The organism is Kitasatospora sp. NPDC004240 (genome assembly GCF_053603215.1).
Genome location: NZ_JBSGFD010000069.1, coordinates 1 through 42,115, shown reverse-complemented (window position 1 = coordinate 42,115; position 42,115 = coordinate 1). Strand labels below are relative to the sequence as shown.

The following is a 42,115-nucleotide window of genomic DNA, read 5'->3' as shown; positions in this document are numbered from 1 at the left end:
CCTGCGCAAGCACAGCCGAGACGCCACTCGACCACTGGCCACCCTCGGCATCACGTGATCAAACCGGACGGATCGCCAGAACGACGCCGCCCTGGGGGGAGGACGTCGTCTCGGGCATCAGGTCTGCTCCTGGGAATCGTCGAGAGTGGTCGCCGTGGTGTCGCCATGCGGCTGGAGCCCGGGGCAGCCCTCGTGTGGGTGGAGACATGCGTGCACTCCGAGGGCGGTCACACCGCCTTCGGCGCGGGCCAGGACGGCGAAGCCCTTGGCCAGAGCCGTGCGGGAAGACCGCTGGTGTGTCCCACCGAACTGCAAGTCGTCGCCGTGACTGGCGATCTGCTCCAGGGCGTCCTCGCGGGCGCGGTCGATCTGCTCCTCGGAGGCGTCGCGCAGCTCCGCGATGAACATCGGGACCATGAAGAGCAGAAAGCTCGTCAGCCGGGCATGGAATCCGCGATCACCGGCCGCGTCAGGGCGGTGGGAGCGGGAGTTGTTCGGGGCTGTCACGACGCAGCCGAAGGGCCCGTAGGAATCACTCATCCCCGCCGACCTCCTCCGGCGGGACGATCACGGCCGAAAGGGCGAGCACGTCCAAGACGGCGACGTCCGTGAGACGGTCCACCGTCTCGTCGGTACAGGCCGCCGCGAGCACGCCGGGCTGGAGGTCTTCGAGATGGCGCCGCACCGCGGGGAGGCTGGCTGCGGTCCCAGCCGGGAGCTCCAGCGACAGAACCAGGTCGTGGACGCTGGTGCGTACCGCCGTTAGGCGGACCGCGACCCTAACCGTTGGGTCGGGTGCCGGGTGGGATCGGGAGGTGGAGGGCATGGCGAGGCTTCCGTTCATGCAGGGGCGCCCCTGGCTCGATGAGCCGGGGGCGCCCGGGAGATGGCTGGTCCGCAGACCGCAGCGGGGGATCAGGCGGCCGCGAGAGGGCAGCTGCTCCGATGGACCGGCGAGGTGCGGAACAGGGCGGACTCGATCGCGCGGTCCATGCCTCCGAGCAGCCAGTCCCCGAAGTCGGCCAGGCTGTCGACCCTCGCCGACGGGACACGGGAGGAGCAGGCGCGGCACGGCGCGACCAGGCTGAACGTCAAGCGCGCATCTTGATAGGTGCCGAGGAAGATGTGGCCGCGCCGCCCGAAGGACAGCTGGACCCTGGCTGCACGGGACAGAGCGGCACCGGGGAACAGCGGGTGGTTGATGTCCTCGTACACGCCGAGCCGGAGCCCGGCGGGCAGCTGGAGCCGGTGGCGCAGCACCGCTGCCATGCCTTCACGCTCGGAGGTGGCCGCCAGGATCGACGGGTCGAAGGTGGGGGCTGCGCCCCTGAGGCCGTGCGCGCGGCTGATCGCGGCCTGCCGTGCGCTGTCCTCTATCGCGTCCAGAGTCGAAGCGGTCCCGTTCACGTCGTCTCCTCGATGGCTGTGGTGGAGGGTGAGGCCCGGGCAGACCGGGGAGGAGAGCCTGGCCCGGGCCTCGCGGTCCCGCGCGCTCGGCGGCGGGACGAGCCGCAGTGCCGCTCCTACAAGGTGGTTCGTATCGGACGGCCGATCCGCCTGATGAGCTCAACACTAGCGGCACTCATAGAGGTATGCAATATGAATCGGAGTTGGTTCGGCCGGCACGGCGTACGGACCATGCTCCCGCCCGGGCACCGGCCTCGGGCGGGAGCCTTCGGTCTACGCGGTCAACGCACCCACGCGATCCAGGATCGCCTGCGCGCAGGCGAAGGCCTCGCGTTTGTGCCCGTAGGACGGAACGCGAAGGTGCATCGCCTCGTGGGCCAGCGCCTTGTCCGCTGCTCTCCGGGTGGGCACCAGGGCCAGGTTGAGGATCATCAGCGGTGTGGCGAGCCGGCAGCCGTCATCGCCCCGGTACACCTGGGCGACGTAGTGGGCGTGGAAGGCCAAGCCCGTGCGCCGGCTGTACTCGGCGACGTCCAGCGTCAGCTCGAACGGCCGCTCGGCGGCTTCCCGGAACAGCACAGCTCGGGCGTGCAACCACTCGCCGTCCACTGGCAGGAGCTGCTCCTGGTCAGGAAGCGGACTGCGCAGGGCCTCGTGGCGCGCGACAGTGACGGGGTGCCCGCGGTGGTACGTCACCGTCGCCCACCCCCTTCATCAGCCGACAGGCGCTGTGCGAGATCCAGGAGATCGTCGGCGGACATGTCGAAGTGCGCCGCGAGGCGCTGCAGGAGCCGGCCCTCGAGGACCAGGCGTGCCGGGGCATCGGCACCGCGCCGGGCGACGGCCTCGGCGTGCGCGGTCACAACCGCCCCCTGGTCGACGCCGAAGTGGGCGGCCAAGTCCTGGGCGACCTGGGCCGGAAGTGTCCTAGTCCGGCCCTGTTCGAGCATGGCGTACGCGCTGCGCTTGAGGCTGGCCGCGGCCGCGGCCTCCTCCTGGCTCGCGCCAGCGCGCTCACGCAGATCCCGCAGCGTTGTCGTGGCGGCGGTGCGCAGGTCGTCGGCCGAGCAGTCCAGCGCCGTAGCGAGTCGCTCCACCGTCCCCCGCTCGGGGCTTCGCTCGCCCCGCGCGTATTGCTCGAGCACCGTCACCGTTACGCCGGCCTGGGCGGCGAGCTCGCGCGCCGCCAGACCCCTCGCCGCCCGAGCCGCCTCCAGGCGCCGGCCATCGAAACCACTGATGCCGCGCCGTTGCTCCGCGCGCATGCTGCCACCTCCCGCGTGGTGTCCGTGCCGGCGATCGTGCCGGCGCCGCGCGGCCGGCCCGGTGCCGGCCGCGGTGCCATCATGCCAAAGCGCCGTCGACGCCCTGGTCGGTGCGATGCTCACGAGAACTGCCCGTGCCAGGAGTCGGCGTCCAGCCGGTCGAGGGCGGCCTCTTCGTCGCGAGTGAGGCGGTCGGTGAAGCTGTCCCACCGCTGGACGGTCGCCAGTTGGTCGTCCTCAGCCGGCTGGATCCGGGCAATCTGCCCGGACGCCAGCTCCAGCACGACGTCACCGCTGTCGGTCACGGAGGCGTTCCTCCAGCGCAGCGCCCGGCGCCGGGCCACATTCAGGTTGAACACCCAGCCGAGGTCCGGGGCTTCGGATCCGCCGACAAGCGGCCGCACCCATATCAGGTGATCATCCTCATCATCGGCGCGATGGTGGCGCGCCAGGCCCTGACGGAACACCTCAGTGCCATCGGGATCCGTGACGACGAGCTGCGCACCGGCGTCGACCGGGTCGCCGCTCGCGGCGTGTTCGCCAGCGAGCAGCGTGGCGAAGCGGTCCGTCCAAGCGGGTGTGGATGTGGACATGATCGGGACTCCTTGCTGATGTGGGGTCAAATGGTGCAGGTCAGTAGGCACTCTGGACCACATCTTCGACAGCCTTGCCGCCCAGGTGGGTGATGCCGCGGGCCTTGAAGTTCTCCAGGAGGCTGGCGCGTTCGCCCTGGCCGTTGCACATGATGCGGCTGGGAGCCTCGGCTCCGAGCAGGTCGATCCCGTCACGGAACATGATCTCGTTGCCCGACGCCGTGTGCGTGGCGATCTTCATGGGGTCGCGGGTGAGCCCGCTAACCTTCTTCTTGTCCGGGCTGACGCCGTACTGGTCGCTGTTGTAGGCGTAGTAGTCCGACCGGCCCATCAGGACGGACGGGTTGTCCCAGACCAGATGTCCCCCGAACCCCGCCGAGGAGGTGCTCGAGACGCGGAGGAAGACGGAGTTGGCGCCGCCGGTCTTCTTGTCCTGCCCCTCCGACATGCCGATCCCGCCGCCGATTCCCATCACCGCACGCTTCTCGGTGGAGGCCAGAACTCCGGTGCTGAACACGTCGAGCATGCTGCCGCTTCCGATGCTGTGAGTCAGGGACTTCCCGGAGAAGGCCTCCTTGATCTTGTCAGCCTGGCCGGTGACGTCGAATCGTGACCACGTTAGCCAGCCTCCGGACGCGGTCGGGACCGGGTGGTAGCCGGCGCTGGCCGCCAGCGCGTCCCCGCCCTCGAAGCCTGTGGCCTTGGCGACCGCCTCCCGCAGCACCGCCACCTTCTTCGGCAGGGCGGTCTGCGCGGCCTCGAGCTGGATACGCTTGACCTGGTAGTGGAGCTCGTCCTCACTCAGGCCGATCAACGACTCGGCACGCTGGTGGACGAGCTCCTGCACCTGCAGGTCCTCCATCCCCTTGGCGGTGCTGATCGCCTCCTTCATGCCGGCTGAGTCTCCGAGCCCCTGGGCGGTGATGTTGTTGGTCAGATACGTCCACTCGCCCTCGGCCGCGGTCATCGGCTTGTTGACGAGGTGCAGCTGCTCCAGGCGCTCGACGAGCTCCCCTCCGTGCCCGGCCCCTACTGGCGCGTGGACCTCGAGCTGGCCGCGCATCGAGAAGTCGGTGCTGTTCGGGTCGTTGGCCGCGTACGGCCGGTAGACGGCGCTCCAGCCGTCGCCGAGCTCGATCGCGTACTCCTTGCCGTTCGCCGAGCTGCGCTTCTGGCCGTCCCAGGAGGTCTCGCCGGTTTGCGGGTTGAGCGTCGCGTTGATGCGGCTGGCGTCGCGCAGCTGTGCAGCCAACGTCCCGGGCTCGGGGTCCTCGGAGGGTGCCGGGATCTGCTTGGTCACCATCTTGGTGACCTCGTGGCCGTGCGGGGCGAAGTGCGGCATGGGTGCGCCGCCGTTGTTGATCTTCTCGCCGATGAGGTTGACCTGGTCCAGGTAGTACTGGGCCATAACCTTCTCGTCGTCCGAGAGGCCGGGGGTGTTGAGGACGTTCTGGACCGCGTCGAGGGCCTTCTGGTGCTTCTGGATGGACGCCTCGGACATCGGCGAGGAGCTCTTGAGCTTGTGCTGCACCGACGTTGTCGCTGCCGTGACGAGCTCCGCGAGCTGCAGGTTCTTGTCCAGGGGGAGGCGCTCGTTGACCTTCTCCTCGACCTCGACGTCGACCATCTTGGTGCCTGCGACCGTGAGGGCTTCGAGCAGCTTGCCCTCGGCTTCCTCGCTGACATGGGCGAGGAGCACCTCCCGGGGCCCGTCCGTCGACTGGTAGGCGACCAGCGTGGCCTGAGAGTGGAGGAAGTCCTCGCCTCCGACCAGGATGGGCACGCCGGTGGCGAGCCCGACCGGCGGCGCGTGGGGAACCGGCGTCAGCGGCGGGTCGCCCTCCTCCTCCTCCTCCTCGGGTTCGGGCTCGGCTCCCTGCGCAACGTCGACGCCTTCCGCGGCGTCGACGACTTCGACAGTCTGCGGCTCGACCTTTGTGCTGGCGGTCTGGTCGGTGTCGGCCTCCGCGGCCGCCGGCTCGAGAACCGCCTGCTCGGCTGGATCACCGGTCGAGCCGCTGGCCCCCTCGCTGCCGAACGCCGTCTCCGAGTCGGCGGCCGCCCCAATCCCAGGCTCGGGCGACAGCTCCGGTGACGCCGCCGGGTCGAGCTCGGACGCCACCGCCTGCAGCAGCGCCAGATCGGACTCGGTGAGAGCCGTGGCCGACGCGACAGGAGGATCGCCGAGGCCGACCGGGGCAGCCGGACTCTCGACCGCCACGGTGGGCGCGACGGCATAGGAGGAGTGGCTGCTCTTTGAGTTGGTTCCCATCAGTTAGCTCCGTGCTTCAGCGAGGCCGCGGACGGCATCTTCAGCTCCTTGACGAGGAAGGCGGAGAAGTCCTCACGCAGACGCTGCTTGCGCTCTACGGCGTGGTCGAGGAACGCGTCCGCGATCTGTGACTGAGTGACCTGGGATGCGGCGATTCCGTGCTTCTTGGCGGCCGCCTTTCGCATGGCCGACACCCAGTGGACGCCGGCCTTGGCGCCTTCGTGTGCGGTGGAGTGCAGCATCGCGCGCCACTGCGAGTCCGGGATCGCCTCGAAGTTCTTGATGATCGGGTGGACGACGGCGGGGTTGATCTTGACTCCGTCGGCCAGCCCGCCGGCAAGGGAAGCCTGGTACAGCTTCTGGTGCAGCGGGTCGAAGGAGCCTCCGCCGGACGGCGCGTAGCCGACCGAGAGCTTGTCCTGCCCGTAGTGCTTGAAGGCCTGGCCCCGGTCGATCGGCAGGAATCCGCCGGATGCGGTCCGCAGCACGTTGCCCTGGTGGCCGTCGTGGTCGCCGATCAGCCACGAGCCCACATGCGAGCGGACGATCGCGTCCACGTCGGCCTGTGACCAGCTCTTCGGCGCGGCGGAGAACTGGGTCGCCCCCTTCAGCATCGGCTGGATGGTGCCGGCTTTCCCTTCGATGTTCTTCACGTACACCGGCACCGCTGGCAGACCGCCTCGGGCCAGGACGTCGGAAGCGGCCGCCTCGGCGTGCGCGATCGCGCTGCCCCCGTTGTGGTCGGTCTTGAACAGCCAGGTCGACCCGTCAGGAGCGCTGTGTACGGTCTTCGGATAGGTTCCGCCGAGGTGCGCTGCCTGGCCGGGACCGAAGGACCACGAGCCGACGACGGCCGGGTCGATCCTGGCCGGCACGTCCTGCGCGGTCGCCTTGGCCTGCTGGAGGCTGGCCACCAGCGCCTGGACCTTGGCGTTGAAAGACCCCGGGATCGCCGGCTTCGCCGGCGCCTTGGGCACCGGCTTGGCCGCAGGGGCCGCCTGGACGAGCTTCTGCGCCTGCTCCGGGCTCGCCCCCATCTGGATGGCGGCAGCCACCTTCGCCTCCGCGGTCAGCCCGGTCCCGGTCGACGGCGCCGCGGCGCCCGGTAGCGTGCTTGCCAGCGCCTGCACCGCCGCCGGCGACGCAAGGCCGGATCCGCCGACGGCGGTGGGCGCGGTCTGCGCCGCGGCCTTCTTCTCGGCCGCGGCATCGACCTTGGAGACGATCGCCTGCGCGTCCAGGGCAGGGTTGAAGCTGGCCGCGATGTAACTCTGCAGGTTCGCGCGGGTCGCCTTGTCTGCGTTCGGCATGCCGAGCTGCTCGGCGACACCGCGCAGATCCGCCAGCTTCTGCTGCTTCGCCCAGGTGTTGAACTCGGTCGTCAGCGCCTTCGGGTCGACCTGGTGGGAGGTGAGCAGCCCGGGGTTGCCCATCGAGATGTCGGACGACTGGAGCGTCTCGTGGATCCAGCCCTGTGCCTGTTGCTGCAGCGAGTGCAGTTCACCGGTGGTCTTCGCCCACTCAGCCACCTTGGCCGCGGCCTCCGGGCCCCCGGCGAGATCCGGAAGGCTCAGCTCGGAGTGGATGTCCGGTTTGCCCTCCTTGTGGACCCAGTGGGCATTGTCGAGGGCGACCAGCTGGTCCTTGCGCGCCTGGGCGAGCGCCTTCAGGTGCTCCTTCTCGATCTCGGAGGTACCGGCGCGCATCAGAGCGACGAGCTCCAGAGGCTTGAGATGCTGAGCCTCCGTCAGCGTCATCTCTCCGGCGGCCAGGGAGTCCTTCACCAAGGGGATGACTGTGCCCGAGTTGATCTTGGCGATCGCCAGCGGGTCGCCGGTCCACACCTTCACCCCGTTCTGGAGCTTCTCCAGGCCGGGCATGTCCGGGTTGTGCGCGGTCAGCAGGTGCTTCTCGAAGTCGAGGAGGTTCTTCAGCTGCTCGCTGCTCAGAACCCCCTTGGCGTCCGCTGCGGCCTGGCTGGCCGCAGACCAGGCCTTCTCCGCGGCATCCACCTGCTCGGGGGTGGCAGCCCACATCCCGTCCGGCGCCGACGAGGGAACCGGGGTGCCCTCCATCTGGTGCAGGTCGGCCAAGGTCATCCCGCCGATGGACTCGCCGGCGAGCAACTGCTCGTAGCGCTTGAGCGCGGCGGCCTGGATCTTGTTCTTGGACGCGATGCCATCGCCGTAGTACGGGTCCAGCCAGTGCACCAGCGGGTGCTGCGCCTTCCCGGACAGCCCGACGAGCGTGGGGTGCTCGAAGCCCTTCGCGGCCGCGATCTGCTGCAGCTCCTCGGGCTCGAGCTGGGTGAGGTAGGCGAGAGACTGCGCACGCAGTTCATCGAGCTGAGCCTTGATCTCGTCCCCGGAGAGGCCTTGCTCCTTCAGCTTCTCGATCGCCTCGCGGGCGTCCTGGATCTGCTGGGCGAACAGCTCGTAGCGCTCGACCGGATCGTCGGGCAAGGGGTCCTCACCGCCCAGCGGGTAGTCGCCGCCGGCCGCGAGGGTCTCCAGGTTCTCCATCGCCGCCATCAGCTGGGCCTTGGCCTCCACCGCCTCATCGCTCAGCTGCGGCCCGGCCAGCGGTTCTGACGCGGCCGGTGCGGCCAACTCCGCGTGCTCCTGGAGAACCGCGACGTCGCTGGGCGCGATGGCGTAGGAGGCGTGGCTGCTCTTCGAGTTCGTGCCCATCACGCACCTGCCCTTGTCGGCAGAACCGGAATGACCTCGGCGAGCAGCTGGTCGAGGACAAGCTCCGCGGCATGTCGCAAGTCGACGGCCTCATCGGGGACCGGCACCCGAGCGATGTGGCAGGTGCCGGACTCGGCCTCCCACACGGCGATGCGCTCGTCCGTGACGCCTTCGGCCAGCCGCTCGCGCCAGGGGCCGGCGTCGTCGTACACCAGCGGCACCCACACGAGGTGCTGCATGGGCGTGGCGTCGAGGGAGCTGTCGCGGGCCAGGACGGCGACCGGCTCGACCGGGAGGCCGAGGACGGGGTGCCAGACCGTTAGGACCCACACGGACCACGACGAGGACGGGGAGGCGACCGGGGGTATGGGCTGGGTCATGCCTTTGCCTCCTTCCGGGCCTCGATGGCCGCGACGCGACTCTCGAGCTCGGCGAGGCGCTCGTACAACTGGCTGAGCTCGTCGTCGGTGATGGTGGAAGCGGTGCGGCGCGGCAGCGGCCCCGACGAGTGCGCGCTCAAGGAGGCCTCGGTGGTCGCGGCCGTGTGACTGACGTAGCTGCCGCGCCCCTGGACGGAGTAGACCAGTCCTTCGCGCTTGAGCACCGCTAGGGCGCCCTGGACGGTTGAGCTGGCTACCTCGAAGCGCTGCTGCAGTTGCCGGGCGGAGGGCAGCCGGGTTCCCGGCGCCGGGGCGCCGGCCTTGATCTCCCGGCGCAGCTGGTCGGCGATCAGACGGAACGGCTCGATGGGTCCGCCCGCGGCGGCAATGCCGGCGAGCCAGGCAGGAACGATGTCCCGCCCCTGGGCTCCCGGGGCGGGAGCGTTGGCGAGCAGCGCCGTCGGCGCGGTCGGTGACGGCATGAGGACCCCCTTCTCCTTCGTGGTGTTCGACCCATACAGGTGCCGGAAGGGGGTTCCGTGTGACACGAAGGCGGCAGATTTCTGGCGCGGATCACCGGGCGGGCAGCAGGGAGGCCATGTAGCGCACCGTGGAGGCGAAGGCGTCGGCCGGCCGGGCATGGACGTCCTCGCGCCCGTTGGCGGTCATGATCGCCCCGTGCAGCGCGTACTGGTGGGGGTTCTGGCTGACCAGTGTCACGCGGGTGCCGAAGAGCGAGACCACCTCGGCGATCCGGTCGGTCCGGGACAGCCCGGTCAGGATGATAGGTATGTCCCCGGGCAGGGTCTCGGCGAGCCAGTACAAGCCCGGCCGCGCCCAGGAGTCCCAGTTGACGTTCTCGCGCACGGTCTGCAGGTTGATGGCGATCGCGGGCGGCGGCGCGTCCTCGATCCACGCGGTGTACCTCTTCAGGTCCTCCAGCCGGAACCAGTAGAGGTTGGGGACGGCGGCGACGCCGGCGTCGGCGAACTCCTGGCAGATCAGCAGGCAGCGGCGCATGTTGAGCAGGTGCTCGGTGCGAGGCCAGTTGCCGTAGATCGAGTAGTTGGGGGCGAGGATCAGGTTCCAGCCCTGGGAGGCGATCTCCTCTACCAGGCCGTCGCGCTTGCGGTAGGTCCAGAAGGCTTCGACGAGGGGATCCTCGCCGTATCCGACGAGGACGGCCTTCTGCCCGTCGCGCAGGGCGAGCACGTCGCGGGCCTGCTTGCTGGCGAACCTCGGGTAGATCGTGTGAGTATCGGGCGAGAACACCCGCCGCATCCCTACCGCGTAGGCCGGCCAGCGCAGACTGGCGTCCAGCTGGGTGATGGCCGATCCGTCGGTCATGGGGATGAAGGCCGGCAGGTCGGGCAGCTCGCCTTCGATGACGATGTCGTCGAAGGCGAGCGTGCCGCCTACGTCGGCCATCCACTGCGCGATGTCGGTTCGCGAGCCGCAGCGGATCGGGCACCCGCCGCATGCCCCGCTCGGCGAGCCGGCCTCGGTGGCGGAGCAACCGCAGTACGAGCAGTCGGCGTTGGACCCGGAGCACAGCGGCTCGATGGTCGCAGGGCCGCCGCGGCCGTCCGGTCCGGCCCAGAAGGCGCACGAGCGGCAGTCGCAGCCGCGCCCGGGCAGGGGAAGTCCGACGCCGGGCATCGGGAGGGAGACCGTGGTCATGCGGCGTGCTCGCTTTCTTCGGAAGAGTCGATGTGGGTGATGTCGGAGGCGAGGGTGCCCTCGAGCTCGCGCAGCGTCAGGCGAAGCGAGCCCAGGTCGTAGCGGCCGATGCGCCGGCCAGAACGCAGTTCGGCCAGCAGGCCGCGGAGGCCGTCCAGCGCGGTGCGCACCACCTGCGGGTCCGCGACCGGCGTCGCTGGCGCTTCCGCCGGCCGGGCGGGCTCCTCCAGGCCCTCCTCCTCGTCGGCGGCCGACGAGGAGACACCGGGGGGCTGGTTGTCGGATGCGATGACCGGGGCGGCAGACGGCCAGGGCGCCTGGTGCTCCTCGGGACCGCCGGCTTCGTCGTCGTCAGGTTCCGCAACGGGGTCGGGAACGCGGCTGAGCTTGGCACGGCGTGCGGCGTTCGCCTGGTCCTGCCGGCCCTCGGCGGCGTCGATGACCTGCTCCGGGGCCAGCTCCGGAGAGGTGAGGCCGATGTCCACCGCGCTGGGCAGGAGGTGCAGGCGGTGACTGCCCTTCAGTGCGGCCCAGATCTCCGAGGCGGCGTCCTCGCGGCCGCGACGCAGCTCGGCGAACCGGATCCTGGTGTTGAGGCGGATCGCGGCCTCATCCATCTCACCGGTGAGCTCCCGCGGCAGCTCCCTGAAGGCCCGTACCAGTTCGGTGGCCTTGCGCTCGGTGAGCTGCAGGCCGAGACGGGTGAGGACCTCCGACCAGGGGGCCGCGCACGACTGGTCGTTGCCGCGGATCTTCTCCAGTGCCTTGAATCGCTCCACCGAGTCCGGGATCGCGTAGATCTCGGCGGGAACGGGCCGGCCAGCCCGTAGGAGCTTACCCACCAGAACGGCGCACCGCTGGTACATCAGCGCTGCAGCCTGCTCGCCGGGCCGCAACCCTTCGCGGGCGAAATTCTCGATGAACCTCCACATGTGACGTTCTTCGTCCGACAACGGTCCCGGGCAGATCACGGCCGGCAGCCCCGCGAAGTGGGGGTTGTCCGGCAGGTGCTGCGCGCCCCAGCGCATGGCGCGCAGCCTCCGTTCACCGGTGACCAGCCGGATGGTCGGAGCCCGGCCGGCGACGGTGATCTCCTCGGCGAGAACCGGCTCCAGCATGCCGATGACCGACATCGAGGAGATGAGGTCGGACAGCTCCGCCGGTGCGGTGGCATCACCTGGCTGACGGCCGGTCCGCTCGGTGAACGCCGAACCGGGCCCGCGCAGCGGCAGCATCTCGAAGCGACGCTGCCGCAGCTTCGTGCTGCGCTGCAGGATTTCGGCCAGCTGGATCATGTTGGCGCCCTGGGACGGCGCCTGCTCCTCCAAGGCGATGCTCATGGCGTGGTGTGTCCTCCGCTGTGCGGCCCGCCCGCCGTCGCCGGGCTCCCCGCAGGAAGTCCGCTCGGCGTGTGGGGCTTGAGGTACAGGTCGGTCAGTGGCAGTCGGTTCTCCGGCGTGCCCTTCAGCATGGGAGTGAAGATCGGTTCGAACGGGCCTCGCTCCTGGAGCAGGCGCAGCGTGGTCACGCCGATGGACAGGTGGCCGGCAAGTCGGGCCAACCGCGGATCCGTCTTGGTGAGGGCGTACAGGTCCTCGGTCCGCGTCGCCAGGCGATCCTGAAGGGTGGCGGACGGATCGCCATCGAGGACCACCAGCAGCCGCGGGAAGACCGGGTAGCTGTACTGCCAGGCCGGGCGGGTCGACGCGGCCGAGCGGCGGGCCCGGTCCGGGTGCTGCGGCACGTACTCGTACAGCCGGCCGTAGGCAGCCAGCTTCGCCGCCAGCCGCGCCGTGGTCATGGTGGCCCGGTCGACCTCGATGAACAGCGTCAGCATGGTCCGCCTCCCGCGCCGCACGTCGACGTAGCGCAGCACGGAGTCCGTGATGACGTGGTCGTCCTCGAAGCGGCGCTGCCCGTCCCGGATGCGGTGGGCGACCTCGGGAACCCAGTCCAGGGGTCCGCACTCGTGCCCGAGCCGGGCCGCGTGCCGGGTGAAGGCGATCCCGGTCTCGTTGACGGCCATCGTGTGCCACTGCCGGGTGCCGGCCACCGACTCCGGCGTGACTCGGTACGGGCGCGGCTCCACTTCGCCACCTGCCTCCACCGATTCCGCTCCGGCTTCGGTGAGAAACCACAGGTAGGGGGCCTTGCGCGGGGGCCGGCGGTAGCCGATCTCTCCCGACCGCTGCAAACGACGGGCATGCATGTGCTGGACGAGTCCGGCCTCGCGGAGCCCGCGAAGCTGCCCCTGGAGGTACTTGGGCGTGTTGGCCCCGGGCAGCAGCAGCCGGTGCAGTTGATCGGTGGACATCACCCGGTGCTGGTACAGCGCGGTGAGAACCTGGCTGGCCAGGGCCTGGAAGCTGGTGCGCTGTGCAGGAGCGTGCGCCTGCGTTTCCATGACGGTCACGCGAAGCTCACCTCCGGCGTGCCGGGGTCTTCCATGTCCACCGGCGGCTCGTCCGAGTCGGGCGCCTCTTCCTCCGGGCCGCTGAGAACGGGCCCGGGGTCCTTGCTGATCCGGACCTTGGCCGGCGGCGCGGCGTCGGAGGGCGCCCCGGCGACCGGCGCGCCGACGTCGAGGTCCTCGTCCTCGGCGTAGTGGACCGGAGTCTGAGCCAGGGCGTGGACGATGCGAGTGTCGAGTCTGCGCAGGTCCGCGAGAATCTCCCGGACCGAACGCCGGCTCAGGTTCTGGTCGACGGACGCCGTGAGCTTCGGCAGGTCATCGGGCCGGTGGTAGTCGGCGTACAGGTCTTCCACGCTGGCCCCGCGGACCCGGAACGGGTCGGTGCGCCCGTCGCCCAGGGTCACGGACATCACGTAGTGGTACGGCCGGAGCTGGGTGATCGTGTCGGGGTCGACCTTCTTGCCCCAGCGGCGCGTGACCAGCTGCGCCTCGTCGATGTCGCTGGCGGTCGTGGACAGGACCGACAGGTTCTGTAGCAAGCCCTGCCTGGTCGTGGGTGTCAGGCGCTGAGCCATCTGGGTCATTGCGAGCAGCTTCACGCGGAACTTCCTCAGCTGCTCGGCGATGGCAGCCAGGGTGCCCTTGCTCGCGCCGTCGACTGCGGTCAGCTCGTCCACGAAGGCATAGAAGTCCTTGCGCGCGGCCACCGGCATGTCGCGCCGGGACAGGCCGGCGCGGAAGAGGTCGTAGATCAGCAGGCACGAGACGATTCGGTCGGTGTCGCCGGTTCCGGACGGGCAGATGAAGACGATCTTGCCCTCGTCCATGGCGGTGCGGATGTCGTACGTCGACAGCGAGGAGCCGAGGAACGCCTTGATGGCGTTGCTGCTGTCGAGGCGCTCGATGATGTTGGTGACGACCGGCGTCGCCTCGTTGCTGTACTTCGGGTAGGTCTTCGACCAGAAGTCCCGCAGGTTCTTCGACAGGTGAGGCACGACGGCGTCGCGCCAGACCTCGTCCGTGAGGATCGTCCGGATCTGGAAGATCGTCGGCGCCACGTCGGCCCGGCCAGCGCGCGACAGCAACCAGGACAGCTCGGCCAGGGACTCGACGGACCGGGTGAGGATGGTCTTCGCGCGCCCCGCGGAATCGGACCAGTTCAGGGCGCTGCTGAAGCCCGTGACGATGTACTGGACGATGTCCGGGATGTCGTCCTCGCGCCGGTTCTGCATCGACAGGGGGTTCCAGGACGCGGCCATCGCATCCAGGTCCGGCGAGGTCAGGTCGATCTCCCAGATCCGGGGTGCGAGCTCACGGTGAGCCAGGTACGGGCGGGCGCGCTGCCAGCCGTCGCCGTGAGGGTCCAGGAAGAGGATGCCGTGCCCGTTGTGGGCCAGCGCGATGGCCTGAACCAGTGACATCTCGGTCTTGCCGTGGCCGGCCTTGCCGAGGAACAGGCCGAACAGCAGGTAACGCAGCGGGGCGCCGGCCAGACGCTCGCCGCCGCCGGGCTTCGGGACCCAGCCGAGCGGCAGCAGATCGGGCTGGCCGTTCCATGTCGCCAGCTGTGGAGGAGGCGGCGGGACCACGCCGCCGGAGCGGGCGACGTTAGCCGCCGAGTTGTGGCGCGTCGGCGGCTTGAGCAGGCCGGCGATCTCCACTCCGGTGACCCAACCGTGCTTGCGGGGCGCGAATGCACCGGTCTCGAAGCGGTGGTCGAAGTGGCGCCGGTACAGCGCGTTGTCCGAACGCAGCCGGGTGACGCCGAGGTTGAGGCCAATCGGGCGCAGGTAGTTGTCGCCGGCCCAGCCCTCAAGTGCGGCCAGGACCTGCTCCAGGAGCAGCCGGGGCCGGTGGGGATCCGTGGAGGAGGTACGGATGAGCAGTTGGAGGTCGAAGACGGGATCGACGCCGGGCAGGAGCTTGCCCATGGCGGCCTTCATGTCGGTGGTGCGCACCTGCCGGTGACTCCCGCCACGCGCCTGGGGCCGCTGGGCGTGGGCACCTCGCATCTCGGCGGCGATCTCCGCCCCGATCGACGAGAGCCGCTCGAGGCTGAATCCGCGACCGCCGTACTGCGGCAGCCCTGGGATGGCCGGCATGTCGTGCGGGCGGCGCCGGGCGGTGGCTAGGAGCTGGTTCCGCTTGCGCGAGACCTTGCCTGGGGCCACGGGCACGAGGTCCAGCACGACGTCGGCCCGCTCGTGCAGGTTGGTGCGAATGTCGGCGACGGCGGCAGCGAGGGCCTCGAGCGGGTCGGGGCGCAGGGGCATCTCACGCAGGGCCAGATGGTCGGGCAGTGCCAGGGCCAGCTCGGCCCGGGCCACGTGCCGCGTCTCGGGGCGGTCGGGCTGAGCCTTCTTGGTGGGGCTTGCGGCGGAGTCTGAAGGGGAAGTCATCGTGTTCTCTGCTCTCGTCGGGTCAGGCCGCGGCCCGGACGGCGCCGGCGGGGGCGGCCGCGCCTCCGGCGGCCTCGGCGGCGCGGCGGCGGGCGCCCAGGAGGATCTGCGGCCGCTCCGGCGCGGCGGCGTCATCCGCGACGGCCCGAAGCTCGCACTGGGCGTAGCCCTGGTGCCGCAGCACCGCAGCCGCCCGAGCGGGCCCTTCGACACGCAGGGTGAGCGGCCCACCGTCGGACATCAGGCGCACTCGCATCGCGGAGCCGTACGTCGGCAGCAGCGCCCACCTGGAGGTGCTGCGCTGCGCCTGGGCGAGCTGCCTGGCGAAGCGGAGGACGTCCTCCAGCACGGGGTCGAAGCCGGTGGTGGGCAGGACATCGAAGGCCTGACGGCCGCGCAGGGTCTTGCGGCTCATCAGGCGTTGGAGGGTGTGGAAGCCGAGTACGACCGTGACGGTCACGAGGGCGACCCACCACAGGTTGCCTGCCGACCACGTCGCGGCCACCTGGGCGTACTGGGGGATGCTGGTGGCCGCTGAAAGGACGCTGTCGACGACGTCGCTGGTGGTCATCGCCCGCCCCCGCACACGGGGCGGGTCGCGAGGACGTGCGGATGGTGGAGCGGCATGACGGCCTCCTGGTGGGTGTCGATCGAATGCGGACGCCCAATACAGGTCTGGAAATGCCGGTCCGTGTGACATGCAAGAGCAGAGTTCTTGCTGGCCCGTGCTACGGGAGGGCCGCCGGCGACAGGCGGCCCTCCATGGCGGCTACCCGATGTGCCGCATGGCGAGGATGTTCGGCTGCCACTCGGCGAAGGAGTGAATGCGCACGTTGAGGCCGGTTCGTGGGGCTTCGATGACCTGGTTGTTGCCGATGTACATCCCGACGTGTTCCGGCCGGGTGGCGGTCCCGCGCGAGAAGAGGAGGTCGCCGGGGCGCAGTTCGGACACGGACCGGACCGCGGTGCCCGAGTTGACCTGGTCATAGGTGGTTCGAGGCAGGCTGACGCCCGCCGCTGCCCAGGCCATCTGGACCAGGCTGGAGCAGTCGCACCCGTCAGACCCGCGGTAGGGGCTGCGGCAGTTTCCACCCCACTGGTAGGGCGTGTTCATGGCGGTCTGTGCGGCAGCGATCGCCCGTGATGCGCCGTCGGATCCGGTGGGCAGGGGCACGCCGCCGTCGAGGCCAGCGGCCCACTGGGTGGCAAGGGCGCGGATCTCCCGGACGTAGTCCCGGGTCTCGGCGAACGGTGGCACGCCGTTGTGCTTCGTGACCGCGCCGGGGCCGGCGTTGTATGCGGCAAGCATGTTGTCCGCCGGATCGCCCGGGACGTCCTTGACGTCCTTGGCGAGCGAGCAGTCGTAGGCGGCTGCCGCGGGTACGGCGTCGGCCGGTTCGAACGGGTCCTTCTTGTGGTCGCCGTTCCCGTCGATGCCCTGGGTGGCCCAGGTACCGGGCATGAACTGGGCAATACCCTGGGCACCGACCCCTGGCGAGACCGCCCTGGGATCGAAGCGGGACTCCTGGTAGAGCTGCGCTGCAAGCAGGGACGGCGTGAGCTGGGGACACCCGTGCTGCGCGACGGCGTCCGCAATGAGCGTCCGAAGCCAATCCGGCACCGGCGCCGTGGCATTGATCCCACCACCAGGGCCGTTCCCGCCCCCGGGCTTGTTGGTGTTGTCGTTGCCGACGGCGGTGGCGACAGCCAGCGTGATGGCGACGACCACGAGAAAGAATGCAATCACCGGTGCCAGGGCAATGAGAACCCACTTCTTCACTGCGTATCCCCCGCTCAGGCGTTGGGCAGCGCGGTGACGCGCCACGTTCCGTCGGTCCCGCGGCGCAGCTCCAGGGCCACCTGCTCCTCCGTAGTGGTCGGTGGTGCGTCGCTGGGGGCGACGGTGAGGCGGTAGTGGATCCTGACCAGGGCCCGGGTCAGGGTCGGATCCGGGGCGCCGTCGGGGATGGTGACCCCGATGACCTCGGCAGTGACACGGGTCTGGTGCGCCCGCCACTGCTCCCACACCCGGTCGGCGCCCGGCCTGCCAGCGGCCAGTTCGGCGGCGAGGTCAGGGGCGGTGTATGCCGCAGCGCGCCTGACCGCGTCCTGGAACGAAGAGTCGGCGCCGGTGCGGGCGTCGTGCATGGCCCAGGCGAGGGTGAACCGGCGCGCGGCCTCGGTCACCGGCTCCGGCAGCTGGACGTTCTGGTGCCCGGCACTGTCGCTGGGTTGGGCCGAGAGGGATGCAGTCCCGGCGCTGTGCTGCGCGGTCGCAGTGAGGCTGGGGGTGGGTGCTGCCGAGGGCCGGTTCTGCGGATCTGCGGCCGGTGATGCGGCGGCGGACCGGGCGGAGTGCGAGTGCGCGCATGGTGCTTCCGGGCCGGCGCTCAGCAGGGCGATTCCGAGGCAGGCAAGGAGCGCGGACGCTGCGAAGAGGGCCGTGGTCCCGAGACGGGTGTGCCGCTTCCGGGCGGGAATGGACATACGAGGCCCCCTTCAGGGCGGGTGTTGGGCAGCGATTAGGGGTCCGCAGGGGCCGGCCGTTGAGTGGCCGGCCCTGGTTGGTGCTACTCGCCGTCGGAGGGGTCCTCGTCGACGGCGCCGTCGGGGCCACTCGGCGCCAGGGGACCAGCCGGCCGGGCCGCTCGGTGGATCCGGCGCGGTGGCACCGCAGTGGGCCCGGTGCTCCCCGGACCGCTGTCCGAGGGCGGGACGGGCTTCGACGGGGCCTTCGCCGTTGTGGGCGCTTCGCTCGCTGTCTCAACCGACGACGCGGCGAGCCCGGTGGGAACGGCGGCCGCGCTCCCGGGAGCAGGGGTGGCTGCGGCGGACCGCGGCGTGATGCCGCTGGCCTGGGCTGCGGGGCCGCCCGGCACCTGCGGGGCGGAGGCGACGGCGCGCGGCTTGGGGGGTGCGCCATCGGTGGCGGGCCTCATCGGCTTGGCGAGTCCGAGCTGGATGTAGGCCCCCTGCCTGCCGATGTAGCGGGCGCCGGAGGCGAGATTGTCGTTGCCCTCCTTAAAGAAGGCCTTCGTCTCGGCGGCCTTGGTGGAGACCCGTGCCCCAGCGCGCTTCTGCGCGGCCAGAAGGTCGTCATACACCTTCGTCGTACGGGCACCGGCTGCAGTTGCTCCCCGCTTGGCGGCCTTGACACCGCGGGGCACGCTGACCGGCGCGCCAGCGGTCGCGTAGACCGCAAACTTGCCGGCCTTCCAGCCGTACTTGGCGGTCGCCGCTGCGGCCTTGCCCGTGGCCATGGTGGCCCGGCCCCCGCGCGTCTGGCTCATCCTGTTCACTGCAGCTGTCGCTAGACGCTTCTTCAGCACCTGCTTCGCGGCGCCCTGCGCAGCGACCTTGGCCGCGGCTGCCGTGCCGCCGGTGCCCGCGACGACGGCGGCGTTGGTGGCGATCCGTGCCGCGGTGCGCAGCTTGCCGCCCTTGCCCCGGCGCTGAGGCGGCCCGACCCACAGGTCCCTCGCCGTACGGCCAGCCTTGCCGATGGGGGCGGTGACCTTGCGGGTTTCTCCCTTCGCGTCGTTCCAGACCTGCTTGAGGCTCGGCGCGGTCTCGGCGTAGCGGCCCGGGCTGGCGAACACGGAGTTCCTGGATCCGCCGATCTTGGCGTTGGCCAGGCGGCGGTTTACCTGGACGGCGACCTGACGGGCCGTCTCCTTGATCTTCTTGTGTCCTGCCAGGCCTGCGATCGCGGTGAGGTCGATCGCGATGAACTTCACCGCCAGCACCTTGCCGGTGTTCGCGTCGATCAGCGCCAGGATGATCAGGATGAAGATGGCGAGGGAGAGGACCGCCAGGACCACGCCGAGGATGGCTCTGAAGATGGCGGAGAACCAGCGCCAGAGGGTGGCGCGGCCTCCTCCGGGAAGGATGCCCACGCACAGCGCCCAGTGCCCACGGATGGCTTCGAAGGCGACCCAGCCTTGTGCGATGAGGAATCCGCCGGTCACCAGGACGAGGAGCACGGCGATGATCACCGCCGCGATGGCGATGAAAAGGGCGGAGAATGCGAGGTCGGCCGACGCCTTCTTCGCGCTGAGGTTCACGCCTCCCGCCTTGCAGGTGCTATCGAGCTCCTTGCCGGCATGGGTGAGCTGGTCGAGGTAGGTCGAGCCGCCCCCAGGGCTGGCCCGGCCGGCCTCCCACATGTTGAGGCCCATCTGGTTGTAGTTGTACTGGACGACCTTGAACTTCCCGAAGGCCTCCGCGCAGGCGCCCTCGAAGGTCCTGCCGTACAACATGAGCTGGGTCGGCTTCACGATGAGCGCGTCGACCAGGGCGTCCTTGATGGGCTTGCTGACGGTCTCCGGGTTCGCCTGGACCTTGCTCGGGTCCTTGGTGAGTACGAGCGACGAGACCTGCAGACTGAGGTCCTTGGCGCTGCCCAGGACTCCGCCGTCCGACATCAGCATCGTCGAGCCCTGCTGGGGCAGGTCCTTCGCAGTGCCGAGGAGCACCTGGGCCGGGGACAGCAGCAGCGTCGTGGCGACGGCCGCGATCACCAGCGACAGGCCGGCCTCGGCGAAGCCGCGGCTGCGGTTGCGGAACATGATCTGGTAGCCGGCGAACAACGCGGCAATGGTGAGGAAGAGGCCGGGCAGACCGAGTCGGTTGATCACCTGGTCCCGGATGGTGCTGGCGATCCCCTCGACCGGCTTCACGAGGATCCCCGCAAGCCCAAACTCGAGCGCCCACTTGATGAACCAGCACGCGAAGCCGACCACCCACTTGGCGATGCTGAAGAAGATGATGGCGAGGATGTTCCAGATCTTCAGGTCGATGTCGTCCCAGTCGCCGGTGTCGCTCTCGACGGTGTACGCGGAGATCGGTACACCGAACCGGTCGGCGACGTTGAAGGGCTGCAGCAGACCGTCGCTGCCGTCCTTGGGCGGCTGTCCCAGGTCAACCACGGGCTTGCCGCCCGGGTCCGGCGGCGCGGGCGACAGGCCCGGCTCCGGTGTCCAGGTCGGGCCCGTCGGTGGCGTCGTCGGCGGCACGGGGCTGGGACTCGGCTTGTCCGGCCCGGGCTGGGGTGTGGCGCTGGATCCGGGCGGCTTCGGTGACGGGCCGTTAGTCGGGGTCGGGACCTTCGGGTCGGCCCACGCCATCGCCGCCACGAAGGCGAGGAAGACGGCGAGCGGAACCGCGAACATCCAGACCCGGCGCTTGCCCGGCCGGACCGACCTCGGCCTGGCCGTGGTGGCTCGGCTCATGCCGTCACCTCGGCGAACTGCTCGAGCCCCGGGTCGTTCTGACCGGGCGTGGTGTGGATCGCGTCAGCCGCCGCCTCGTCAGCGGGAATCAGGACCTTCATCGCACCGATGCGCTTGCGCAGGTCCCGGTACAGGCATTCGCCCGCGCGAAGCAGCCGGTCGATGTCGCTGAGGTTGATCGGTGACAGGTTCTCCGTAATCAGCTTGATCATCTCGGCGTCGTTGGAGTCGAGGTCGAGGAACTCCAGGCACCGCTTGGCGAGGGCCTTCCCCCGGTGCCGGAAGACGTAGATGTGGGAGAGCAGCGCCCTGATCTTGTCGCCGATCTCGTTCTTGGGACCGATGTCGTACGGGTCGTGGGAGCCGGCGAAAGCCCCGGCGTTGTGCTTGCGGCCGTCCGCGATGATCTCCAGAAGCAGGTTGGAGCCCTCGGCGCTGGACGTCAGCCACCAGCACTCGTCCAGGAACACGCCGGTGAACTCGTTAGGGTCGGCGAAGGCGATCTCCCGGCACAGAGCGGTCATCAGGTACATGAGCCGCCAGCCGAACCGCTTCTCCACCTCCAGCGTCGGCAGCCGGTGCTGCGACAGGTCCTCCTTGGTCGGCAGCCCAAGCCGGTCCACGGCGAACACGATGCTGTCCGCATTTGTGATCTGGACGACCGGCAGCGACGGATCGAAGATCACCTTGCCGAGGTCCTTCTTGGCGAGCGCACGCAGCTTGCGCACGACCTCGGACGCGGCGGCGCGTACGGCAGAGTCGTTCGGCTCGTCCGGGTCCTGGGTCCTGGCGCGCTGTGCCAGCGTGTCGATCAGCGCGCTCATGCTGGGCTGGGGTCCCACGCGGGTCGCCTCGATGGCCTCCGCGAGCGTGATGCCCTCGACGGACATAGAGGCGATGTCTAGAAGCGGCGTCAGGAACGACTCCGTGTACCGGGCCGCGCGCGGCCCGCGGAACACCCGCAGTGGGTCGAGACTCAGGCCGGCCCGCTCGTCGACGTTGATGATCTGTGTGGTTCCGGGGCAAGCGAGCGCGAACCGCGACCACTCCTGCTGGGGCGTGCGGTCGATGACGAGGGCGCGACCGCGGCTGTTCTTGTTCCCGCTGCGGCGGCCGGTGGTGAGGATTGAGTACAGCGCGGACTTCATCGCGACCGACTTGCCGGAGCCGAGCTCGCCGACGAACGCCGCCGAAGCGGAGGCGTTGACCCGCGGGCCGTAGGAGAAGTCGGTGAGGACCGGGCGCACGCCGCCGCCGGAGAGCTGCAGGCCGAAGAGCGAGCCGGCGTCGTCTCCGAGGCTGGAGCCGCAGTAGGGCATGGCCATCGCGAAGTCGCGCGCCAGCATGAACTGGGTGTAGTCGAGCAGAGGCCTGGGAGTTCGGGTACCGGGGAGCATGGCGTGGAACAGCGTGACCTGGTCCCCGATCGGCCGGACCAAGGTGTACTCGTTCCCGCCGAAGTGGTTTGCCAGTAGCTGCGCCTTCTCGTTGGCCTCGTCGGGGCTCTCGCCCCACACGCAGGTGGCTATGGACGCGCGGATCTCCACCTCGGTGGCGGAAGCCGTCAGCCGCTCGCGGTATTCATCGAGCGAGATCGACGCCTTCTCCAGCGAGGCCGGCGCGCCGGCCGTCTCGCCCTCGTACTCCCCGCGCTGGTTGGCGAGCTCCCGCTGCTGGCGGCGAGACCGCGGCTCGGCCTTGGCCCCGGACTCCACGTGCATGCGCACGGCCCAGTCGACCGGGAAGGAGAAGTCGTCAAGGACGGCGAGGTACTCCGAGCCGGGGAAAACGAAGCTCTCCGGCATCTCGGACAGCACGGAGAACGCCTGGTAGCTCGCCCCATGCTGCGTCTCGGCCTTCAGGTAGCGCCGGCGCCACGGGCTGGTTGGCCCCTTTCCTTCCCGATCGCTGCGTCCGCCCTCGTCCAGGATGACCTGAGTGTAGGCAGCCACACTGTGGCCGCGACCGCGCAGGGCACGGGGTGCTCCTTCCTCCGGGAGGAGGGGCTCGTCGATGCCGCGCCGGGCGCTGTGTCCGTAGATCCACAGGATCTCGGCCTCGGTCGCCGGGCGCAGCTTGATGCCGGTCGGCCAGGTCGCGGAGATGCGGCGGGCCTGCTGGAGCCGGCTGGTCTCCTCGGAGGCGGAGACGGGGGCAACGGGCAGGCCGAGGGAGGACATGACCTCGACCTGGACGGATGAGAGCACGGCCTTCGCGGTCTGCTTGACGTCCAGATGCGGCAGCGGCAGCGCAAGGAAGTCGACCCGCCCGGTGAGCTCGAGGTCCTCCAGCTGGTCCAGGACGCGAAGGCTCAGGTCTACGTACTCGGGCGACTGGTCGAGGTCGACGCCGGCGGTCATGCGCGTGACGACGGAGGCGGCATCTACCTGCGGGCACAGGGAGAGAAGGAGCACCTCGCCGCGCAGGGACTTGAATAGGGCCTCAAGGGCGTCGAGCCGTGCGCGCTTGGTGGCGTACGAGGCGTGGCTGTAGTTCTCGGTGTCGACCTTCCACACGCCCCACACGGCGGCGTTGGTGGTCCAGATCAGGTGGCCGCTGATGTGCCGGACGGGAAGACGCATGACGGGTTCCTTGAAGACGAGGGGGCGGGCGGGGTGGCCCGCCCCCGACGGGTCGTGGTTCAGCGCTCGTCGAGAGAGGCGAGGAGGTCCTGCAGGGCGGTGCGCGCCGCGGGGCGTTGCCGCGGCGCAACCAGGTCGGCCTCGACCGCGGTCGGGATGGTGGACCCGGGCCGAGGTGCGGGACGCGGGCGCTTCGTGGCCGCCGCCGGGGCCTTGGTTGTTCGTTTGGCCGGGGCCGGGACGGTCTTCGGGGGCGGCGCTGTGGTGAGCTGAGGCTGCCTGACGGGCGGGCTATCGCCGGCTGGCCGCTCGCGAACGGTGCACTGGCCGATCGCGATGCCGCGGCGCGGGACGTGCTGCGGCCGGCCGGCGAGACGGCCGGCCGCAGGGGTGGAGACGTAGACGAGCAGGCTCCGGATCGCGCGGGCCGGGTCGCGGCCGTCCAGCCTGGCGTACCGCAGTACCCAGGCCAGGCCCCACGGCACGGTAACCATGATCACAATGTCCATGAGGCCGAAGTGCGCCCAGATCGCCCGGGTGGCCGCGAGGAAGCCGAACGCGACGACCATGGTCACGATCTGGGTGACCGTGTACGGGCCGCCCGGGATGCGGCCGGCGCCGGGGAGTTTGCCGACGACCAGGGGGTGCTTTCGGGCGCGGGTGTAGGAGTGCCCGATCAGTTCCTTGCCGTCGTCGGCGGTGCTCATATCCGCCCCACGGTGTCGAGGTCGATGCCGGGCGCGTTCGGCACGGTGCGGACGAGCTGTGCGTTGTTGGCGGGCTTGTCGTCAACCTCGGACCCGACCTTGTTCTTGAGGGTGTCCATGTTGTTGATGCCCCAGAGCACCAGGGCGCCGAGAACGAAGGCGACCAGGGTTGCGACCCAGCTCTTGGTCCTCCAGTAGGCGGCGATGACCGCCAGGACGACCATGAGCCCGGCGATGAGGAAGACCAGGGTCTTGATCGCGTTGGTCTTGGCGGTGGCCCAGGTGAGGACGTCGCCGGCGAGCATCACGGTGTTCGGATCGACAGCAGTGTGCATGGTTCTCTTCCTTGTGGTGTCGGGATCAGGGGACTGCCGGCGGCGGCGTGCTGGTGCGCGCCTGGCCGGGGCTCTGGATGGGTGCTGGCGCGGTTGATGGCTTGGCACCCGTCTTGATCGCGGGCGCGTCGGCTACGGCCCAGACCTCCCAGCGGCCGCCGCGGGACCGCAGGTCGAGGGCGTAGGTCAGTGGGTAGTTCTGGCCGGTCGAGTCCGTAGCGGTGACCGTGACGAGCACGCGGCGGGCGGCCCCGTCACTGGGGACGGCCAGGCTTCCGTCGGAGGGGCCGTTGTCGTACGCGTTGGTGATCTTCACCGAGGTGTAGGGCGCGGGCGCGATGGGCGTGATGGCGGTACCTGGGGAGATGTAGCGGTCCAGCTCGCCGTTGCTGGCGAGGTAGGCGCTCAGGAACGACGACGCGGTGTCGACGACCGGGTCCGCGGTGCCGCTTCCCTTCGGCGTCCCATACGCCAGTCCGCTGGTCCGCAACGCGGCGGGCGCGGCCACCTGCGCCGGCAGGGAGGTAGCGGCATACCCCGCGGGCGTAGCTGTGGATTTCGCCGCCCCGCCGACTGCGGCCGGCCCGACGACCTGCACGCCGACCCTGAAGTACTGCACGCCTTGGTCGGCCGTCTCGCCCTTCTTGTTCTTCGCCTGGACCCGGGCGGCGACGGTGACGGACCAGTAGCCGGGCTCCACCTCGGTGCTGGAGATGGCAACGATCCGCGATGCCGACCGGGACGCCGGAGGGTTCGTCAGGATGACCGGGTCCGCGTAGTACGGGCTGAGGGAGGACTCGGTGCCCTGGCCCGCCTCCAGGTATGCGGCGACGAACAGTTGGGCGAAGCCCGACGGCGCTGTGTCCGACGGGTTCCGGACTGCCGCAGCAGGCTTCTTCGGCTCCTGCGGTGACGCCGAGGAGGTGAAGGCTGCGACGCCGAGAACGGGCCCAGAGGCCAGGAGCACCCAGGCGCCGATCCGGGCAAGCCGCGCGAAGCCGGACAGACCAGCGGTGCTCATCTGCCAGCCGGTCCGCTCCTCACCTGCAGTGTCTGGCGCGTCCTGAACCTCGGCTTCGGTGATGTCGTCCCATGCCTCAGCCGTCTCCTCCTGACGGCTCCGTCGCAGCCTCATGACGCCCTCCGACCGTCCGTGGTGCGCTCTGCCTGCGCGGTGAGCACCGCTCGGATCCGCGCACGCAGTTCCTCGGGACTCCTGGCAAGCAGGGCCTCCCAGGAGCGAAGGGCCGACTCCGACTCGGCCTCGAGGTAGGCCCGTACCTCCTGGTGCACGTCGCGGTCGAGGGGATTGCGAACGAGAGCGGCACCCAGCTGGGTGAGCCGCCGACGCGCCTGCGCAACGCGCCGCTCGTCCTCATCGAGCAGCGGGCTCGCGGGGCCTTGCTGGGGGGCGGGGGGTGTGGGCACAGCGGTACTCCCGGTCTCGGGCGGATGGGATGGTCGTGATCAGCGATCACCCGATACAGGGGTGGATTCGGGCCACCGTGTGACATTCGGCGGCCCGGAAATTTCAGGCGGCTGCCCGATAGGCGTTCATCAGGTCCGCCTGGCGCAGCGGGCGCACCGCCCGGCTGGCGCGCTGCCGCAGGCGGTCGCCTTCGGAGCCCATCGCCCGGGTGGTGCGGTGCCGCTGCTCCTCGGGGATCGCGGTGCTGAGGTAGTAGTCGGTGATCCGCCGGGCATCGGTGGGCTTGAGCGCTTGGACGTCCACCGCCCACATCACGAGGTCCAGCAGTTCGGTGCGGGCCTCGCCCCGGGTGAGCCGCGGCTCGTCGCTGCGCACGATGTCCAGCTCGGCGGCGCGGGCAAGCAGCTCAACCAGTTCGGCGAGCATCTGCGGGTCTTCGGACTCCTGCCTGACCCACAGCACGGTGGGGTCGCCGGCCAGCGGCTCCAGCGCCCGGCCGAGCTTGATGAGCTCGCCGCGGTCGTCCTGGTCGGCGGCCAGGGTCGTCAGGGCGAGGGAGAGGGTGTCCATGGCGACGTTCGGGAAGACACGGCGCGGCCGCCGCTCGAGCGGGTAGGTGCACAGGACTTCGAACAGCGCGCTGAGCATCGTCGAGAACACGAAGTCCCAGTCGGAGTTCCGTCGCAGCTGCGACTTTGTCATGAGGATCGTCTTCGGCAGGAACACCCTGGCGGCGATCCGCCAGGCGAGCTGCCCGCTGAAGCCTTCCGCGCCGATCTTGCGCATCAGCGCGGCCAGCGTCTGGTCGTGCTGCGCCCACTCGCCGCGGCGGCCGAGCCGGATGAGGAGGTCGACGACCTCCTGCGGGGTGCTGGCGCCGGCGAACTCGGGCTCTTCCTGGGACCAGCACGCGACCTGGTCGGCGGCTCGCGGGTCGGCGGCCAGGACCTCCCAGTCGCGGTTCATGCGCTTGATGGCGAGGCCGGACTCGTCGGCGCTGGCAGTAGAGAGGGTGCGGGTCTTGGTGGCCACGTCCGTGTCCGTCCTTTCGCGTCATCCGGTGGATGTCGCTCACGCTCTCTGGACCCCCCTTGTCCGCGGCCTGATCGCCCTCGCCGACAGACCCGGTCCAGGGGCATCCCGGCGGGCGCGGTACTCCCGCACCAGGACAAGGGGTGCGTGGACAAGGGGTGCGGTGCGCCGGACAAGGGGTGCGCACCGGCGGGTGCGCACCGCACCGCAGGGTGCGCCCATCCCGATGCGCAGGGGTGCGGTGCGCCGTCTCGGGGTGCGGTGCGCGGCGTACCAACTCCGCCGGTGCGGCCCGCACCGAGGCACCGCACCAGAGGTGGCGGGCAGCCGGTGCGCACCGAATGTGCGGGCGCCTCCCATCACCAGAAGGGGCCGTTCGGGGGCGTGGGGCAGCAGACGCTCCTCCGCGCGGAAGTTGCGGACAGTCACGGTGCAGCAGGTGCGGTAGGGAGAGATCTCCGGGCTGCGCCTGGTCGCTGCCGCGCTGTGCGGGGCGGCCGTGAAACAGGTCGGCTGATCGGCTGCCCATCCAGCTGCCGGATCGGCCCGTGCTGGTCAAGGGGAAACGCGGCACCGAGACCACCTGGACAAGGGGTACCTGAGTGCCGGACAAGGGGGTGCGATCGGCATGGCACAGGCCGGACAAGGGGTGCCTGCGACCGAAGGGTCACCTGGACAAGGGGTCCCCCAGAACGCGGACAAGGGGTGCGCCAGCGGCTGCAACCGGCCCGAGCGAAGGGTGCGCTGGTCACAGTGAGCAACCAGCGCCAGCGGTGCGCTGGGCGGACCTACACCCCGAAATCTCGTCGCTGTCCGCCACGCCTTCGGCCGGCGCACCGGGAGCCGCCGCCCCGTACCCGTGCGCACTCGCACCACGCGCACGGTACCGATGTGCGCACCGCATCTTCCGCACACCCCGCGGACCCCGCATCGGGTGCGCCGCGCCGCGCGCCTTGCGTACCGCACCGGTCGCTCCCGCACCGAGCCGATGCGGTGCGACTGAGTGGCCGACCGCGCTCCTCGGTGCGGGACCCTGTCGGTGCGCCGCGTCGGCGCGAGGTGCGGGGGCATCGGCTGAGCCGGTGAGGCTCGGACTGCCTCCAGCCGCGCCGGAGTCCCCGGCCGGAAATGCCGTCGGACGAGCCCGGCGGAGCGAGGCAGCCTCTCCGCGGACGCGCTTCGTCCGCGCTCTCCTCGCCAGAGCCGGCGGCGAGAGCGGGGGCTGAGGCCGCGAAGGTGCTCGGTGCGTCAGGTGGCGCTGGCTTGGGCGAGTCGCAGGTGGCGTGCCGCCCGGATCTGCTGGAGCTGGCGCTCTCGCTCGCACGTCGAGCACAGGTGCGACTCGGGCGCGGCGGCCGTGCTCTGACGGGAGCATTTGGCGCTCGCGCACGTCCACCTCTGCGGGCCGACCTCCTCGCCTGCACCGGTCGAGCTTGAGGTGGGGACCGGGGCCGAGCTCCACCAGGCGGAGGCGGTCTCGTACGCAGCCAGGCGAGCGGCGAGCTCCTGCATGACAGGATCCGTGCCGCGCCGTGCCGCCTCCGTAGCGGCAGCGCGCGCGGAGGCGGCAACCGACCTCCGGGCCCGCGCGGGGGCAGCCTGGTCGTCCGGGAAGCGGGCGGTGGCGGCGGAGGCCGCCTGATCACCCGCTTCCTCGAGCGCCTGCCGGTGGTCGCACCGGCCGCACTGGCCGCGATCCCCTAGGCGGCCGAGGTCACCGCAGCCAGGGCAGGTCTGCCGACCCCTCGTCCGTTCGGCCCGTGCCCGGGTGCACTGGTCGCATTGGGCGGTGCGCGCGGCGGGGGAGCCCGTGGTGGTACGGGTGCGACAGGTCCCGCAGAGCGTGATGGACGGCAGCTGGGACAGCAGCCAGGCGAGTGGGTCGCGGATCACCCCGCGATCGGTTTTCGGACCTTCGAGGCTCATCGGACCGATCCGGCTGGCGAGCTGGTCGGCCAAGGCCTCGGCGGAGACCCTGTGAAGCACGACGTCGACGGCGCGCAGGGCCACTGCGCGCTGCCCCGGAGTGAGCGCGTCGAGAACGAAGCCGACCGGGCGGAGGGCGGTGCGCTGCCGCTGGCGCAGCCCGTACGAGTCAGGTTCGGCGTCTGTCGAGCTCCCAGCGGTGTTGCGGTGATCGTGGTCCTTGGACTCCGCGCGAAGCGCGCCGAGGTCGACCGCCGGATCAGTGGAGCCTTCCATCGGCGGCGCGGTCCTCGCGCGCCCGCGCGCACCACCGGCATCGGCGGGAACCCCGTAGGCGGCTTCGCCGGAAGCCAACAACTGACCAGCACTCAACTCTCCTTCAGCAACCACCAGGGAGTGGTGGGCGTGGAGGTCTACCGCATCGTCCTGGTCTGGGATCCCGGCGGTCTCGGCGAACGGTGCTGGCGTGACCTGGGGTTCCTCGGTAGTCGTGGCAGGCCGGTCCCCGACTGCCGCAACTGCGCGGTCTGCAATCCGGGGACGGTTCCGATGAGCACCGCCCAAGCCCTGGTACGCGGCCGCGACCGCCGGGATGCGGATCTCCCCCCGCCCTGCCAGTCCGGAACCGGTGGGCCGCCTCTCCAGCACGACGGCGCCCGCGCGCTGCAACCGTGCGAGGATGCGCGCGCCCTGGTACGCGGTCGCCCCGAGCAGGCGCGCCGCAGTCGTGGCCGGCCGGCCGATGCGGGTGTCGACGGCGCCGCCGCACAGCCGCACCCGTCCATTGGGGCGCGTCTCGAGCACGAGGAGCAGGAGAGCCAGTCGGTCGGTCGGCGCGCCGCGCCCGGTGCGCTCGCCAAGCAAGCCTGCGGGAGTCCGGCTGCCGTCGCGGTGCACCCAGCCGGGAGCGAAGAGCGGCTCGACCAGGCGCAGCAGTGTCGCCAGCTCGGTTCGGGTCAGCGCCAGCGGATCCGTGCCCCGGGACGAGGCAGCGCTGACCCCTGGAACCCTGCACGTCAGACCGACGACGGCACCGCGGACCCGCTTCTCGGAGGTCTCCAGTGCCTTGGCGCCCCGAAGTTCGGCGAGGGCCTTGTCGACGGTGGAGCAGCCCACACCGAGCCATCGGGCGAGCTCGGGCACGCGGGTGGAGGTGACGCAGCCGTCGGCGTGCCGGGCCTTGGCCGTCACGACGATCCGCAGCAGCCGGGCGGCGTCCGACAGATCAGGGGTGGAGGCGAGCAGGGCGCGCACTGCGGCGGCCAGGCGCTTGTGCATGCGGCGGCTCAGCTGCAGTGGATGCGCCGGAGCGTCGGCAGCGAGGCCGCCGGGCAGGGCGACGAGTGCAGGCCGGCTGTGGTCGGCGGCCCCTTGGGGAGGTGGAACGAACGAACGCGCCGATGCGGTCTCGTTGGGCACAGCTCTCCTGGCACAACGGCTCCTGGGTGACGGCCGGGCTCGTTGCGCTGGGTCTCTTGCAGCCCTGCGGACTTCCGGCGGGGCTGCTGCTTGTCAGTCGGGAGCGTTCCCTCGACGCGGTCTCGTACGGGTGTCAGCCCATACAGGTCCGCGTGAGCGGATGCGTGTGACACGAAGCCGGAGAATCTTCGGATCGTGTGTCCACAGGCGTGGGCGTTTTGCTCGCGACGGCCCCCGTGACCAGGAGGACAAGGGGGTACCGGGAAGGCCTCGCGCCCCCTTGTCCGCGGCCTGTCGCGGGGCCCGGGTCAGGCTGAGATGAGGGTACGGAGACCTGCGCCGGCCGGATGGGGAACGGCACACCACGCGCGGTCCGCTCGCCGGGATCGCGGGCGCGGAGGACCGGCTGGCAGCGCCCGGGACATCACGGACGAGTGACGCACGGCCGAAATCGAGGCCCTCGGCGGGCACTCAAGCTGACAAGAGGCAGCGCAGTACTGCAAGATGTACTCCGTTCCGACCCGGCGGTCACGCAAAGACGCACCGGGGTAGGGACTGGGCCCCCTCGGGGGCATCTGCTGGGAAGCAGTGATCACCAGACCGAGAGGTCTGGCCTTCGCTCAAGGGGAGCCGCTAACTCCACCTGGGCGGTGACGAGCCGGTCGAGGAGCCGCTAACTCCGCGGCCGGCAGTTGGAAGGGCGAGGAGCGACCTTTACTAGAGGCGCCCGCCCCGTGTAATAGCTACGACATCTCTGCCCCTCCCGAAGGGGTGCTCTCTTCGCTGGGCCGAAAGCCCGACACCTTGACCCGCTGCACGGCCGACGACGGCATGTGGGCAGCGGGCTTCTGGTGTGCTCGCGAACGGCTGCGGGAACGACAATCCGCCACGCGCCGAAACACCCCCCGTGCTCGTACCTCGACTACCCCGCAGCAGGCTCGCGACCGGGCGATCGCGCCGGTCGCGCACTGACGGGGCGTCTGTTATTCGCGGGCTGACCCAAATCAGCCGGAGCTCACCCTATCCCCAACCGCCCTGTTAGTGGACTGCTCATTCACGCACGGGAATGCGGAGCGTTCCTCACGAATCAGCCTGATCAGGATCAACCGCCCCAGAACCAGCCGTTCGTGACATGAACACTCTGTCCGAGCGCACCGCCGTCACCTCGCACATGACGGGACGGTCCCCGCTCAGGCTCACCCGCTCGACGACGTGCACCGGCGAGCTGCCCGACCTGAGCAGCCGTTCCTCCTCGACGCCGGCCGCCCGGGCGGACCAGCGGCTGCGATGCCCGGTCTCCTCCAGGCCCCGCTCCGCGAGGACGCGCGCCTCGTCGAGAAGTTCCGCGGTCGCCAGCACCCGCGCCTCGTCGACCACCCACTGCGGCACGTACAGGATCCGCAGCGCCCACGGTGCTCCGGAGTGCGTCAGCACGGTGCGCCGGGCCAGGACCTGGGCACCCGCGGCCAGTTGCAAGATGCGGCTCACCTCGTCCGGAGCCTTCAGGCTCTCCACCTGCAGCTCGCCGGCGGCGCTCTCGCCGGCGCGGGCCGGCCGCACGCGCCCGTCGGTGTCCCAGGCGATCTCGAGCGCCGCAGCCGGCGTGAGGACCAGGCTGCCGCGCCGGGGGATGACCTCGACCAGCCCGCGGGTGGCCAGCAGCTTCAGGGCCTGGCCGGCCGTGTTGTAGGCGACGCCGTACCGCTCCGCCAGCTCCCGCTGGCCGGGCAGGAACTCCCCGGGCGGGAACTTGCCGCTGAGGATGTCCTCGCGCAGGGCGGCGGCGGCGCGTTCGTACGGAGCTGGGGTCGGCATGGGCACATCTTGCCGCACCCGCCAGCGCTCCTCTTCCATGTGCTCCTCGATTCCCTTGACGTGATCGGCAGGCGCATGCATTCTATGACTCATCTGAAGCAACTCAGTTGATTCAATCTAAATCGAGGAAATCCCATGCCCATCCGCCACCACCGCCGGGCCGCCGCCGCTGTCGTCACCACCGCGGCCCTGGTCCTCGGCGCCGCCGCGTGCGACAAGCCCGGCACCAAGGCGCAGCAGCCGTTCATGGACGCACCCAAGTCCGGCCAGGTCAACGACAAGCCCATGGACATCGTCGAGATGTCCGACGGCTTCTCCAACATCGGTGCGAAGTGCGACGGCCGCAACCGCGTCTACGCGATCTTCCACGGCAACGACAAGTACGGCTCGCTCGCCGTAGTCCCGAACGACCTGCGGTGCACCGGCCACTGACCGGCAGCCACGCCGCCCTTGCTCCCGGCGCCCACGAAGCCCAGCACCTCCTCCGGCAAACGCTCGCGAGCAGGCCCGCCACCTTCGATGGCCACGACCCTGCGACTGGTGCCGCGCCGGCCAGGACGGCGAGGAGACCGACACCGGCGTCCGCGTCGTCCCGCTGTCGGCGCGGGGCTCCTACACCGCCGACTGACGCTGCCACCAGCCGATCACCCATCGCGCTGCCCCGGTCCCCCACCGCCGCCTCCATGGATCCCCCTGGGGGACCGGGTGCGCGCGGCTCGCCCCCACAGGAGATGACGACACATGACCAGCACCATGGCAGCCGGCCAAGCCGCCGACAGCCACCCCGGGTCCGAGAACCGGTCCGAGGAGGCGGAGATCGCCCAGTTCCTCTCCCAGATCGACCCCATCGATGTCCTCGCCGCAGACGGCTACCTCGCCGGCCACGACGGCAACCTCGTCGCCCGCGCACTGCGCAAGCCCCAACTGCGCCACGCCCTCGCGCACTCCGTCTGCTACGCCACCGACCCGGACACCAACGACTTCTACCGCCAGGACGACGAACCCAACGGAGCCTGGCGCCGCCGACGCGCCGCAACCATCCGCGACAACTGCGCCATCTGCCCGGTCCGCGCCGCCTGCACCGAACTGGCTCTGCGGGACGAGGACGTTCACGGCGTCCGCGGCGGACTCGCCGAGGAGAAGCTCGAGCGGCGCCAGCTGACCGAGAAGGCGCGCCTGGATGCTGCCCGCGACCAAGACACACAGGCCCAGCGGGCCCAGACCAATCGGATCCGCGCCGCAGTCGAGGTCCAGCGGCTGGCGCTTCAGCACCTCGGCTCCGTCTCCCAGCAGACGCGAGACCGGCACAACGCCGCGGTCCGCGCAGCCGTCAGGCACCGCAACGACCTGATCGCTTCCCACCGCGCCGACGCCGGCTGGACGGAGGCGGCATGACCAGGCACACGGGCCCAAACGGCACTACCCCCCGACTGCTCCACGTCAGCCTCCGGCTCACCGCAGGCACCTCTGGCGCCGGCCAGCCGCCTCGCCACGGCCGCCACCGTGGCCCGCGCCGCACTCATGACCCTCGCCAACGCCACCCCGCTGCGCACCGCCCGGACCCACCTCGTCCGAGCGCCGTACCGCGGAGGTGTCCGGTGATCCGCCTCCTGACCCGCTGAGCACTGCAGCGAGTCTTGCGTACCACGGCGCATGCACGACACGACGTCCGCACGACCCGCCGCGCCCTGGCCAAGGCCCGTGCCGACAACCGAGCCCTCATCAGCCACTTCGCCTGCCGCGACGACCTGTGCATCCTGCCCGTCCTTTCCCGACGGAAGCAGACCAGGTGGCGGCGGCCGACCCCCTCGTCGTGCTGCTGCTGGCGCTGTGGAGCCAGGCCGTCGCCGAGCGGGACGCCTTCCGCGACTGGGTCACCGAAGACCCCTTCTCCGCTGATCCCGCACACCAGCTGCTGCAGGCCCACGCCCCCCAGACCAGCGTCACATGTACCAAGGACACCCCGTGAACCTCGACTTCCTTCCCCGGACCGGAGCACCCCTGGTCCAGCTGCTGACCAGCTGGCAGTTCGTCGCCGGCACGCTCGTGCTCAGTCTCGGCCCCACCCTCGCCCTGCGCCGCCGCCGGGCTGTGCTCGCCGCCGCCAGCGAGCAGTCGCGCACCGCAGCCCTTGTGCGGCGCGGCCACCGCATTGAGGACCAACTCACCATGCTGGTCGCGGCAGCTGCCGCCTCCCTGTCAGCAACCGGGCTGCGCCACGTCGGCCAGAACGTCATGGGCCTGACCGACCCGTTCGACCTCCTTCCCTTCGTCGCCCTCGACATCGCCACCCTGATCTGCGGGCGCCGTGCCCGCCGTCGCGCCCGCTCCGGCGATGGCCCCGGCCTGTCCGGCGCGCTGTTCTGGATCCTCGCCGGCACCAGCGCACTCTTCTCCGCCACCGAAGCCGACTCTCTCGTCGGAGCGGTCGTGCGCGCGGTCTGGCCAGTGCTCGCCGCCGTGCTGTGGGAGGTCGGCTCGCTGGAGGAGCGCCGTGCCGCCCGACGCGGCCGCGCCGACCGCCGTCTCGCTCTGATCCGGCTTTTCCACCCCGTCGAATCCGTCCGCGTCGCCCTGCTTCTGGCCGCCCGTCAGGAACTGAACCAGGACGAGGCCACCATCGATGTCCGTGTCGCCCGTGCCGCCTACCGCTGGTACCGGCTCCGCCGTGCCCAGGAGGCGACCAAGAAGGCCAGCCGTCCAACCCGCTGGGCATACCGCCTGCTCGAAGCACGGGCCGACGCCCGCGCCCAGAACGCCAGCGAGCGTGCCGGCTGCGCCGATCCCGCCGTGCTGGAACAGGTCGTCGCCAGACTGCAGCAGCGCGTGCGCCAGACGGAATGGGCCGGTATGAACCTGCGCTCCGGCGCCGCGTTCGAAGCCCTGCGCAGCACTCTCATCGGCATCCAGTCCGCCGTTCCGGCCCATACCGGCACAGTCCATACCGCCACCCAGACCGAGTCCGCCACCGACGCGAACTCCCAGGTTGAGGCCGGTATGGACCCTGCTGACGAAACGGACGCGGCCAGCGATCAGATGGACCGCGACATCGCCGACGTCCCACCCGATGACGCCCAGCACAAGGACGGCGCGGGCAAGTGGCTGAGCGACGAGCAGGTCATGGAGGCCTTCGTCCGCCTCGTCCCGCGCCATCCCGACGGTCGACTGGCCTGGGGGATCAACAAGTCCGCGACTGCGATCGGCATCGGCACGCCTCGGGCTAAGCGGTTCCACGAATCCCAGACCAACTGGCTCCCTGCCGCTGTCGCCCGCTACGCCGACGACAGCGAGCAGCAGTTGGCGGACCAGCCCGTCCAGCCGAACCACCTCGAGCAGCCTCTCGCCCCGGCCAACCCTGCCGGCCTCGACATCAGCGAACTCCTGTTCGCACCGTCCGCACCGACCGGCTTCGACCCGCAACTGCCGGACCTGCTGGCCCGCGACTACGAGTCGCTCCCGACCGGGCTGTTCGTGCCCGCCAGCGCCAGCCGCCCCTGACTCCACACCTGCACGACGCCCGCCAGCCCCAGCGATCACCAGGAGCCCACCATGCCCCCGACCTCAAGCACCTCGTCGCTGTCCTTCGACGAGCACGCCGACCAGGCCCTTGCACTCTTCCTCGACGACCGCCCGTGCCACGCCACCCCGTCCCAGGCCACCCGGCAGCGACTCGTCCTCGTCACGCCCACCACCCGCCTTGCCGACGGCCACCGCAGGGAGGCACACCGATGAAGCGCACCGCGGGGCGCCAGCGACGCATCACGATGACCACCCGCGGCGGCGTTGCCCCCTTCCGCGTGCTGGTCACCGTGACCGGCTGCCCGGCCAGCGTGACCGGAACGGTCGAGGTCGACTGATGGGCCTCTGGAACGCCCTGACCGGCAGCGGCAGCAGCGACACCCGATTCGGGCAGCAGCGCCGCCGGGCCGCCGACCGCGCCGGACACGCCCGCATGGACTCCAAGGTCCGCCAGGCCCGCACCGTCGACTCCCACCCGGCGCCCCGCGCCTGGTGGCGCTCCTCCTGACCCACCCCCACCCCCACCCCGCACCGGGCCCGGCCCTCACGGCCGGGCCCCCGTACTGACTTGGAGACAGACCGTGATCTGGATTCGCCTGCTCGTCCTGGTCGACGCCGCAGTCGCGGCGTGGGGCATCCGTGAGCTGATCCGCCGGGAGAGCCAGCGATGACCACCACCCCGCCCGTCCCCCCGCCCCCGAACTACCCGCCCAGCGTCGGCTTTCCGCTCCACACACCGACCCCGCTCGACCCCGTCGAGGCGACGACCACCACCACGCTGGACGACGCCGCCGAGCGCTTCTGGGCCCCCGTCCAGAAGATTGCCCAGGACTGGTGGCAGGCCACCGGACCCGACGGGCACCTGACCGACGAGCTCGTCCTCCCCCCGGTCACCGGGTGGGAGCAGCCCAACTCGAAGCCCGACGGCGTGCACCGCGTCGCCGACCGGATCGCCCTGATCCTTTCCGAGACCGAGCCCGAGCGTGCCCACCGCCTGCAGGCCGAGCGCGACGCCGCCTATGCCCTCGCCGGGGAGACCAAGCGCCATCGCACCGAGCGCCACAAACGCGAGGACCGCGCCCGGGAAACCAAGGTCCGCCGGCGGCAGGTCAGCCGGGAACTGTTCAACTCCGCGCTGCGGGCGAAGCGGTTCAACCGCTGGCTGCTGCTGACCGGCATCTCGGCCCTGCTCGGCTGGCGGCTCGGCGCGGTGCAGGTCCTCGGTGCGGTGATCCGCAGCAGCAGCGACCCCGTGATGGGCGTCGGCGCCGGCCTCTTCCTGTCCGGCCTGGGCTACGCCGTCGACTGGTACCTGCGCGGCGGCACCCGGGACGGCGGCGCGACGCCGGTCACCGAGATCCGCGGCAAGGTCCGCGTCCCGCTGCTGATCGTCACCCGAATCCCCGTCTCCTCCGCCCTAGCCGCTCTCCTTTCCTACACCCCCGGCTCCCTCTTCCCCCCACTGACCTGACTGGAGATCATCACCATGAACAACGCAGGACTCTTCGCCCTGGGCATCAACGGCGCGGCCACCGTGGGCCTGCTGTTCCTGATCTCCGGCGCCCGAGGAGCGGGCCGCCTGCGGATCAAGCAGGACAACATCATCTACTGGGCGTTCGGCGTCGGGATGCTGGTCACCGGCACCGCCAGCGCGTTCTCCCAGATCGGCACCGTGGGCGACACCCTGAGCCAGTCCATGCAGACCAGCATGGGCGGATGGGGCCTCGGCGCGACGGCGGCCGTCATGGTCTGGGCGGGGTTCGGCCTCTCGGCCAACCCCTGGAAGGACATCGTGTGCGGGCTGATCAGCCCCGGCGCGTTCCTGGCCGCCGGCGGCATCTGGGCCCTAGTCCCCTCGATCCTCGGCGGGATCCTGCGCTCCCTGGTCGGTGCCTGATGCTGGCCCAGGGGATCAAGGCAGCGATGGTGCCGGTGCGGGCCGTCCTCGACGGCTCGCCGGTTCTCGTCCGGCGCCTGCGCAGCGTCGGCGCGGAGACCCGCGAGAAGGCCGCCCGGCTCAAGGAACTGGAGCTGCAGAAGCTCCAGGGGGAGTGGGCCAAGCTTGGTGAGCGGGAGCGCCTGGCCGCTGAGCTGGCCCACCGCAAGGCCGGCCGCGGCAAGAAGGTCGACGCGGTGATGTGCGGCATCGTGATCGCGGTGTTCGTCCTGGCCGTGTTCGGGTCGTACCTGCGGTGGGTGCTGGTGCTCTTCCTGGTGGCCTGGACGGTGGTAGCGATGGCCCACTCCCCCGGGCCGGCCGAAGAGATCGAGGACCAGGACGTCGAGGACGCCGGCGGCGACAACGAGCTGGACGACGACAAGGACGACCAGGAGGCGGTCGAGGAGCCCACGCCCCGGCCCCTTACCGCGGCCGAGCTGGTTACCGCGATCGAGCACATGGTGGCGATCCGGGCCACCACCGACGGCGGGGCTGGCAACGTGCTCATCTCCGAGGCGCTCTCCGCCCTTCAGCGGCACCGGCAGTTCGCGCGGTACGACGCCCGCGATTTCGGTGCTGCGGTACGGGCGGCGGGGGTGCCCCCGAAGAAGTCCGTGGCGGTCGGCAGCGGGGCCTCCCGGAAGACCTCCCCAGGGTGGTCGGTGAACCACCTCCAGAGCGTCCTCGGGCGGGTACCCGTGCTCCCGCCTCACGCGGCCGTCGACCGCACCCCCGTCTAGGCGGCCCGACGCCCCCTCTCCAGCCCTCCCACCAGGCCCCGTTCGGCAGACCGCCCGGGCGGGGCCTCTGCCATGCTCTGAGAGCCCTCTCGGGGCCTCTCCCCCCGGGAGCGGCCCCAGCCCGGCGGAGTCGACTACAGACCCGCCGTGACCTGCACAACTACTAGCTACAGGGGTCGACTACAGGCCCGACTACAGGGCCGACTACGACCCCTCGGAGAGGGGTGGGAAGGGGGCCCGGGCGTGCTCTACGAACTGCGCTGCGAGGTCTTCCAGGCCAGCACCTGGGACGAGTCACCGGCCGCGGTGGAGACCGCCCGCAGAGACCACAACCGCCGCGTCCACCTCCGTGCCGCCGACCCCGTGCTGCCATCCGGCGTCGGCGGCCCCGACTTCCTAGATCGCCTCCTTGACCGCCCGTGGCTGCTCGTCGTCGGCCTGGTGGTGCTCTACCTCCTCGGCGTCGGGCGCTGACCACGCGATCGGTTGCTCTTGCGGTCGCCTCTGGGGTTGCCCCGGCGGTTGCTCGTGGGGGTTGCTGCTGTTCGTTGCCTCGGCCCGGTCCCGGGACATGTGATCCGCAGGCCAGCGAGCGGGACAACCAGGGCCGGCTGACTCCGACTTCTTCACCCGGGCACCGCCCTGCGTGCAGCAGCACTTTGGGGTGTCCCGTGCTGCCCCGTAGACGTCTTCGACCGGGCGGGCGGCCGGGCGCCTGCCAGCGGAGAGAGCGTCCGCTTGCCTCACTACTATGCGGGGGGCTCCGCCCCGCAGGACCTCCGGCCACATCCTCCCGGAGACACGCCGTCACCCGGCCTTGAGAACGCACCCCCCGGAAGGTGACGGCGCCGACCCGGGAGGGTGACCTCTCCTTCCACTGCGACGGGGTCTCCCGCCGGTCCTCGCCGGAGGGTGATCTCTCCTCCCCGGATCCGGAGGGGAGATCTCTCCCCCGAGGTGGCTGCGAACCGCAGGGGAGAGATTTCTCCCCGAACCGTCGGGAGAGAGAGATCTCTCCCCAACGGACAGTGATTTCTCCTCCCGGCGGTGGACGGAGGCTGCTCGGGCATCGGGCACGGTGATTCAACTCCCTTGTGCACTGGCCGGCAGCTGGCCGGGCGCACCATCCTGGGAGGTTGCCTACGGAGTTGCCTACGGAAGCGTCTACGGAGTAGTCCACGGAGTTGCCTGCGGAATTGCCTACGGAGTGGTCCACGATCGGCCGGAGAGTCCTGGGAAGCAGCAGGTCAGAGCGGCGGCCAGGGGGGGAGCGATGCGCCGACTACTTCCCTACGGGCCTATGGCACGGGCCTTGGAGCACGTGCGAAGCCTTCATCAACCATGGGGATCAGCAGCAGCGAAGCCGGCAGGAGATGTACGGCGGAGCGGGAGGAAGACGGGACCACAGCGGAACAACAGCAGCCGAGCCGAGCGGCGGAGCGGGAGGAAGACGGGACCACGACGGAACAGCCACGGAGCAGCCAAAGAGGAGAGGTGAAGCAGGGACGGCAGGACAACCGAAGCACAACAGTGCAACAGCAGAACAAGCACAACCAGCACGGCGGTCAATGAAGAGCAGAGCAGCGACAGCGTGAGGAAGAGCAGATCAGCCCAAGCCAGCACCAGCAGTGAGCAGCCGAGGCGAGAGAGGACGCCATGAGCGACTGGGCGGGCAACTGGGCGCGGGAGAGGGGGAGCGAGGGCATGGCGGACTGAACGAGGCAGAGGGCAACGCACGCACAAGCAGCGGAAGCCCCCGCTCACAGGGGTGAGCGGGGGCGGGGCGGGCGGGGGCGCGCAGGGCCCTAAGCGGCCCTCTGGTCTGCGTCGTCGAGCAGAGACCGGCCGACGTCCCCGGCAGCCTCCACGGGGCTCTTACCGGCCGCCAGAGCCAGCAGGTAGCGGGTGGTCGTCACGGACACGGCGTCAGGTGCGCTGAGCACCTTGTAGACCACGATTTCCCGGACGCCCCACTTCTGAGCGATCAGGGCGCTTGCCACGGAGGTGATGAACGCAACGGCGTCGGGGACACCGCCACCGTCCGGCGATCCGGGGAACGACAGGTCACTCATGATCCACTCCTTTCGAGGGACGTGACTGGGATGGACGAACGACGGACCCGCAAGCGGGGCCGGGGCCCCTCTCGGGGCCCCGGCGGGAGGGGGAGGAGTCAGGAGTTCTTCAGCTTGGCCAGCTGCTTGGTGACCTCGTTGAGCTTGAGCTTGAGTGCGTTGATGGAGCCGGTCATCTGCATGGCCGGGGCCATGTCCGGCGTGGCGTCCGGGTTGTTCACGCCACCCTCGGGCAGCTCGTCGCGCTGCTTGGTCAGCTCGTCGATGCGCTCGCCGATGCTCATGATCTTCGTGGTCAGCTTGTCGACCTTGGCCGCCTTGGCCTCCGCGTACTGCTGGCTCCACGGGGTCTCCGACTTGATGAACGCCGCGTACTTCGCGGTCAGCTCGGCCAGGTCGTCGCGCTGCATCCAGTGGAGCACGAGAGCGGTGACCAGCTCGGAGGTGCGGAACACGGTGTAGGGGGCGGGCTTCATGGAGCTGGTGCCCGTGCCGGTGGCCGCCCCGGCGAGGTCAGCCAGGAGGAAGATCGGGGACTCGGGGGCGAGGTCGAGCGGGTTGACCATCCGGTGACCGACCACGTACGGCATGTCGGCGTCTCCGGTGGCCGGAACGTCCGTGCGCTGGTGGCGGTTCTCCGGCGAGCCAGCGCCGAACTGAATGTTGATCAGCGCGGGCATCTTCGGCTCCGGGTTGTAGTCCGGGTGGATCACGAAGGAGCCGACCGGGATCAGGCCCTCCTGTGCGATGCGCTTGACGCTGTAAGTCACCTCACCGTTCTCACCGGTGACGTCCTCGACCGAGTAGGAGAGGCCGGTCATGGTGGTGATGGTCTGAGCGGTCATGGCGTCCTCCTGGACTGGTTGGTGCGGCCGGGTGTCATTCCCGGCCCGCCGATGACTACATTACATGGACGCATAGAGGTAAGCAAGTCCGCGAGTGGAGCAGAATCAGACGGCTACCGACGCGACCCGCGCCATGGCCTCACCGAGGGCCCCATGCCCCGCGGCCCCGTCCGGCGCTGCGCCGTTCGTGCCTGCCGGGCCGTGCCCCGCCGGGTGCCGGGGGAGTGATCTCTCCTGGCCGCTCCCGGCCCCACCCGCTTCCGTCTGCTTCCGTCTGCCGTCGGGCCTGCCGGGTGCCGGGTGGCGGGGGAGTGATCTCTCCGGGCCGCCGGGCCCGCCCGCTTCTCCCGCTCGTCGTGCCCGATCCGCCCGCTTCTCCCGCTCGTCGTGCCCGTGCCGGGCCGTCCCCGCCGGGTGCCGGGGGAGTGATCTCTCCTGGCCGGGCCCGGCCCCACCCGCTTCCGTCTGCTTCCGTCTGCCGTCGGGCCTGCCGGGTGCCGGGTGTGCGGGGGAGTGACCTCTCCGGCCCGTCGGCCGCGCTTCCGGCGGCTTGCGGCCGCCTTCCGTCGGGCCGTTTCGGCCGGGTGTGGTCTCTTCGTCCGTCCCGCCGCCGCCCGTCCTGGCCGTGCCGGCGCTGCGCCGCCGGCCGTCCCGCCGCCTTCCGCCGGTCTGCCCGTTCCGCCCGTGCCGGGCCGCTGCCCGCCGCCTCCCGCCGCCCCCGCCTGTCCCGCCCGGTCCGCCCGGGCGCCGCCCGCCGGCCCCGCCGCCCCCGCTGCTCCCGCCGGCCTGGTCCGTCGGTTTCGGGTGCCGGTCCGTTTGTCGTTCGGTTCGTTGCGAACCCGTCCGTCCGCCTGCCGTTCGTTCGTGTGCCGTGTGCCACCCGGGTCCTGGGTGGCATGCCTTCACTCGTTCTCGTTACAACAATCCGTTCCGGGTGTGTACCGGTGTGGCTAGACTGACGGCCAGCGTTACACCTTCTCTGGGTGTGGGTGGCTTGTTGTCCGGGCCGTGCTGCGTCCCGGGTGGTGCCGGTGGCTGGCCGGCGGGGCCTGTCCGGCCGTTGCGGCCGGTCGGTCTCCGGCCACCGCCGTGCCGTGCCGGGCCGTGCCGTGCCGGGCCGTGCCGGGCCGTGCCGTGCCGGGCCGTGCCGGGGCGGGGCGGGCCCGCTGTCGGTTCCCCGGCCCGTTCCGGGCCGGGTGTTTTCGGCCCCCCGGTACCGGGGCCGGTCGTTCCCGTTGTTGTCTCCTCGTGTGCCCTTCTGTCTCTGGAGTGCCTGGTGTCCTCTTCTCGTTCGGGTTCCTCCCGCGCCGCTGCCGGTGGCCGTCGTGGTGATGCCGGTGTGGCGCGCGGTGCGGACGGGGTCCCGCCGGGGGAGGCCACGGGCCCGGCCGGGCCGGACACCGCGCCCGTCCCCGGGGCCGGTCC

38 protein-coding genes are annotated in these 42,115 nt (G+C 70.7%); 11 read left to right on the top strand and 27 right to left on the bottom strand.

The window, feature by feature from the left end:
* Positions 1–117: 117 nt before the first annotated feature.
* From ACWEQL_RS20300 to ACWEQL_RS20180, 25 genes are all read right to left on the bottom strand, one after another.
* Positions 118–540: a hypothetical protein gene (locus tag ACWEQL_RS20300; RefSeq protein WP_452151659.1), complete on the bottom strand. Its 423-nt coding sequence runs from the start codon at positions 538–540 to the stop codon at positions 118–120.
* On the bottom strand, positions 533–826 hold the full coding sequence (locus ACWEQL_RS20295; RefSeq protein ID WP_452151658.1) for a hypothetical protein: 294 nt from the start codon (positions 824–826) through the stop codon (positions 533–535). The genes ACWEQL_RS20300 and ACWEQL_RS20295 overlap by 8 nt, the downstream gene beginning before the upstream one ends.
* Before the next feature lie 89 nt (positions 827–915).
* On the bottom strand, positions 916–1,407 hold the full coding sequence (locus ACWEQL_RS20290; RefSeq protein WP_452151657.1) for a hypothetical protein: 492 nt from the start codon (positions 1,405–1,407) through the stop codon (positions 916–918).
* Between the two features lie 273 nt (positions 1,408–1,680).
* On the bottom strand, positions 1,681–2,103 hold the full coding sequence (locus tag ACWEQL_RS20285; RefSeq protein ID WP_452151656.1) for a hypothetical protein: 423 nt from the start codon (positions 2,101–2,103) through the stop codon (positions 1,681–1,683).
* Positions 2,100–2,672 carry a helix-turn-helix domain-containing protein gene (locus ACWEQL_RS20280; protein WP_452151655.1) on the bottom strand — a complete coding sequence of 191 codons (573 nt, stop codon included), beginning with the start codon at positions 2,670–2,672 and terminating at the stop codon, positions 2,100–2,102. The genes ACWEQL_RS20285 and ACWEQL_RS20280 overlap by 4 nt, the downstream gene beginning before the upstream one ends.
* A gap of 119 nt (positions 2,673–2,791) precedes the next feature.
* Positions 2,792–3,265 (bottom strand): hypothetical protein, encoded by a 474-nt coding sequence (locus ACWEQL_RS20275; RefSeq protein ID WP_452151654.1) that lies wholly within the window; start codon positions 3,263–3,265, stop codon positions 2,792–2,794.
* 40 nt (positions 3,266–3,305) lie between these two features.
* The gene (locus ACWEQL_RS20270; protein WP_452151653.1) at positions 3,306–5,537 is read right to left on the bottom strand and encodes a hypothetical protein; all 2,232 of its coding nucleotides are present in this window, start codon (positions 5,535–5,537) and stop codon (positions 3,306–3,308) included.
* Entirely contained in the window at positions 5,537–8,227 is a 2,691-nt protein-coding gene (locus ACWEQL_RS20265; protein WP_452151652.1) for a hypothetical protein, read from the bottom strand. Before ACWEQL_RS20265 ends, ACWEQL_RS20270 begins: the two co-directional genes overlap by 1 nt.
* Complete coding sequence (locus tag ACWEQL_RS20260) at positions 8,227–8,607, bottom strand: hypothetical protein (RefSeq protein ID WP_452151651.1); 381 nt, start codon at positions 8,605–8,607, stop codon at positions 8,227–8,229. The genes ACWEQL_RS20265 and ACWEQL_RS20260 overlap by 1 nt, the downstream gene beginning before the upstream one ends.
* On the bottom strand, positions 8,604–9,089 hold the full coding sequence (locus tag ACWEQL_RS20255; protein WP_452151650.1) for a winged helix-turn-helix domain-containing protein: 486 nt from the start codon (positions 9,087–9,089) through the stop codon (positions 8,604–8,606). The genes ACWEQL_RS20260 and ACWEQL_RS20255 overlap by 4 nt, the downstream gene beginning before the upstream one ends.
* Positions 9,090–9,180: 91 nt before the next feature.
* The gene (locus ACWEQL_RS20250) at positions 9,181–10,287 is read right to left on the bottom strand and encodes a DUF4417 domain-containing protein (protein WP_452151649.1); all 1,107 of its coding nucleotides are present in this window, start codon (positions 10,285–10,287) and stop codon (positions 9,181–9,183) included.
* Entirely contained in the window at positions 10,284–11,582 is a 1,299-nt protein-coding gene (locus tag ACWEQL_RS20245) for a hypothetical protein (RefSeq protein ID WP_452151648.1), read from the bottom strand. Before ACWEQL_RS20245 ends, ACWEQL_RS20250 begins: the two co-directional genes overlap by 4 nt.
* Before the next feature lie 41 nt (positions 11,583–11,623).
* Positions 11,624–12,691, bottom strand: coding sequence for a replication-relaxation family protein (locus ACWEQL_RS20240; protein ID WP_452151660.1), 1,068 nt, complete (start codon positions 12,689–12,691; stop codon positions 11,624–11,626).
* Positions 12,692–12,696: 5 nt separating this feature from the next.
* Entirely contained in the window at positions 12,697–15,099 is a 2,403-nt protein-coding gene (locus ACWEQL_RS20235; RefSeq protein WP_452151647.1) for an ATP/GTP-binding protein, read from the bottom strand.
* 22 nt (positions 15,100–15,121) lie between these two features.
* Positions 15,122–15,670, bottom strand: a complete 549-nt coding sequence (locus tag ACWEQL_RS20230; RefSeq protein WP_452151646.1) for a hypothetical protein — start codon at positions 15,668–15,670, stop codon at positions 15,122–15,124.
* A gap of 198 nt (positions 15,671–15,868) precedes the next feature.
* Positions 15,869–16,879, bottom strand: coding sequence for a C40 family peptidase (locus ACWEQL_RS20225; protein ID WP_452151645.1), 1,011 nt, complete (start codon positions 16,877–16,879; stop codon positions 15,869–15,871).
* 14 nt (positions 16,880–16,893) lie between these two features.
* The gene (locus ACWEQL_RS20220) at positions 16,894–17,286 is read right to left on the bottom strand and encodes a hypothetical protein (protein ID WP_452151644.1); all 393 of its coding nucleotides are present in this window, start codon (positions 17,284–17,286) and stop codon (positions 16,894–16,896) included.
* 383 nt (positions 17,287–17,669) lie between these two features.
* Positions 17,670–20,330: a hypothetical protein gene (locus ACWEQL_RS20215; protein ID WP_452151643.1), complete on the bottom strand. Its 2,661-nt coding sequence runs from the start codon at positions 20,328–20,330 to the stop codon at positions 17,670–17,672.
* On the bottom strand, positions 20,327–22,912 hold the full coding sequence (locus ACWEQL_RS20210) for an ATP-binding protein (RefSeq protein WP_452151642.1): 2,586 nt from the start codon (positions 22,910–22,912) through the stop codon (positions 20,327–20,329). Before ACWEQL_RS20210 ends, ACWEQL_RS20215 begins: the two co-directional genes overlap by 4 nt.
* 59 nt (positions 22,913–22,971) lie before the next feature.
* Entirely contained in the window at positions 22,972–23,619 is a 648-nt protein-coding gene (locus ACWEQL_RS20205; protein ID WP_452151641.1) for a hypothetical protein, read from the bottom strand.
* Positions 23,616–23,954: a hypothetical protein gene (locus ACWEQL_RS20200; RefSeq protein WP_452151640.1), complete on the bottom strand. Its 339-nt coding sequence runs from the start codon at positions 23,952–23,954 to the stop codon at positions 23,616–23,618. Before ACWEQL_RS20200 ends, ACWEQL_RS20205 begins: the two co-directional genes overlap by 4 nt.
* Positions 23,955–23,979: 25 nt before the next feature.
* On the bottom strand, positions 23,980–25,089 hold the full coding sequence (locus ACWEQL_RS20195) for a conjugal transfer protein (RefSeq protein ID WP_452151639.1): 1,110 nt from the start codon (positions 25,087–25,089) through the stop codon (positions 23,980–23,982).
* 396 nt (positions 25,090–25,485) lie between these two features.
* Positions 25,486–26,415 (bottom strand): hypothetical protein, encoded by a 930-nt coding sequence (locus ACWEQL_RS20190; protein WP_452151638.1) that lies wholly within the window; start codon positions 26,413–26,415, stop codon positions 25,486–25,488.
* Positions 26,416–27,663: 1,248 nt separating this feature from the next.
* Positions 27,664–29,760, bottom strand: coding sequence for a hypothetical protein (locus ACWEQL_RS20185; protein ID WP_452151637.1), 2,097 nt, complete (start codon positions 29,758–29,760; stop codon positions 27,664–27,666).
* A gap of 1,080 nt (positions 29,761–30,840) precedes the next feature.
* On the bottom strand, positions 30,841–31,575 hold the full coding sequence (locus tag ACWEQL_RS20180) for a GntR family transcriptional regulator (protein WP_452151636.1): 735 nt from the start codon (positions 31,573–31,575) through the stop codon (positions 30,841–30,843).
* 135 nt (positions 31,576–31,710) lie between these two features.
* Here ACWEQL_RS20180 and ACWEQL_RS20175 point away from each other — a divergent pair, with 135 nt between their 5' ends.
* The 11 genes from ACWEQL_RS20175 to ACWEQL_RS20125 all read left to right on the top strand — a co-directional run bounded on the left by ACWEQL_RS20175 (position 31,711) and on the right by ACWEQL_RS20125 (position 38,247).
* A complete protein-coding gene (locus tag ACWEQL_RS20175; RefSeq protein WP_452151635.1) occupies positions 31,711–32,007 on the top strand; it encodes a hypothetical protein in 297 nt (98 codons plus the stop codon).
* Positions 32,008–32,316: 309 nt separating this feature from the next.
* On the top strand, positions 32,317–32,970 hold the full coding sequence (locus ACWEQL_RS20170) for a WhiB family transcriptional regulator (protein WP_452151634.1): 654 nt from the start codon (positions 32,317–32,319) through the stop codon (positions 32,968–32,970).
* A gap of 394 nt (positions 32,971–33,364) precedes the next feature.
* Positions 33,365–33,544: a hypothetical protein gene (locus ACWEQL_RS20165; protein ID WP_452151633.1), complete on the top strand. Its 180-nt coding sequence runs from the start codon at positions 33,365–33,367 to the stop codon at positions 33,542–33,544.
* The gene (locus tag ACWEQL_RS20160) at positions 33,541–35,073 is read left to right on the top strand and encodes a DUF2637 domain-containing protein (RefSeq protein WP_452151632.1); all 1,533 of its coding nucleotides are present in this window, start codon (positions 33,541–33,543) and stop codon (positions 35,071–35,073) included. Before ACWEQL_RS20165 ends, ACWEQL_RS20160 begins: the two co-directional genes overlap by 4 nt.
* Positions 35,074–35,124: 51 nt before the next feature.
* Positions 35,125–35,307 carry a hypothetical protein gene (locus tag ACWEQL_RS20155; protein ID WP_452151631.1) on the top strand — a complete coding sequence of 61 codons (183 nt, stop codon included), beginning with the start codon at positions 35,125–35,127 and terminating at the stop codon, positions 35,305–35,307.
* Positions 35,304–35,432, top strand: a complete 129-nt coding sequence (locus ACWEQL_RS20150) for a hypothetical protein (RefSeq protein WP_452151630.1) — start codon at positions 35,304–35,306, stop codon at positions 35,430–35,432. Before ACWEQL_RS20155 ends, ACWEQL_RS20150 begins: the two co-directional genes overlap by 4 nt.
* Complete coding sequence (locus ACWEQL_RS20145) at positions 35,432–35,602, top strand: hypothetical protein (RefSeq protein ID WP_452151629.1); 171 nt, start codon at positions 35,432–35,434, stop codon at positions 35,600–35,602. Before ACWEQL_RS20150 ends, ACWEQL_RS20145 begins: the two co-directional genes overlap by 1 nt.
* A gap of 159 nt (positions 35,603–35,761) precedes the next feature.
* The gene (locus tag ACWEQL_RS20140) at positions 35,762–36,565 is read left to right on the top strand and encodes a hypothetical protein (RefSeq protein ID WP_452151628.1); all 804 of its coding nucleotides are present in this window, start codon (positions 35,762–35,764) and stop codon (positions 36,563–36,565) included.
* A 15-nt stretch (positions 36,566–36,580) separates the two neighbouring features.
* A complete protein-coding gene (locus tag ACWEQL_RS20135; RefSeq protein WP_452151627.1) occupies positions 36,581–36,991 on the top strand; it encodes a hypothetical protein in 411 nt (136 codons plus the stop codon).
* A complete protein-coding gene (locus tag ACWEQL_RS20130) occupies positions 36,991–37,773 on the top strand; it encodes a hypothetical protein (RefSeq protein WP_452151626.1) in 783 nt (260 codons plus the stop codon). The genes ACWEQL_RS20135 and ACWEQL_RS20130 overlap by 1 nt, the downstream gene beginning before the upstream one ends.
* Positions 37,774–38,016: 243 nt before the next feature.
* Positions 38,017–38,247, top strand: coding sequence for a hypothetical protein (locus tag ACWEQL_RS20125; RefSeq protein ID WP_452151625.1), 231 nt, complete (start codon positions 38,017–38,019; stop codon positions 38,245–38,247).
* Between the two features lie 1,331 nt (positions 38,248–39,578).
* On the opposite strand, the gene ACWEQL_RS20120 is transcribed toward ACWEQL_RS20125, so the two are convergent.
* Both ACWEQL_RS20120 and ACWEQL_RS20115 read right to left on the bottom strand, forming a co-directional pair.
* Entirely contained in the window at positions 39,579–39,845 is a 267-nt protein-coding gene (locus ACWEQL_RS20120; RefSeq protein WP_452151624.1) for a hypothetical protein, read from the bottom strand.
* Positions 39,846–39,943: 98 nt separating this feature from the next.
* Positions 39,944–40,690, bottom strand: a complete 747-nt coding sequence (locus ACWEQL_RS20115; protein WP_452151623.1) for a hypothetical protein — start codon at positions 40,688–40,690, stop codon at positions 39,944–39,946.
* Positions 40,691–42,115: the final 1,425 nt, after the last annotated feature.

Excerpts from the sequence above, each read along its gene's own strand:
- ACWEQL_RS20300 (WP_452151659.1), bottom strand. The coding sequence starts at position 540 with ATGAGTGATTCCTACGGGCCCTTCGGCTGCGTCGTGACAGCCCCGAAC.
- ACWEQL_RS20295 (WP_452151658.1), bottom strand. The coding sequence starts at position 826 with ATGCCCTCCACCTCCCGATCCCACCCGGCACCCGACCCAACGGTTAGG.
- ACWEQL_RS20280 (WP_452151655.1), bottom strand. The coding sequence starts at position 2,672 with ATGCGCGCGGAGCAACGGCGCGGCATCAGTGGTTTCGATGGCCGGCGC.
- ACWEQL_RS20275 (WP_452151654.1), bottom strand. The coding sequence starts at position 3,265 with ATGTCCACATCCACACCCGCTTGGACGGACCGCTTCGCCACGCTGCTC.
- ACWEQL_RS20270 (WP_452151653.1), bottom strand. The coding sequence starts at position 5,537 with ATGGGAACCAACTCAAAGAGCAGCCACTCCTCCTATGCCGTCGCGCCC.
- ACWEQL_RS20265 (WP_452151652.1), bottom strand. The coding sequence starts at position 8,227 with ATGGGCACGAACTCGAAGAGCAGCCACGCCTCCTACGCCATCGCGCCC.
- ACWEQL_RS20260 (WP_452151651.1), bottom strand. The coding sequence starts at position 8,607 with ATGACCCAGCCCATACCCCCGGTCGCCTCCCCGTCCTCGTCGTGGTCC.
- ACWEQL_RS20255 (WP_452151650.1), bottom strand. The coding sequence starts at position 9,089 with ATGCCGTCACCGACCGCGCCGACGGCGCTGCTCGCCAACGCTCCCGCC.
- ACWEQL_RS20250 (WP_452151649.1), bottom strand. The coding sequence starts at position 10,287 with ATGACCACGGTCTCCCTCCCGATGCCCGGCGTCGGACTTCCCCTGCCC.
- ACWEQL_RS20245 (WP_452151648.1), bottom strand. The coding sequence starts at position 11,582 with ATGATCCAGCTGGCCGAAATCCTGCAGCGCAGCACGAAGCTGCGGCAG.
- ACWEQL_RS20240 (WP_452151660.1), bottom strand. The coding sequence starts at position 12,691 with ATGGAAACGCAGGCGCACGCTCCTGCACAGCGCACCAGCTTCCAGGCC.
- ACWEQL_RS20235 (WP_452151647.1), bottom strand. The coding sequence starts at position 15,099 with ATGACTTCCCCTTCAGACTCCGCCGCAAGCCCCACCAAGAAGGCTCAG.
- ACWEQL_RS20230 (WP_452151646.1), bottom strand. The coding sequence starts at position 15,670 with ATGACCACCAGCGACGTCGTCGACAGCGTCCTTTCAGCGGCCACCAGC.
- ACWEQL_RS20215 (WP_452151643.1), bottom strand. The coding sequence starts at position 20,330 with ATGAGCCGAGCCACCACGGCCAGGCCGAGGTCGGTCCGGCCGGGCAAG.
- ACWEQL_RS20210 (WP_452151642.1), bottom strand. The coding sequence starts at position 22,912 with ATGCGTCTTCCCGTCCGGCACATCAGCGGCCACCTGATCTGGACCACC.
- ACWEQL_RS20205 (WP_452151641.1), bottom strand. The coding sequence starts at position 23,619 with ATGAGCACCGCCGACGACGGCAAGGAACTGATCGGGCACTCCTACACC.
- ACWEQL_RS20200 (WP_452151640.1), bottom strand. The coding sequence starts at position 23,954 with ATGCACACTGCTGTCGATCCGAACACCGTGATGCTCGCCGGCGACGTC.
- ACWEQL_RS20195 (WP_452151639.1), bottom strand. The coding sequence starts at position 25,089 with ATGAGGCTGCGACGGAGCCGTCAGGAGGAGACGGCTGAGGCATGGGAC.
- ACWEQL_RS20180 (WP_452151636.1), bottom strand. The coding sequence starts at position 31,575 with ATGCCGACCCCAGCTCCGTACGAACGCGCCGCCGCCGCCCTGCGCGAG.
- ACWEQL_RS20175 (WP_452151635.1), top strand. The coding sequence starts at position 31,711 with ATGCCCATCCGCCACCACCGCCGGGCCGCCGCCGCTGTCGTCACCACC.
- ACWEQL_RS20170 (WP_452151634.1), top strand. The coding sequence starts at position 32,317 with ATGACCAGCACCATGGCAGCCGGCCAAGCCGCCGACAGCCACCCCGGG.
- ACWEQL_RS20155 (WP_452151631.1), top strand. The coding sequence starts at position 35,125 with ATGCCCCCGACCTCAAGCACCTCGTCGCTGTCCTTCGACGAGCACGCC.
- ACWEQL_RS20150 (WP_452151630.1), top strand. The coding sequence starts at position 35,304 with ATGAAGCGCACCGCGGGGCGCCAGCGACGCATCACGATGACCACCCGC.
- ACWEQL_RS20145 (WP_452151629.1), top strand. The coding sequence starts at position 35,432 with ATGGGCCTCTGGAACGCCCTGACCGGCAGCGGCAGCAGCGACACCCGA.
- ACWEQL_RS20140 (WP_452151628.1), top strand. The coding sequence starts at position 35,762 with ATGACCACCACCCCGCCCGTCCCCCCGCCCCCGAACTACCCGCCCAGC.
- ACWEQL_RS20135 (WP_452151627.1), top strand. The coding sequence starts at position 36,581 with ATGAACAACGCAGGACTCTTCGCCCTGGGCATCAACGGCGCGGCCACC.
- ACWEQL_RS20130 (WP_452151626.1), top strand. The coding sequence starts at position 36,991 with ATGCTGGCCCAGGGGATCAAGGCAGCGATGGTGCCGGTGCGGGCCGTC.
- ACWEQL_RS20120 (WP_452151624.1), bottom strand. The coding sequence starts at position 39,845 with ATGAGTGACCTGTCGTTCCCCGGATCGCCGGACGGTGGCGGTGTCCCC.
- ACWEQL_RS20115 (WP_452151623.1), bottom strand. The coding sequence starts at position 40,690 with ATGACCGCTCAGACCATCACCACCATGACCGGCCTCTCCTACTCGGTC.